The organism is Paenibacillus phytorum, from assembly GCF_013141715.1.
GTDB lineage: Bacteria > Bacillota > Bacilli > Paenibacillales > NBRC-103111 > Paenibacillus_E > Paenibacillus_E phytorum.
Map to the genome: position 1 here is coordinate 1 of NZ_WHOA01000235.1, position 53,372 is coordinate 53,372.

Genomic DNA, 53,372 nt, shown 5'->3' on the forward strand with positions numbered 1-53,372 from the left:
TGGACACGTGGATATGTCATTACAGTAGCCGTTGGGGTTGTTTCTGGAACGGCTCTTGGCCTACAAATTAACCTTTTGTGGCCTAATTTCATGAGGATAGCAGGACAAGCTATCGGTTTACCTATGTTCATGGAAATATTCGCCTTTTTCTTTGAGGCCATTTTTCTTGGTATTTATATGTATACATGGGATCGATTTAAACCCAAAATTCATTTTTTATTTATTATACCTGTAGTCATTGGTGCGTCATGTTCTGCACTTTTTATTACACTTGTTAATTCCTTTATGAATGCTCCGCAAGGATTTGAGATTGTTGATGGGATTATAGGTAACGTACAGCCTCTTAAGGCTATGTTTACTCCTGCAAGCCCTACAAAAGTCTCCCATGTATTAGTTTCGGCTTATCTTACGTCTGCTTTTATTATTGCAGGGAGCGCGGCATACGCCCTATTAAAGGGAAAACGTCATATTTACTATAAGAAAGTATTGAATATGACGCTTTTCGCAGCACTTGTTTTTGCAATATCCACCTTCTTGATTGGTGATTTGTCTGGGAAATATTTGGCGAAATATCAGCCTGAAAAGCTGGCAGCTGGGGAATGGCATTTTGAAACGATGTCACATGCACCTTTAATTGTAGGTGGTATTTTAACCGAAAAACACGATGTTAAATATGGATGGAAAATCCCTTTTGCATTAAGCGTGCTTGCTCATGGAAATCCTAATAGCGAAGTAAAGGGACTAAATGATTTTCCTGCGGATGAAATCCCTCCGCTTTGGATTCATTACACTTTTGATGCCATGGTTGGCATTGGTGGTTATCTAACTAGTATTCCTTTATTGTTTATTCTTGCTTTTTGGTTTCGAAAAGGGAATCCATACAACAAACTGCTCCTTGCCGCGATTGTCATTGGAGGTCCACTCGCTATGTTTGCCATTGAATATGGATGGATATATGCGGAAGTAGGCAGACAGCCCTGGATTTTGCGTGGGTATATGAAGACACAGCAGGGTGCTACGACTTCTGAACATGTTAGCTTACTTTTTGTCGTGTTTCTTGCCCTGTACGTGATTTTGGGGATTTCCTGCTTACGTGTTTTGGTGAAAATGTTTAAAAATAATACGCCGGAAGACGAGCTTAAGTTGAAAAATAAGGAGAGTGCTCTCAAGTGAATTTGGAAGTGGTGGGAATTACAGTCTTATGGACTTTTCTGTACGGGTATTTAATTGTAGCTTCCATTGATTTTGGGGCTGGGTTTTTTAGTTACTACAGTTACAGAACAAGAAAGGAACATGTGATTCAGAATATCATTAAACGATATTTATCTCCTGTGTGGGAGGTAACTAACGTCTTTCTCATTTTTTTTATTGTCGGGATCGTAGGCTTTTTCCCAGATACCGCATATTACTATGGAACAGCCTTATTAGTTCCTGGTAGCGTAGCCATCATACTTCTTGCTATACGTGGTTCCTACTATGCGTTTAATACATATGGCATAAAGAGTAGAGAAATTTATGCATTCTTATATGGTGCAACTGGACTTCTGATTCCTGCTTCATTATCAACAGTGCTTACAATTTCAGAAGGTGGTTTTATTGAAATTCAGAATGGTAAGATCTTATTTCAATACAACAAGCTGTTTTTCAGTCTTTACTCATGGTCCGTTGTTTTACTTGCGATTGTTAGTGTCCTTTATATTTCTGCCATGTTTTTAACATTTTACGCGGCCAAAGCAAATGACCTGCCAGCTCTGGAAATTGTACGTAGATGGGCACTAATTTGGAGCGCACCGACGATCATTTGCAGTTTAATCGTTTTTTACTCGATTAACTTGCATAACCCCGAACATTATCAGCATATCACGGAGTTATCCTGGATGTTTGCATGTTCGTTTCTCTTCTTTCTGGCAGCTGTTTATTTCGTTTGGAAGAAAAAGAATTATGGGTTGTCCTTTATTTTCGTGATGGTTCAATTTGCATTTGCTTTTTACGGTTATGGGGCATCTCACTTACCGAATCTACTTTACCCTTACTTATCTATGTATGAACATTTTACTAATCAGTCCATGGCAGTAGCCTTAATTATTGCATTTTTGACCGGACTATTGCTTCTAATTCCTTCACTCTTTCTTTTAATGAAACTGTTTTTATTTAATATCAGATATGTGCGGGGACAGATGCACCCGAAAGGAGAATAGATGTTGGAATTCCTATTAATTATGATTTTGCCGCCAATTATTGTTATAGCCTCTCTTACGGTCGTTTTTGGCTGGGGGTGGATGGCTAAAGAAAGAGTTAGAGGTGACGAAATTTCCACCTGTAAGATTGAAAGTAAACATTAACAATGTGGGACAGCAGATAAGAATTAATTAATTTATTAATGTAGTCCTCTCCAACTTTTGTAAATAGTACAAATATTAAAAGCCGGTTTTCTATAAAAATAACCGGCTTTTACCATTGATCTGATTATTCAAATACAATGTTTTCAAAATAAGCTAAAACCATCGAAAACCACATTTAGCGGCAAATCATTGTTTGGTCCAATTTCAATTTCTGGCATACCCGATTCGTTTGGTTTCACAAGGCTGTAAAGGCTTTTGATCTTTTTTAGAGATATTCTAAGAAGATCTTGATCTACCGTAGCTCTTGGCGTTTGGAAAAGAAAATTCTAATTATTTCAGCCATCCCGGTCCCCACCAGTTCCATTTGCCAAACATTCTCATTAAAGATGGAACCAAAACCATCCTTATTACAGTTGCATCAATAAAGATAGCTGCTGCAATGCCAATCCCCAGTTGTTTAACCCCGACAACTTCTCCGAATGCAAACGGCACAGTGACCGCAATCATGATGGCAGCTGCTGAGTTAATGATCCTGCTGATTGAGGCCAGTCCAACCAGAACCGCACGACCGTTATCATGTGTCTGCTGGTAAACCTCGAAAATTCGCGATACCAGGAACACCCCGTAATCCATACTGATACCAAAAGCCAGTCCAAAAATAAATACTGGGATCATTATCGCGATGCTGTTCGGTTCCATTCCAAAATGCCCCTCCTCAAAGATCCATACCAGGATACCGAACGACGCCCCAAGGCTTAGGAGATTCATAACAATCGTTTTTAACGGGATGAGAATGGATCTGAAAGCAATGAATAACACCACATAATTGGAAACTAAGATAAATAGAAGCACAAACTTGATGTTTTGAAATATGGCATCAAAGACTTCCTGTTGGTACTTCGCTTCACCTCCCAACAGGAAATGGAGATCTGAAGACTCCCCCTCTTGCTCCCAAAGTCTGAGCCAACTCATCACTTTTTTTGATGATGGTTCACCCTTTAATGTAACGTGTATGAGCATTCTATTTTCTTTAACAAATTGTTGAACTATCGGTTCGAATTTCGCTTTTGATATCGTTTTTTGAAGTAAGGAGTACACCTGTTCGGGCGGCAATCGCAAGCTCGAAAAAACAGAATTCACACTCTGTACGTATGGATCGATTTCTAATTTTTGTATAAGTTTATATGCGTTCAACCACTCTTCTTTTTTCAAGTCATGTGTTTTTCCTTGGACCACGATATATACCTCTGAGCTCGTCTGGGACACGAAATGGGCTTGATAGGTCTCGAAAGCCATGCGGGAATTATAGCCTTGCGGTAAGGAGGCTGCATCCGGAATGGCTAATTTAATCTTGTTTAAAGGCAGGAAACAAGTGATTAACAAGAACGAAGCCAACAGACTCATCCTGACAGGCCTTTTCATCACATAGTGTGACATAGAGTACAAAATATTTCTTTTCGTAAAAGTAGACAACGGCTTACTTTCTGCTCGAATGGCAGGCCACAAAACAGATAAAAGAACCGGAACTAATGTTAAAGTTAACAATACCGAAACCGTTAATACCGTCATAGCTCCTATAGCAATCGCAGAAAACATAGGAAGCGGAATAAACAATATCCCCATTAAGCCTAAAAAGACACTGGCCGCTGAAAATAAGACAGCTCTTCCTGCTGTCTTCATTGTTGTAATCAATGCTTGTACGGCTGACTCTCTCTGTAACTCTTCGCGAAACCGGCTGACTAGCATTAAGGCAAAATCAATACTAAGAGCAAATCCCACCATGGGAATGACATTCAACACAAAGTTAGACAACTCGACCTTTGTCCCCAGCCAATACATCATTCCCATCGTACCGGTAACCCCGATAATCCCAATTACAATGGGAATCATTGCAGAAATGATTCCTCCAAAAGCCAACCAAAGTATGATGAACGCAGCTGGAATTCCTATCCGTTCTGCTTTTCTCAAATCATTTTGGCTTGCTCGATTCACATCTGCTTGAACCACAGATTTCCCTGTCATTTTCACTGAGATATCTCTATTGTTCGGTAGGCGTCTATGAATTTCATCAAGCACCGGCTTCATTTCATAGGAGTTATGTTTAAAAGCAAGCAGCGCATAGGCGAAATTCCCTTTGAGCATCCCCTCCCTTTGGAGTGGTGATACCATTTCGCTTAGACCGTCGATTCCCTTCAGTGGAAACAACGTTTGCTGAATGAACTGCTGAAATTGCTCGGGGGATACAAACTCCTTTTTTTCAAACACAAGAATAACAGGGTCCTCGGGGACGTGGAAATCAGAAGACAAGGTATGCTCAACCTTGACATAAGCTCCGTTTGGTAATAAGCCATGATCTTTTAGAACTGTAGGTAACTTAGGAGCGTAAAACCCAAAAAAGATCAAGAACAAGGTCCAGACCAGGATGATTGCTTTAGGATATCGAAGGGAGATGATGGCAAGCTTTTGAAAATCCATGACCATGCTCCTTTATGTACCAATTTAATACTATGAATTGCTTTCTTTTAACCTAGTCGCTTGAACCAATCCATATGCCAATCTCGGTGTGAGATGTGCTGCGCTTAGTAGAAGTCGGGGCAGAACGGGTACGCCAAACAGCCATTGAATAAGACGCCCCCACTGTAAGGGACCCTTGAATTCCCGCTTAATGGATTGCGAGTATTCATGCTGCCACCTAGAGAGTGAAATCTCCCCGCATAAATAGCTGTCTGCAAGGGGGGCGCACAATAGGGCCGAACGCAGCGCCATCGACATCCCATCTCCACAGAGTGGAGGTATCATTGAAGTGGCGTCTCCTATATTGGGAATTAGATCCCAAGCCGTAGGTTTGCGGTTTAGATCTACTGGAGCAACGGCTGCCTGAGTGCCAGGGACAGGAACGGCATTAGCCAGCTTTTGATAAAGCTTCGTGTTCCTGCGGCAAGCGGCATCAATCAATCCTAAGATCGTTTTTTCAGTGTTCCGAAAAGCTTTCCGTTTAAGCAGTGCCGCAACGTTGACGAGTCCGCCTTCAATGGGGGAAATGCCTAAATATCCCCCATCAAAAAAATAGAGCTCTACAACGGGCTCCATTTCTATCCCCCTAAAATGGGATTTCACGCCTATATACGTATTCTTTACAGTAGCATTAGGACTATGACCTGGAAGTCCTGAACGACAATTTGCGCCCCACGCAGCAATAACAGCTCGAACTTGGTAGGTTATTCTTTCCTCCCCTTGTTTCGTCTCAATCTTGTATCCGCTGTCATTGGGATAGACGGACGTTACCGTTGTTGAGGTTTGCATGTGCACACCTGAGCTTAGCGCCGCTCTATGGAGAGTGGAATCTAGTGAATACCGGCTCACCCCTAAAGCAATACCGGGCAGAGGAATTTCTAAGGCATCACCATAACTGTAGATCAAGCGTGTCCGACTTATCAAGCTAGGCTGTAGCGATTCCACAAGTCCACGCAAGCCAAGAGTATTCAACATACTTTGGGATTCAGGGGAAAGAAATTCTCCGCAAACTTTATGTCGCGGGAATTTCTTACTGTCGATCAAAACGGTTTCCCAACCCCGATCCGCTAAAGACTTGGCCAAACTACTGCCAGCGATTCCTGCACCAATAACCGCTACATCCCGGATGTGATTCATCACATTCAACTCCGATGATTTGATTTAGACCTTGCATTTCCAGATGACGACTACATATCGAAATAACGGTCTCCATGCATAGAACATCTCAGATATGCCTAACGCTTTCCTGAGATTTCCCCAATCCTCCGAACGAAATCCTTTAGCCACGGACAGAGGACCGTCGTTTAATATATACCGGTTATTTGAGACAATTCGCGCCGTAAGCCACACCGCAGCCCAAGGAATCCAATGCCGATGGATGTCATTGATCACAACACCTAATCGGGACGCCTTAAGCATGCTTTCTACAACCTTGGGAAGCTCATTCGCAGCAAAATGATGAACAAACTGCGTCCCTGTAATCACATCCACGCAACCTTCCGGAAGCTCAAACAAATCACTTCGCATCACCTCTATCCGCGGTTCGTTACGATAAAGCAGCCTTGCCTCTTCACAAGCTTCTTCAGTAATGTCTACCAAAGTGATCCTTAGATCGATCTGGTTCTCATCCGCCCATCGCAGGATGTGTCGATTCACATCTCCGGAACCTGATCCAATATCTAAGATGGAGAAGCGCCTCGGCTTGTCCGCTTTCATCCATAATCGCTGTATTCCGTAGAGAGTAGGCGCAGCGGCACCGAAGATCCGGTTAAGCATACGAAGATGCTGCAATGCTTCCCGAAGCTCTGATCCCCCTGTCGAAAAGTCATCCATCAACTCGTGCTCTATAGCTCGCTGCTTGAACCCCCTAAACATGGACTTCATCTAAAAACTGATCTTGAAAAGTGACGGATGGGAGATAAGAAATCTGGATCATCTCGCAGGTAAGGCCCGGCCCGAATGCTAGTGATAAGCCGTTTGTCGGTCCGGAGCCGCTGCTTTCTAGCTCCTGCCTCATTTCATAAAGCACGAATAATATAGTGGCAGAGGACATGTTTCCATAATTGCGCAATACGTTGCGGCTGGGCCGGGTTTGTTCATCCGATAGCCCGTATATCTCTTCTAGTGTATCTATAATTCCCTTGCCTCCGGGATGGATTGCCCATAAATCAGGCTTTTGACCTCCATTTATCAGATGCTCTACTTGTTCTGGAATAAATCTGCCTATTAGTTTGGGAATGTTCGTCGAAAGATAAAGATCAAAGCCGTAATTACCTACCTCCCACACCATCTCCTCGGCAGATTCTGGAAGGAGAATGGAATGGTCGTTTCCTAATTGGAAAATTCCATTATGGTTAGGACCGGTAGAACCTACAATACACGCTGAAGATCCATCCCCGAAAAAAGAAGCACCAAATAAGGCCTCACGCTGGCTAGAGGGCTGAATGTGAAGCGTGCATAACTCAACACAAACAATTAATACTTTGGCTGAGGGATTACTTGAGACGATTTGTCGTGATAGGCAAACGGCCTTTAATCCAGCAGCGCATCCTAAAAAGTTAAGCGGAATTCGATTGACAGTGACAGCTAATCCCAACTGTTGGACCAATGTAGCATCTAAACCTGGAAGGAATTGCCCTGTACAACTAACCGTGATCAGATGAGTAATGTCAGACAATTCCACTTTTCCATCTAACAGCGCTTTTCTCGCAGCATTTAGCCCTAATGGAACGGATTCTCTCTTATAGGTTTCCATTCGCTCGGCGGTCGAGGGAACTGGTCGATTTGATATTTGTGAAAAATAGCGGCAATCTTCAGCAGATTCTAATAGGGCCGGTTCACAGGTATATCGGGCTTCCACACCGCATTGCTTGAATATTCTTTTTGCCCAGCGTGCAGAGTCGGGATTCTCACTTAATGCTTGAGCTAATCTTTGTGATGTATCAGCTTGATCGAGACGAAAATCCGGCACGGCTGTGCCTATTCCCAGGATCGCAATGACTGGATCTGTTTGATTCATTTCCTTCATTTCCTATATTCATCCTCTCGCGCAATTCATTTAATGATCGGACATGCACCTTACATTAAACATATGTATTCGTATTTTCTTATCATTATGATGGAAACCGTAAAGTCATAGAACAAAAAAAACAGCTCCTGTATTTAGAGCTGCTCTTTGGTAAAAGCAAAAAGCTTATCATTTAGATACTTCTACTATTTTTAAAGGTTTTTTAGCGGGACCTTCAAGCACTTCCCCTTTATATGAAAATCTTGAACCATGGCATGGGCAGTCCCACGTTCGTTCTCCATGGTTCCACTCGACTTCACATCCCATATGTGTGCATGTTGTATCTACAATATGTAATTGACCTTGTTGATCCCGATAGGCGCCGGCTCTTTTTCCATTGGCTCTTACAACTGCTCCTTCGTCGTTCTCCAGCTCCTCTGGTTTCTTGAGGATCATTTCCAGCTTTCCGGAAATAAAATGATCAACCACATCCGCATTTTGCACGATGAATGTTTTTAGGCTCGGATCCGCATGGAATCTTTCAGGTTTAAAAAGTTCTTGGTAAGGACTCTTTGTTCCTGTGACCAGCTTTTCGATTAATAATGCCGCTGCCGTTCCTGTTGTCATGCCCCATTTTTTATATCCGGTGGCTACAAGAATGTTGGGATTATCCGAATCTGTCTGTCCAATATACGGAAGTTTATCCAAAGTAACCAAGTCTTGAGCCGACCATCGATAATAGATTTCTTTTATTCCAAAATGTTCTTCTCCAAACATTTGCAAAGCTTCATAATGTTTGAGCGTACAGATTCCCTGTCCCGTCTTGTGGCTTTCGCCTGCGATTAAAACCATTTTTTCCCCATTAGCCGTCGTAGACCTAAGAGATCGTTTGGGCTCCTCGGCACATATGAACATTCCTCTTGGAAATTCTTTGGCGGTTTTCACAGCCAGAATATAAGCCCTATTTGCGTGCATTTTTGCAAAGTAAAAACCTCCTCCTTCATAAAAAGGAAAATGTGAGCACGATACGGCATAATTACAGGTGATTCGATGTCCCTCATTCGTAATCACAGTTGCAGGGTTTCCTTTGTCAATACTTACGGCCGTCGTATGCTCATAAATTTGGCATCCTTGTCTTTGTGTTGCATGATTGACTAAATACAATAAATATGGCATCGGGTTAAACTGGGCCTGATTTTTCATGACAACAGCGGCTTTTGTTTGAAAAGGCAATGGCGTTTGTTCTATGTAAACACCGGGTATTCCCAATTCCTCGTAAGCAGAGAATTCAGCGGCTATTTTTTCAACGAATTCGTCTGAATTCGTATAAACATAAGCATCTTCCTCTGTAAAATCGCACAATATTTGATGCTCATGTATGGTTTGTTTAATGAAATGTAATGCCTCTCGGTTGGCTTCGTAATATAGCCTTGTTTGTTCTTTACCAAAATGCGAAATGAATTCGTTATATATCAGATCATGCTGTGCAGTAATCTTTGCCGTTGTATGACCTGTGGTTCCGTTAAGCATTCTTCCGGCTTCAATTATTGCGACTTTGAGTCCTTGCTTTGAAAGCAGATAAGCGGTTGTTATGCCAGAGATTCCAGCTCCGACGATAGCTACATCTACTTTGATATCATGTGTCAGCTTAGGAAAACTCGGGATGCTCGAAGAAGCAATCCATAAAGATTCTGGATATTGTGGAAGGATTACTCGGGGTAATTGGTTCTTAATCATCGCGATGTCCCTTCTTCCATTTTTAACATAATATAACCTTTGGCGTTTTTTTTATACCATAGGTTCTTGAGTGAAATTATCACTGATTTTTTAATTAAGAGAGTGAACTCGCCCTTTTTAGCCTTATTATTTATACTCTTATTGGACTTTAAGCGAATAATGATTGTGTCGTTCGACACTTTATAACGATAATCACCCACCGTATCATCACTTTAGCTCATATTCACTTTACTTATTTGATAATACTTCTCAAATGCGGAAATCAATACATGTTCTTGTCCTTAATCGGGAAACGATATATGTTCTTGTCACCCGACAGTTGTATCGAGTGTCAAGAAAATGTTCCGATAAATGAACGTGACGCCGAAGCCCGTCTGCTCAGCAAACTGGGGTAAATAGTGTCCGCTCACGCATTACTTAATGATCAGTACCGGAATTTTAGCATGTTGTACGACATTATGGCTTACACTTCCGAGAACTTCCTCACGGATCGGACCCAAGCCACGACTGCTAAGGATGATTAAGTCGGCTTCATATTTCGTTGCTGGAGAGAAGCTGTATGCATCGGGCAAAGTGGTCAAAAAAGCCGGTTGGAAAGACGTCTACCGAGCCACTGATTTCACCGATCCAGATCGGGAAGAAACCGAGTCTGATGAAGACTCTGCTCAGTTGCTGCCCCAAGCTGCCGAAAAAGACGCCGTAACCGTCCGTAACGCCCGTCAATTAAGTCGCCAGACGAAACCGCCTGCTAGATACAACGAGGCCTCCTTGCTTTCTCAAATGGAAAAATGGGGCCTCGGCACGCCCGCTACACGCGCTGACATTATTGAGAAGCTTGTGTCTTCCGACACCATTGAACGTCAAGGCTCCTCACTCATTCCGACTGGCAAAGGGACTCAGCTCATAGAGCTCGCTTCGGAGGAACTGCGTTCTCCTGAGCTTACAGCACGCTGGGAGCTTGAGCTTGAACGCATTTCCAAAGGCAAAGGTAGCATGGAACAATTCCTAAGTGGTATCCGCAAAAAAGCAGCCGAGCTGGTCGATGAGGTCAAGAAAAGCTCTGCGGCCTATAAGCCGCATAATTTAACGGGCAGCAAATGCCCGGATTGCGGGGAGTTTCTTCAAGAAGTAAAGGGGAAACGAGGCCGATTCCTTGTTTGTTCCAGCCGTGAATGCTCCTATAAGCGCGAAGCTGACGGACAACTGACCAACCACCGCTGCCCGCAGTGTCACAAAAAAATGGAAATCCACACCGGCAAATCCGGCAAGTATTTCCAATGCCGTCCTTGCAACGTTGTCGAGAAAATAGACAACGAATCAACCGGCGGCGGCCGGCGCGCCTCTGCCAAAGCGAACCGTCAGTTGATCGAGAAGTTTTCCGATCAAACCCAGCTGGGCAACTCACTTGCTGACAAATTGATGGCTGCGCTGCAGAAGAAAGACGAGTAGCGTGCAACCTGTCCCAAAAGGGTTATAGACCTTGAGGGGTATCTACCTTGAAGACGGTTACACGTACCAATTAGGACTTCCGCCAATAAGGGGAGGTCCTTTTGGTGCAAAGTTGTTCTTACGGAACGACAAGCCGCTAAAATGGATGAAATGCGCTAAAAATTGAATTAACGGAACGAGAGGGAGTTATTCGATGAAATTTGTGCTATTCGAAGCTAAAAACAACGGAATAGTGTCTCTACGTTCCCTTTATCATTTGGGACAGCCCCATAAACCTCCAAATCTTCGAAAATGATGAGATTAGCTGTACTTTTTGCAGCATAGACTACCCAATGGTCTCTGATGCAGCTTGTCCCTCTCCAAACAAAAAAACCAAGCGAGACTGGCGTCATCGCTTGGTTTAACTTACTTAACTACTCACAGCTACTGTTCCTTTTACTGCTAGTTGAAGCTGCTCCAAACTCGTAATCCCCAAACTAATGAGCGCTTCTCCCGCTTCCATGTGGACATTCGCTAGCATATGCATACTTGTATTGGGTACAAGTGATTTTCGGAATTCATGAAACAAGACTGCATTATAGGTTTTAAGAACTGTCATGAATTCTACCGTTGGAGGGATAAATGAACGGATTTCAGAAGCTTTCCAGAAAAAATCCCTCACTAACATAATATCAGCACCCGTACGCGTCAACTTTCGAATCATTGTAAAAAATTCATCGATCAATATCTGTTTATCCGGCCTCATGTGACCATCCTCCAGTTCAGCGTCTTCTCGTTCAAAACCGTCTACTTGAAGGATATCATAAATAGTACTTTTGATCTACCTATATAGTTTAATATACCTACGTTTATTGAAATTTTTTCTCTTTTGGTAACAGCTTATGCCTGTAAGAGAGAAACATATCCAGTACAAAAAATACTACACCCAAATTAATAGCTAAGTCAGCCAAATTCATCACACCATTGCCAGATCGAAACACAATGAAGTCGGTCACTTTGCCAAATAATAATCGTTCGATTCCATTACCAATAGCCCCGCCTACGAATAGTGCGGCACCACACTCTTTGAAGAATCCTTGAATGCTTCCTTTTTTCCGGTAATACATAATAACAACGATAATCACAACAGCAAGAATTCCTAAATAACGCGCTGAGCCCTGCAGCGAACTGCCTGCTGCTCCACTATTTTGATAATGCGAAAACGAAATAATATCTTTATAAAACGGCATAGATTCGCCTACTTTTAGGATAGACCGAATCCACACCTTCGAAATTTGATCCACAGCTGTCACTACAAATATGATGAGATAAAATAACATTAGACGCCTCCTTCCGCAAATATCACCTCATAGATTCTATTTTACATGATGACACCACTCGACTGCGAATGTTGCCAATAGCTCTTATAAAAGCAAACTCAAATAACTACCTCAGACACTGTCTGTGATAGCTATTTGCTTCCTCTTTTACCATCCTATCAGGTTAAGGACAGAAGTGTTTTTAGCAGCTCTCCGGGAGAGTTTACTAAGTAATCGGGCTTTCCACTGAGCAGTAACTCCTGAGAATCATAGCCCCATGTAACGGCAACTATAGGAACACCTAGTTTCCTGCAAGCCTCAATATCCCTTAATTCATCTCCAACATAGATCATCCGCGAGGGAGCAGTCCCCCATTGTTTCATTACTTTGCGAATGGAATGATGCTTACCAAATATATGCTTAGCCGAAATGATTTCCTTGAACGCGCCATCCAGCTTATTATTTCTAAGAATCTGGCGAATATTTACCTCGGAATTGGAGGAGAGTATGGAGCTTTTCATCCCAAATGAGGAAATTCTGGCAATAACCTCTTTCATCCCAGGTACAATATGAATTGTCCGAATATTTTCTTGATAAAGCTGTCTTCCGGCCGATACTAGCTTTGGAATCTGGAGCACCGGAACACCTAAGCGATCCACCCGCTCAGGGATCGAAAGTGATCTTAGAAGCGTAAGGTCTTGATCTCGAATCCTGCGAAATTGATACTGCACGGCCATTTCATTATAAAGTTTAACAAGCAGTGCTCTAGAATCGACCAGTGTCCCATCAAAATCAAAGAGGATATGTTTTACCATTCTGTTGTATATAGATATAAGGCCGGACCCTCGGGCGGCACTTGGCGAATTTGATTATGAATAAACTCCTCCAGCGGATCCACTGCGATATGCGGATTACTAACGACGCGTACATCTTCCCATACACAGGCTACACCAATTCCATGTTCATCGGCATCACCGGCAAACATTTTACATCCTTTGCAAAATTGATCTTTCTGTTGGTCGTCAAGCTTCACAATTTTATTACGAAGACAGCAGTAAATTTCATTCTCTGTATTACATACATTAACATGGGTGATTAGAGCCATTGACTGTCAACTCCTTGCGGCGCTTTTTGTGTGTAATAGTAAGTTTATCGTCCTATCATTAAGTGTATGACAGTTTTTTGTAAATGAAATATTTTTTTCTCTGACAAACTGCCTAAATTTGTTACAATAAGGAAAAACTACGTTTCTCTGGAGGAAATCTCATGCAAAACTGGATGCATTATGCCATTCCTTTCCTACTCATTGGCTTTTTTATCTATCGCAGAACGAAGCGAACCATTGGTTTTCAAAAATTATCCAGAGGCAGACTTAAATTCCGACTCACTCTCTTTAGTATCCTCGGAGCCGTCATCTTCCTGCTAGGCTTTGTCCATCCCATCCATTTCATTGGTTATATAATCGGCCTAGCGGCAGGTGTCGCACTCGGGCTCACCGCGATTCGCCACACCCTTTTCGAACATCGTACAGACGGATGGTACTATCGCACCCACTTATGGATCGAAATTACGGTTCTGGTGCTATTTCTTAGCCGGATCGTCTATCGCTTGGCCTTTATCAGTCTTTCATCCAACTCAGCAAACATGAATCCGGTAGATCCAACTCAATTTACCAAAGACCCACTGACCGCAGGTGTCTTCTTCATCATCGTGTCTTATTACATCTTATTTTTCGGTTACCTGCTTCGCGAAGAAGCCAAATTGGATCCAGCTCCTTTAGTCTCTGATGATTCAAGTGATCTTTCGAATCCACAGGCAAACGTTAATGTGATTAAGTAATCCCTAATTTAAAAAGGAGGCCCGTTCTCTTATGAGAGCGGGCCTCCTTTAATGATAGCAGCACATACAAAATTTGTATGAACGATGGATTAATTGGAATAATAAGGACTTAACATAAACAAAGGAGTTCGAAATCCCTTGGTTGCGATTTTATACTCGGTTTTATGGTTGCTCATAGCTCTTCGGTTTGCGGACCGAAATTGGGAGAAGTACTATCCAACACTCCTCTTTGCTGCGTTATGTAATGGGCTCTATGAGTTGATCTGTTATCAATATCAACTTTGGCAAATGGAGCCGAATGGTCTTCCTGTTGCAACGATTCCAATCCTATTGCTTATTCTGATTGGCATGCCTGTATCGACTTGGGTATACCTATCGAACTACCCGCGAAATCCTAAACTTCTTTCCCAGGCTTATTACATCATCTTTTTCACGGGTCTTTTTGTTTTGCTTGAATATGTATCTGTGAAATGTGGATCAATCACGTATCATAACGGATGGAACCTACTTTGGTCATCATTGTTCGATATGATCATGTTTATCATGCTGCGTATTCATTATCGCAAACCATTATTCGGCCTGCTCATGTCAGTACCCTATACCGGATTATTGATGATTATTTTTAATGTAGGTTTTGATAAAATGAAATGAACGTGTTAAGTATTCAGTACAGCTTGCTTGGAAGAGCTGACACCTTTGAATTTAATAAAACTAGTGATCCGCCATGTCGCGATGTAGCCAAAGGTTATCAGGTTGCACATAAAGCTAAGTGTGCTTGGATCGATTGATTTTATAGTTGCAATCGCGAGGAAACGCAGTGCAAAGATCACGATCAGCAGCACAAAGACCGTTTTGTTACGCTTAATAAACGTGTTGCCATCGTCCCGAACTTCAAAGTTGGTCGTCACGATAAGCGGAATCGAAACAATCATACCGATCAACAAAGCAATGATTACTTGATCTTCGCGGATATGCAGCGTTGGATCGAGCAATTGCATAAGTGATGTAGAAATGTATAGGATAGGCAGCAGTAATGTTACTCCCGATTTTTTTAGTGGCTTACGCATGCCACTTAATTGTCCACGCAGGATGAAAAAGAAAATCAAAGCCGAAATCATCAACGATACAGTTGAATTCATAGTAATGAACACTCCCTAAAAGGATTTTATAGTCTTATTATCACCTTTAAGAGAGTGTTTCAAAAGTGAGTCAAGTCACCGGATCGAGGTGACAATTGTCATATTCGTGCAACTATGAACTTCCCTTCATTTCTTTACCATTTGCTCCCTTGCGGTGCCGGACAGTGGGCTGCAGCCAGCTTAGCTTTTACAGCCATCAGACAGCCGCAGTGGCGGCAAGTTGTACCGAATTGGTAGGCCTCGCAGCTTTGGCAGACCGACATACGCCGGTCATACTCCTCTTCAGTCGTGAGTTTGACATTGCGAATACGAAGCGTTTCCCCGAATAATTGTGCAATTTCTTCTGAAGAAACATGCACCGTTGCCGAGCAACCCTTGCAATCCGTCATACGTTGACACCAAGCATCACTACCGACTTAGCAGGCAGCTTGATGATAAGTTGATCATTTTCGATGCGGAAATTGTTAAATACGGACGTCTTCACATTTTCCGGTTCCCCAAAAGTATTATGCGATTGTATCGTATCGGAGGTTAGTACCTGCCCCGCAACATCGCCGACCTTCCCACCGCGGATTGTACATTGCACTTCCAAAGCTTCAGCGTGATGCAGATTGCATAAAGAAATATGCAGACGATTATTCGCATCCACGGATGCAGACACACTAAGCTGATCTATGCTCTGTCCATCCATTTCGTAAGACGGGCTTTCCACATCTGCGGCAACGAGGCTGGCACCCTGATGAACCTTATACATATCGAATACATGATAGGTTGGGGTCAGAATCATACTGGCGCCTTCCGTTAAAATGACCGATTGCAGTACATTAACAACCTGAGCGATATTTGCCATGCGTACACGATCGGAATGGTTGTGGAAAATGTTCAGATTAATTCCGGCAACAAGCGCATCGCGCATCGTATTTTGTTGATACAAGAAGCCGGGGTTGGTGCCGGGCTCGACGTTGTACCAGGTCCCCCATTCGTCCACGATGAGCGCAACTCTTTTGTCCGGATCGTAACGCGTCATAATCGTATCATGGCGCTCGATGAGCTCTTCCATGAAGAGTGTCTTCTTCAGTGTTTCAAACCACAATTTTTCGTCAAATTCGGTGGCCGAGCCTTTGTCACTCCAAGTACCGGTAGGGATCGTATAATAATGCAGACTCAAGCCATCCATAAAGCGAGTTGCCTCACGCATCAGCACCTCAGTCCAGTTATAATCGTCGACATTGGGTCCGCCAGCGATTTTGAAAATTCGGTTATCGCCGTAATTCCGGACATAACAGGCATATTGCCGATACAGATCCGCATAATACTCAGGGCGCATGTTGCCGCCGCAGCCCCAGTTCTCATTGCCCACCCCGAAATAGGTTATCTTCCACGGCTGCTCGCGTCCGTTTTCCTTCCGCCAGTTGGCCATAGGCGACTCTCCGTCGAACGTCATGTATTCAACCCATTCGGACATCTCAGCCACTGTCCCACTTCCGACATTACCGTTAATATAGGGCTCAGCACCGATGAGCTCGCATAAACGTAAAAATTCGTGAGTGCCGAAATGATTATTCTCAACGACACCGCCCCAATGCGTATTAATCATCCGTTTCCGTTTTTCTTTCGGACCAACGCCATCTTTCCAGTGATATTCATCGGCAAAGCATCCGCCCGGCCAACGGAGCACGGGGATTTCAAGTTGCTTCAACGCTTCTAGAACGTCATTTCGCATCCCCTCTGTGTTTGCAATCGGCGAATCCTTTCCTACATAGATGCCTTCATAAATACAGCGTCCCAAATGCTCGGAAAAGTGTCCGTAAATATTGCGGTCGATTGTACTTAAGCGTACGTCTGCATTAATAGTAAGTTTGGCCATGTATCTTGCTCCTTTGATTCACTATTTTCAGTATGCGGCAATCAACCCAAAGATCATATAAACATGCCTATTATGCTCTCTACTCTTCTCCACTTTGTCCATACTGTTTAATTAAATTGTACGTACTTGTTAATTCAGATACAATAAATTATAGTAGCCAAAAACTGACCTATCGTGCTTTTTAAGGAGATGCAGGATGATTCATTTAATTAGTTGCGGATATAATTTTATACATTGGGATGGGATCACTATTGACCGTCCGGTAGGAGCAGGGAATTATGCCTTTGTTTTTTTGAAAAGCAATTCAGAAGTTATTCTCGACGGCAAGCAATTCGTAGCCGAAAAAAATTCTTATATCTTGTTTCGCCCTACAACTCCCCAACTTTACAGGGAATTGGATAAACCATTTGTCAACGACTGGTTCCATTGTGACGGCAATGAAATTCAGGATTTCCTTATTCAGTTGGATTTCCCCCTTGACACGCCCGTCAAAGCAGCGGATCCGCTTTTAATTACAAGATGCATCATGGAATTGCATAGCATCAACCGCTTAGGCGGCCCGCTGCGCGATAAAATCATTGACTCGGATATAAGAACTCTTTTTATGAAACTTCGTAATCTGCTTGACAGACCCACTTTGCCCGATAAAACGAGCCGATATTTCAGCCAATTTACTGAGCTGCGCAACGAGCTCTACAGTTCACCTCAAACAAATAGGTCCGCAGAAAATCTTGCCTCATACATGAATTTAAGTAAATCTTATTTCCAGCATATCTATAAGGAGCTATTCGGGTGTTCTGTGGTTATAGACATCATCAACAGCAGGCTGGAATACGCCAAGTATCTTTTGGTTAACAGTTCGTTATCCATCGCCGCCATTTCCAAAATGTGCGGGTATGAAAATGATACCCACTTTATGCGCCAATTTAAAAAATTCGTGGGCCTTACTCCTAGTCATTTCAGGTCCAAAAACTGAATAACAAAAAACCGCTAAACCCAGCACGAAATCAATTTCATGTCGAGGTTGCGGTTAAAAAACCATGGATGTTGTTTCTTAATCAGTTCTGCCTATCATTGAGAGGGCTCTGTAACTAGGAGAGGAGAGCTCATTTTGTATTTTCTTAAAATGAATTTGTAAAGAGCCAAAAAATACTCTTCCCTGATTGTAGTGAAGCTCACATTTATACCCATACGATCGGGATGCGGTTTGCAGCGCTTTATAGCCTGGTAACGCTGTGACCAAAGTGGTAATCCGTTTAATAATATGGTTAGGCACTTTCGTAAACATCGTCGCGTGTATCCCATCGGCAACCGATACAAAGCTAGGAAATGTACGCTTGTCGAAATGCGAAAGTGTAACAAAATCGGCGACGATTGCCAGCATATCTTTGTTCAAACGGTTTAAATTTATGGTGATATCCTTGTAAAAGTAAATACCAAAACCGATTTTGTTCGTTACTGGGTTCAAACATTTTTTCAACTTCAACAACGTAGCTGCCGTATAAGTCTCAAGTTGCTCCATAAACGAATGCCAATGAATTAGCGATCTCAAACTTTTTTTCATCAAATTCTCCTTCATTTCTATATACATACGTATTTTAGGTGTTTATTTTATTTGACTCTAGAACAAGACGGATTGTTCACAAAAAACTTTGGTAAATGTAGGAAGTGACCTTTAGGGCAGTCTTTTTTCATAAAATGAGCAAACAAAAAGAAACCCATCGGAGGGTCTCTTTGTAAAATAAATATAATAATGCTTGCTAATAACTCATGCTGCTATTGGCCGTAAGTTGTCGGGTCAAGGGCGAATGCAAGACTTTTCCAGTCGAAATCGCCTCGCGTTCCTCTAATTTGGTTTTCATGAGCAATGTTCCGGTAAAGTTGAAGCGCCTCGCGGTCGTTTAATTGTAAGGTGTCTTGACCCAGGTGTTCGGAAAATAGTTGACGGCGCAGTGATTGCACCACTTTTGGGTCCCAAAACGCAGCGTTCATCTCCGTATGACCAAAGAGTGAATTCCAGTGAAGGTTGCAGGAACCAATTGTCGCCCACGCGTCGTCAATCAGCATTATTTTAGCATGTACATAAATATTGCTGCGCTCTCTCTGTCCATTCAGCCCAGCTATACCGACAAGTGCGAAATTCTCGTATCGGCCAAGTGCTTCTAAATGATCGAAGAAGCTTTTGCTATCCGGATGTTGACGGAATGCCCGTACGTATGACTCAGGCTCAGCTGGAACGAGGAGTACGACATCCACGCCACGCTTCAGAGCCTCCTCCAATCTGGCAGAGATCTCCGGAACCGGGAGAGCCTGATTTTCGATGTAGATTGTGCAACGAGCGGCATCTATTGCTCGTTTGTACTGCTCGAAAATGGATCGCTCGCCTGTACCAATATCGAAGGAAGAACCTCCGGGAGTTGGATAACTATTACTGTACCGGCTCTCATACACGTTCCTTTGAATCTGCACCTGGCTGTCTCCTCGAGGAACGGATACGCGTGTAGGGAAAGTCAACTCGTCATCGCCATTGTGGCCCCACACTCCATCTTCCTTCATTCTCTCGCTGGCCTCGTTCCATCTTTGTACGAAATTGTGGTGCACGTCGGTCGCCGACGGTCCGATCACTTCGACAAATATGTCGTGGCGTTGTCCCTCGCCCATGTGCCCTGGTTCAAAGGCCTTGAACGTCGGATTAATTCCACCGATAAATGTCGTCTCGGACGAATGTCCTGCATCTATCAGCCAACACTTTTGGTGTTGGCAAAAGTAACCATGTGCACGGTCCCAGCGGGTACGGAAAAGCGAACCACGTGCAGCGAGCATTTCACTGTCAGCGTAAGATCCTGGGAAGGCTTGGCCGTAACCACTACTCTCCGAATTTGGGCGCCAGAAAATGATGCGTACATCCAGTCCACGAGCAACCGCACGGTCCAGCACATCAAACAGGGTACCACGATCGTCCGGCATCTGGAAATACGGATCCACAAAAGTAAACGTGATCCAGACACTGATCTGTGCTGTTTCGATAGCCTCACAAATACGCCGAAAGGTGGGGGCACTATCCACAAGCGGACGAACAATATTTCCTTGCCGTACGGGATAAGAACAGGATTCGAGAAATGGTATATGTGACTCGGAACCGGAGACGGTTGAGACTTCGATTTTGGTCATAGTTGCCCCTTCTAATTACTTTACTAGCGTGCTGTATCCACTAATGCTCATGCAATTGGCGTACCGTTTTTAACAGGTTCATCTGGTTTTAAGAGAACCACATCACCTTCTGTTGGAACACCGCCGATTACCAACACCTCAGATTTAAAACCTGCGATGCGTCTAACAGGAAAATTCATTACGGCGATTACTTGACGTCCAATAAGTTGTTCGGATTCATATCTTTGTGTAATCTGAGCAGAGGAACGTTTAATACCAATCTCACCAAAATCGATTTCTAATTTTATTGCAGGTTTTCGTGCTTCGGGAAAAGGCTCTGCTTTAATTACAGTACCGACACGGATATCTAATTTCATAAAATCCTCAATTGTAACCACGATTGTTTCCTCCATTTATTACAGTTACGGTAATTTTACGATACTACTTTTAATAATTAAAGGTTATAAATTTATTAAACAATCCTCTCCGTTGCTTAAATTAAATCTTTATATATGTGTTCAGTAGAACCCGAAGTTGTTGCATAACAAACCCTACATGTTTACTGTCTCTGCTCAATCTGCTTGCCATCACACTGCCTTCGAGTGAAGAAACGATAAATGATGATAGTGAATCAACATCTACATCTGATCGGAATTCTTCAACTGCTATCCCATGTTTTAAAATACCTTGGACGAGGCTTAACATCTCCTCATACGCGGCTAATGCTCTATCACGCAGGATTGGAAAGGTATCATCGCTTTCAACTGCTGTATTAAGCAAAGGACACCCGCCTTTTATTGGGGGATTGTTCACTGGATCAATATGCACATTACATACAGCCATTATTTTGTCTATCGCTGTATCCGCATTATTAATAGCTGATGATAATTGTTCCATCAAAACCTGCCCTGCATATTCAAACGCTTCCACCGCGATTTCATCCTTGTTAGAGAATCTTCGATAAATCCCTCCTTTTGTTAATCCTGTAGCCTCTATAATGTCTTGTATCGATGACCCGGCATACCCCTTTTGATTAAATAATTCAGCGGATTTAATAATGATGTGTTGTCGTGTATTTTCATCTTTACGCATTTTCAGTCCCCCATACATCCCAAATACCATTTGAAATACATTGTAACATTTCTCTTGTATTGAACTAAACATTAGAGTATCATAAAACCGAACCGAACGGTTCGGTTCGGTTTTTTCATATAAGCCACCAGAGAGGACAATGAAACTATGAACACTGTAAAAATCGTCCGCATTCCAATCCTCCCCATGCACATGGTAAATTCCCACTTACTTGTAGGCCCTGACGGATGCATTCTTGTCGATGCGGGACTACCCGGGTCTGAGAATAAAATTAAAAAGGCCTTAGCTAAGGAAAGACTTACATTCAAAGACATCAAACTCATTGTGGTGACCCATGCGCATGTAGATCATGCCGGAAGTGCAGCAATAATTCGTGAACTATCAGGAGCACCGATATTGGCTCACGAGGGGGATGCTAAACATTTTAACAGGGAGACGCCAATGACTTTTTGCCCAACCGGTTGGTTTGGCCGTTTATTTATCAAGACACCACTTATGCTCGAGCCGTATATCGGTTTTGAACCGGATGTTTTACTTACAAAACATGATGTTATCAACTTGGAGCGATACGGAATTCCGGGGGTGGTTAAACACACGCCTGGGCACACTGCTGGCTCAGTCTCCATAGAACTTGCTTCTAATGAAGCTTTGGTCGGTGACCTTGTCGCCTCAGGAATTTTGTTAGGCGGTATCGTAAGAACCAGTCATGCCATACGTCCACCATTCGAAGATGACCCGCACAGAGTAGCCCGTGAATTGACCCGTCTGCTTGATTCGGGAGTCGAAAAATTCTACATGGGACATGGCGGTCCATTAAAGGCTTCCGAGATCCATCGTCACGCCCAGACTCTCATGATGCTGCCAAAAAAATAAAATGTCGACGTCACGCTATCTCTTTGGTGAGCAAAGGCTGCCATAGGATCATCCTTCGGCAGCCTCGTTATAAATATTCAACTCTTATTATCCTTCAAGCACCACACTACATATCATTTAAATTAAAATCCTTTCCTTTTGTTATTTTTAAATTGCCTTGATCATCCGTTCTTCTTGTAATGTATTCTCCGGTCAATAAGTTATAATCGTCCTCATCTGCATTCTCTTTACTTCCTCCATATTCACTAACGACGACTGATCCCCTATCTATGGTTAGGCTCTCAAAAGGATCTCCCCAAACTCCACCTTCATCAGCCTTCAAGACTACTTTATCAGTAATTATAGAGATGGGTATCATTTCAATATAAATGACAAAAATCATAAATTGATACTTGATTTTTGTTTTAACGGGAGTTATACTAAGTTCATAATCAAGAAAAAATAAATTATACATCAAAGGAGTTTTTAATATGAGAATCAATCCTAAATATCGTCAACTGACTTTTGTATCCATTATGTCAATGATTTTGACTTTTATCATGTCGGGAATTATGACATATGTACTTGCAGGTGGCTTTATTCCGCATTTTGTTAGTGCATGGATGAAAGATTGGGGTGTCGCTTTTGTGATCGCTTTCGGACTAAACCTTTTCTTACCTGCTAAAATCCGTAAATTTGCAAATAGATTTAAAAAAGCTCAAGTTGTCTATATTTTTGTAATATCGCTCATTATGACATTCATCCTCTCCTTTGCTTTAACTGCTTTTGCCATGAATGGTATTGTTCCACATTTTGTAAGTTATTGGACGGGCGCATGGCGCATAGCTTTCATCATTGTTTTCGTATTAAACTTCTTTTTACCACAGTTCGTTGGCAAACTTGTCAGTAAATTAGTGGTTCAACAACCAGCATTACATTAAAGAAGTGGAACAGCGCGAATCAAAAAAACACAATGGATCAGGAATTTTATTCTCCTGGTTCATTGTGCTTTTTTTGTATCGGGCTAAGACCGGAAAGCAATAGCTGAAACGCCCCAATAATTAGCCTTCCAGCACATCCGCCCCCAATTCGCTCGCAACCTCAATCATCTTGGGGATGACGGCTTCATTGGTGCCGGATACGTAAATATCTCCCTGATAATGCCGGAATGGGATCTTTATATCGCCATAGCTCCACATGAAAAAATCTCCCTCAATAGACATGCTAGTAGAGCCTGTTACCGTAAACACGGATGTATAGGAAAAATCAGGTTTGGACGTAAAATACAGTTTGCACTCTTCCAAAGATATTGTTTTCGCCGAATTGTTCTTTTCCTGAAATTCTCTTGTAATTCGATAGCGTTGACTCATTAAAATACCCCCATGATCATTTCAACTTTTCTTCAGTTTAACAGAAGCAGCCGGCTTGCTGCCCTATGAATATAAAAATAACCCACGTTTAAAAAACATGGGGGTTCTCAACAATCTGAGATTTTTACTTAAGCTAGCATGCACTTATTTTTCAAGAAATCCTGTTGAAGGGTTCGTTATGAAAAAACCATCTTCAGGTACATGAAAATATTGAATCCAAACCCCATCTAAAAGGTTTTCTCTTTTATCTAGTAAAATCTTAATGTCTTTGTCTGTTTCTACGATTTCATCATGTTCAGTAGGTGTATCAAGCTTCACATCATAATGCGCGTGCTCTCCATGATTCAGCGTAATAAATACACGAATCATCTTCCCTTCAGCTTCTTCACTACTCAACATATTTTTTAAGACTTTAGCTGCATTTCGATTAATTTTACATTTCATGTTTTACGTCCCCTATTCATTTTTATACTGTAATACTATTAGTTACAGAAGGGTTTGTCAAGATATTCGAACTATAGGTTCCTTTCTCCTGTTCATCAAATGAGACTCCTTTTACTTCGATAAGCAGTGACACCTTTGTTAATCTTATTCCCCTGACGTCGAGCCGTTATTCTTTGAGTTGTTTCTTCCCATGTAACAGAATATCAATAGGCACCCTTCAAGACTCTAAAATAATGCCAGAGGAACGACGATCCGCTAAATTGGATTTTGGAAAATGGATGCCTATCTATGAAGAAGAGGCTACCCCTCTAGAATATTTATCTATTCTTGGAACAGCCCCTTACCATGAATTTTCAAACCGTCGCGTACAGCTACTCGTCAGCAGCGTGAGCGAACTGCGTGCTGTACAGCCGCGCGTACAGCCCATCCAGTGCAAGAAGCTCGCTGTGCGTGCCCCGCTCCACGACGCTGCCCGCTTCGATCACCAGAATGTGATCGGCGGCCAGCACCGTGGAGAGCCGGTGCGCGATCACCAGCGTCGTGCGCCCTTGCATCAGCTCCTCGAGCGCCGCCTGCACATAGGACTCGGACTCCGAGTCCAAGTGCGACGTCGCCTCATCGAGGATGAGGATGCGCGGGCGCTTCAGGATCGCGCGGGCAATCGCGATCCGCTGGCGCTCGCCGCCGGAGAGCCGGTGGCCGCGCTCTCCCACCATCGTGTCGTACCCTTCGGGAAGCGACACGATAAAGTCGTGGATGTAGGCCTGCCGACACGCGGCCTCCATCTCCTCACGCGTAGCGTCCTCCCGCGCGAAGCGCAGGTTGTCGCCAATCGTCGCGTGGAACAGAAACGACTCCTGCGTCACGTACGCGATTTGCGCGCGCAGCGAAGCCAGCTGAACGTCGCGGACGTTCACGCCATCGACCTCGACGACACCCGACGTCGAGTCGTACAGCCGCGCGATCATGCCGATCAGCGTCGATTTCCCCGCGCCGCTCGGCCCGACAAGCGCAACCATCTCACCCGGCTGCGCCTCGAACGTGACGTCGCGCAGCGCGTACTGCCCTGGCTTATAAGCGAAGGAAACCTGCTTATAAGCCACACGCCCCGCGACCTGCGTAAGCGGCGCAGCCCCAACTGAGTCCATGACATCCGGCACCATGTCCTGGTATTCGAAGATGCGCTGGAACACGCCAAGCGCCGTCGCCACCTCGACATGTAGGTTCAGCAGCATACCTACAGGCATGTACAACCGGCCAAGATACGCCGCGAAGGCGACGATCGAGCCCAGCGTCATGCTGCCGGATATGACGGAGTAGCCGCCGTACATATAAATAATCGCTGTGCCTAACGGCCCCAGCGTGTTCGTCGCCATCCCGAACCAGCGGCCAATCAGATTCAGCCGCAGCTCCAAATCCATCACTTTCTGGTTCATAGCCGTAAACTCGATTTCCTGCTGCTTCTCCCTGCCGAAAATACGCGTCAACAAAGCACCGGAAATCCCGAAGTTTTCGCTAAGCTGAGAAGTAATATCCGAACGAACCTTTTGTGTTTCCGTACGCAGCTCCTTTCGAAGCTTCGATACTTTTTTCACAGGCAGCACAAACAACGGAAGAATAAGTACAGAGATAATAGCCAGCTTCCAATCAAGGGCAAACAAAATACCAATGGTCGAAACAACAATGACAATCTGGGTGATCGAGGACACAACCAGCGAGGTCACAACACTTTGCACAGCCTGAACGTCCCCCGTGATCCGCTGAACAATTTCTCCCGACCGAGCATCCGTAAAGAATGCCATCGATTGCCGCTGCAAATTATGAAACAAGGACTGTCCTAAATCTCGAATAACCCCCTGGGTTACTTTAGTATTGAGATGATTTTGCCATACCCCAAGTACACCGCTTAGAACTGGAAGTACAATCATGAGCAGCGCCATCCCTGCCAGAAGCTTCATATTGCCCTGCGGGATCGCTTTATCAATTATTTCTTTCATAACAAGAGGTGGGATTAAACCAATCAAGGCTGCAAACAGCGCCAATCCTATAATCGCCAGCAGTTGTCCCCAATACCCCTTGAACAACCGCAAAATCCTTTTTACCGAAACATCCTTTAACTTCGCTTTAGGCCGATTCCTATCGGAAAGCCCTCCCATACCACCTGGTCTCACTAATCATCTCTCCGTTCTACTCTAAGCTGCCTTCTAAATGGGAAAAGCATGCTCGATTGCCTTCGTCACTTCATCTGCCATCTTCAACACGCTGTACAGCGATGTCGTTTGTAGAACACTATACTGTCTAGGCCCGTCTGCATTGACGATAGCAGCGATCGTATAATCTCCAACTTGAGGCAGCACCTTCCCTACTGATTTCCCCGGAGCCAAAGGCTGATTAGACACCTGATACATGCCCACAGAAAGCTTTTGACCCAAACAAGCATCAATCGCTATCACAACACAGCCATGTGGAATTTCCTGCAAACGCGCTGCTAAGTTACTAGCATCACAAGGTGCTTCAAGTGTTCCTATCACATGCGGATAACCCAGTTCCACAAGTCTACTCCCTACAAGCGGGCCCAGTGAATCACCTGTAGATCGATCTGTTCCTATACATACAAAAGCCAACGAATCCGGCTTCATCACCGACTTTTCCCCAATCGCCTTGAGAAAGATGGCCAACTGTTCGCCATTCATCTTTTTCCAATACTGCTCCCGCGGTTTAGCCCCTTCTTCCCCCATCAGATCCTCCCTTAACACGCATTCAGCAAAATTTCCCCTCACTCCTGATGAATGATATAATGCGGTCAACTCTTATTCTTTCAAGATTATGCTTACGATGCAAGCTTTGCTAGCAAAACTTTAAGGAGGCACATCATGTCCACCCTAGGAATTATCGCGCTCCTGACCCTCCTCTACTGGCTTTATATCACATTCGATGTGCATAAAGGCATACATCTACTGCATACTCTGCCCAAATCAACGAAGCTCCCGGACAAGCCTCCACTCGTTTCGGTCATTATCGCCGCCAAAGAAGAGGAGAGTACCATCCTAGAAACCGTCCGACATCTTCTCTCGCAAAATTATCCACGTCTCGAAATCATTGCCGTCAATGACCGCTCTCAGGACGCTACCGGCGTCCGGCTTGAAGAGCTGCGAAAGTGGTCAAAGCACAAAACGGATATTCAAACACCGCTGCAAATCATTCACATCACCTCTCTGCCAGAAGGCTGGCTTGGCAAAAACCATGCCCTCTACCAAGGGTATCAGCAAGCGAGAGGCCAATATTTACTTTTTACAGATGCGGATATTATCTTTGCACCAGCAACGATTTCAGATGCGGTTACTTATATGAAGGAACATGACGTACAGCACCTCACGCTGACCCCTAACATGGTTGCGCGAAGCACACTGCTCAGAGGATTCGTTCATTTCTTCCTCTTCTCATTTTCCTTATTCGTTCGCCCGTGGCGTGCTAACCTTGACAGCGCCCGTGAACCGGGCATCGGAATCGGAGCCTTCAACATGGTCAGCCGCAGCGCATATGAAGCGATTGGCACGCACAAATCAATTGCCCTAAGACCTGATGATGACCTTCAATTAGGCATCTCCCTCAAACGAGCTGGATTTAGGCAGAAGGTTCTGTCCGGCAAACACATCCTTCAAGTTGAATGGTACCGCTCTCTCAAGGAAGCGATCATCGGCCTGGAGAAAAACCTTTTCTCCGGCTTTCGCTACAGCTACACCATTGCTTTACTTGCTTGTCTGGGTCAGCTTATCTTTTTTATATTCCCATGGCTCGGTCTTATCTTCCTTTGGGACTGGAGAGGAGCCGCCTATGCTGTCGCAGTCATTTTACAAATATGGCTATACCGCAAGCTAATGTTTCGCCTTATGAGCAAACGCGGGGATGAAGCTTTCCTGCTCCCTATCAGCGCTTCCCTGCTCCTCTATACGATCGTCCGCTCCGTTTGGCTAACTTGGAAACAAGGTGGCATCAATTGGAGAGGAACGTTCTACTCCCTGCGCGAATTAAAAAAGAAGTAAATTCAGAAAGGATGACAGCTGCCATGCCACTTGCGCGTTTCCGCACTCGTACTTACACCGCGATGCTCAGCTGTCTGCTCTCAGCAGCCGTTATCTTCCCAGCATCTACTTCAGCACAAGGTACCGTTCAAACGCAAAGCCGAACGATTGCTCATAATGGCAAGTCGTTTACTGTGCAATGGGTCACAGTGGATCTCACCGATCCCTACTTGCGCGTTAAGCCTGTAACGGCTGAGAACGGCATCGGTCATGATGAGTCCTTCTCCTCCATGTTAACGAGGAACCATGCAATTGCAGGGATCAATGGGACTTTTTTTGACGCCTATGAAAAGGATGATACCCAGCGCTATCCGAATGGTTTGCTCATCGGCTCCGGCGAAATCATGCACTCAGGCAATAATCCTGCCTTTCTCGTTCACGCTGACAAAACCGCTAGTTTACAACGGATCCAAACGGAACACCAAATAAGCGTTACTCATCAGAGCAAAGCCTACACATTCACTTCTTGGGGTGTGAACAAATATTACGGTGATTCCGCCAATGATCAAGTCGTCTGGTACACGCGCGCTTTTGGGCCGACGATCGACTTTCCTAACTCAACCAAAGTTGTTCTCCGCGAGGGCAAAGTTACAGCCGTTACGACGCAGAGTGTCGATATTCCCGAAGATGGGCAAGTGTTTCTACTCGGAGATAGTGCCAACAATAAGACCTACGTGCTGCCTAATATCCATATTGGCGATACGGTGAAGCTGATTTCATCTCTCCATAATCAAGATACCGGAGCAAGCACCATGCTTACAGCGGTTGATGCTGCTATTGGAGCAGGACCGCATCTGCTTACGAATGGCGCTGTTGATTTGGATGTCAATCGGGATGGCTTTACCGATCCCAAAATCACAACGAGTGCGAACGTACGCAGCTTCATTGGGTTAGACGCTTCCCATCAGTTCGTCATGGGGACAATCTCCGCAGCTACAATGGAGGATATGGCGCAAGTTCTTCTAAAGCTAGGTTTAACGGATGCGATGAATATGGACGGTGGTGCAAGTTCATCTCTGTATGCGAACGGCTCCATGCTGCGAAGTCCGGGTCGGGCGCTGAGCAATGCACTTGTCGTGGAACGTCTAGATCATCCACAAATCCAATTAGAGGTAAATGGACAATTCGTGCATGAGTTCCGAGGGTATTTATTGCAAGAAACAAGTATGGTACCCTTTCGGGGCATTCTAGAAAGAATCGGTGCCAAATTCGAATGGAACGGGACAACCCGTACATTAACTGTTCATCATGGTTCTACTAATCTTGCGCTTCGGCCGGATCATTCCGTGATGACTGTGAATGGGCAATCTGTCATACTCCCTGAAGCACCTACCATACTAGATGGTCATATTTATATGCCCTTAAGAGCCATTATTGAATCCTTAGGCGGACAGATCCAGTGGGATCCACAGCTTTACCGGGTTTCACTTCACTTTTAGTGCACGCGATTCATTCGTACGATTCGGTAATACAGTTGGCTGCTCACCTCTTGCTCCACTTCCAAATAACCTTCCACATGCACATAATCACCCAATATAAAGGTGGATGCATCGGCAGACCCGGAGTGTGTCAGAAAGAGGAGAGCGGCTTTTTCGTTTCCAACCACGAACCCTGTTTGCTCATTCACTTGAAACTTATCTAGAACTTTCCCATGGTGAGACCTTGCAATATGATGAAAGCGCCAAGACTGATCCTCTTTTTTTAGAAAATAAAGTACGCGATTTCTCTGATTATTACTGAATTCCCTTGTTACACCAATCATGCAAACCTTCTCGCCAATACTAAGATACTCATCAACAACAAAGGATTTCAATCGCAAGCGATGCACATTTTTCTGCTGAATATAGGCTTCCATCTCTTCAATTGTCCTTTGATCCTTCGGATCCTGTTTCGTTGCGTAAAAGACTTCTTTTATAAACGTATCCGTCTGTAGGCTTCTTGCCCCTTTGAAATGATTATACGTAAGAAAAAATCGATCAATGACTCCCCGAATCTCTTCTGGTATGGCAGGACCTTTTTCCACGATATACATGCTATTTGCTTTATTCGAATGTCTTTTTTTATAAAACCAACTTTTCCAGACACTTAATTGCATGCCGTTCGTGTCACCTGCTTTCTTCCAAACATTTCTTCATTATAGGCTAAAAACCATAAAATTTCGATAAAAATCGCAATATTTCGCGCAAAAAAAGAACATCTGCCTTCTATGCTTTCATTCGAAAGATTCATAGGAAACAAATGTTCGATAATTTAATCCTTTTTCATCACACGGCTTATTTACAGAACTCTTTTGGCTCCCACATATCTAGATCCCCAGTATGAACTGGCGAGACTATCTATCCTAACACCTCTAGACGTTGTCGCCGAAATGAATTGATCATTTCCCAGATAAATACCAACGTGATTTACACTGCCTGCTGCAAAAAACACAAGATCTCCAGCCTTCAAGTCCATAACCCTGGTTCCTGCTTCATCGTACATTTGGACCGAAGTTCTGGGTAGATCAATGCCTTTAGCTTCGTACAAATAGCGCACAAATCCGGAACAATCAAACCCTCCGGGTGTTGTGCCTCCCCAGACGTATGGCGTCCCCATGAATGTATTTGCTGTTTGTACGATTTGATCAGACACGGATGGTTTAGCTACCGCTGCTACTTTTGGAGCTGGTGCTGGTGGCGGTGCAATCCAAGCTGGCTTGTGCGACTTGCCATCGACATTCACAATCGCGATACGATTCGCTTCATTCCACTCAATCGGAGAACCGAATGTTTCAGTGATGAATCGCAAGGGTACATACGTATTACCTTGATAAAGCGTCGGACTGCTTTCCAGACTAATCTTCTTGCTGTTCACAACCGCTTGCTTCTCGTCGGTTGTCAGTTGAATCGTCTGCTGCTTGTTGATCAACGTGACCACGATGTCGCTTTCTTGCTTCGCCCAGCCTACTTGATAACCCAATTTCTCAGATAGTACTCGCAGTGGAACTTGCAGCGTTCCTGCGTTGTCAATAAATGGCTGTACTTCTGGGAACTGAATCAACTCATCGTTGACCTGGACTTTCACAGTGGATGTAGATGATGCGGCTTGAACCGAGGGAGCGGAAAACAGAGATACTGCTGCACAAACAAGTGCGCATGAACAAATAAAGCTTTTTGTAAAAAGTTTCAAAAATTGTTCCTCCTTGAAGCCTCCGAGGTTAGTTGACGGGTTCGGGAAGAGGTTTCCCTAGCGCGCTCAGTTTATTAAACAGCTGAGCATTCATTCACCCCAAATAAAGAAGTCCCCCGTACCAGAGCTTTTGCTGCTCCGAGATTCGGCATTTTTTGTCTATGTTAGACTAGCATAGTTGGTCTATTAGTTTCAACTTTTGTATAGTGGTAATAGTTTCCACTGGATAGCCTCTCGTATTAATTGCTTATCGTTTCAACTTCGGCTGCGAGCACATATTTGATCTTCTTGATTTTGCTGTAGACAGTTGTCGTACGATGTTTGTCTGCTGTGGAAATGACCAATTGAATTTGTTGGTTCTCGTTCAGGTCCTTAATTTTGATATGCTTCACCTTCATGTATTCTGCGCTGATTTGATCGATAAGTGTGGACATGTCCCCTTCAGGACTGAATATAATATTGATCGCCAAGTCCTTCTCCCTCAGCTTTTGTGGGCCAAGCAGCTTGATAAAAATCGGAAACAGATTGATAGCGAAAATAATAAGAATAACAGCCAAAGTCGCTTCTTGATAAAATCCTGCTCCCGTTGCGATGCCAAGAGCGGAAGCCGCCCATACCAATGCCGCGGTCGTAAGTCCAGAAATAATCTCATTACTTCGTCTTAAAATAACGCCAGCCCCGATAAAGCCTACTCCGCTAATAATTTGAGCCGCTAGCCTCATAGGATCCATATTCGTAAATCCAGGGATGGAGTACTTTTGAACGGCTCCTATCGATACAATAGTGATTAAGCAGCTAGCCACCGAAATCACCATACTCGTTTTCATACCCAATGGTTTATGCTTGAGTTGACGGTCAATCCCAATCAACAGACCTAATAACAGCGCCATCCCTAGTTTCTCCAAAACAAGAAGACTCATTTCATGTCCCCATTCCTAAAGATAAAATGAAAGGTAAAGCCCCGGAAACCGGGGCTTTTCGCATAGAAATTTTTCACTTGGAATCCTGCGTTTGCAACAAATCTTTTAATCTTTCAGGGAAGTCCGTAATGATACCCGAAACCCCAAGCCCAGTTAGATGCAGCAGATCATTTACTTCATTTGCCGTATAAGGGTAGACATAAAGCCCGCTCTTTGTCGCCTTCAGCACATCCTCGGCATCCAACATTTGAAAGTAAGGATGAAGCGAGTACACCTCCACATCAAAACTGCGCGCGTATGCGGTAGGATCAATCAATTTGGATTGATACAAAAGACCGATCTTGGCTTCCGATTCCATTTGCTTGATCCTTCTGACACACTTATGGTCGAAAGACGAAACGATGACATTATTCAAACGGTTACGTCTGCGCAGAAATTCAACTATCTTATGTTCCATTCTGCCATCATAGGAGTATTTGATTTCCACGTTAATCATGATGGAATCGGGTACTAGATCAAAGACTTCGTCCAAAGTTGGTACGGTCTCCCCTTTGAACTCATCGCCAAACCAAAGACCAGCATCATAGGTTTTGATTTCCGATATGCTTTTCTCCGCTATCAGGCCTTTTCCGTTTGTAGTCCGGTTTAACGTCATATCATGGCATACGACGATTTCCTCGTCAGCGGTCAAATGAACGTCAAGCTCAATCCCTTCACATCCCTGGCTTAACCCAAGCCGGAAGGCAGCAAGCGTATTTTCTGGTGCCATTCCTTTGGCCCCACGATGTGCAATAATCATTGGTTTATTACTAAGCATTCCTGTTTCCTTTCCGGCTAGTGAACTCAAGCCTTTTCATATCATTATTTGACTGTTTTATTGTAAGTTTGAATCTTCGAAGTGATCTCTTTTTCCGCTGCATCCAATGCTTCCTTCGGAGTCTTCTTGTTGTTGAGCACTTCTTCGATCGCCCCTTCAACAATTTGTCTTGCTTCAGGGAATACACCCATTACCGCGCCCTGCGTTGCTGTGTTCAACTTCGTTTGGTGCAGTTGATCAATCGCTGTCTGGAACTGAGGGAATTTTTTCAGGTTTTCCTTTACAATGTCTTCGTCATACGCTTTTTTGGTAATCGGGAAGTACCCCGTATTGACGTGCCAGTAAGCCTGCTCCTTAGGTGTTGTCAAAAATTTGATGAAATCCCAAGTGGATTTCTGCTCATCATCTGGGCGGTTATTCATGACCCATAAGCTGGCTCCGCCGACAATAACACCGCCTTCTTTCGCATCTGCCGGTTTCGGCAAGAAGCTGGTCCCCACTTCGAATTTGCCGCTGGCGCTATCAACAAGCCCCTTAAGTGCCGCTGTGGATTCCAGAATCATACCGACCTGACCTGCGGAAAATGCTTTTTTGGAATCGTCTGTTTTGCGTCCCAGATTGTTAGCCGCTTTGGTGTCGATAAGATCCTTCCACCAAGTCAGTACCTTCACACCTGGTTCCGTGTTCACCTGCGATTGGGTTGCATTAGAGGTGCGACCGTTTCCGTTGTTTACGTATTCAGCGCCTTGATTGGCAAAGAGCTGCTCCATGAACCAGCCATAAATCGCAAAGTTTGCCCCGGTAGCTTTACCTGATTTGGTAATGGCATCTGCAGCAACTTTCAATTCCTCAAATGTTTTTGGAGGTTTCGCAGGATCAAGACCGGCTGCTTTAAACAAATCTTTATTATAATAAAGGACCGGATTCGACGTGTTGAACGGCATCGAGTAAAGTTTGCCACCTAACGTATAGTAACCGGCGATGTTCGGCTCCAGCTGTGACAAATCCCACTTATCCGCATCAATGAAGTTTTGCATCGGTGTAATGGCTTTGGAATCAATCATGAAGCGGCTGCCGATCTCATACATCTGGACGACCGAAGGGCCTTCGCTTGTACCCATGGACGCCTTCAATTTGCTAAGCAGGTCGTCGTAATTTCCTTGATACACCGCTTCTACCTTGATTTTATTCTGAGAAGCGTTATAATCGGCGACCAATTGATCAACAACTTTCGTATTGGATCCACCCATCGCATGCCAGAAAACGACTTTCTTAGGTCCGCTTGCCTCAACTGCTCCAGATTTCGTTGCTTCTGGTTTCTTGCTTTCTGTACTTTCCCCCATATTTACGCTGCATGCCGATAGGAAGACCATCGTTGCCGTTAAAGCTAAAGCCGTTAACCTTTTTTTCCCCATTGTCTCTATCTCTCCTCGCTCAAAGTGGATACATATATATGATAAGCCTGCTAGGTAACAGACGGATCATCGCTTGCTTAACCTTTTACAGCACCTGCGGTAATGCCTCGCACTAATTGTTTCACACCTAAAGCCAATAAAAGGAACGAAGGAAGCAGAACGATCGTAACTCCCGCCAAAATCAAATTCCACGACATGACTTCCGCATGCTGCAGCATAGAAACCCCAATTTGCACCGTTCTCATGGACGCCCTATTTGTAATTAGCAGAGGCCATAAATAGTGGTTCCAGTGCGTAAGGAAGACATAAACCCCCAAAGTAGAAAGCGCAGGACGGGATAGCGGAAGCACGATCGAGAAAAAATTCCGGAGATGCCCGCATCCGTCAATTTTCGCTGCATCAAACAGTTCATTAGGCAGCTGGAGGAAAAACTGGCGAAGTAGGAAAACCCCGAAGGCTCCAGCCATAAAGGGAACGATCAGCCCCTGGTAGCTGTCCATCCATCCCCAATTTTTGATGGTCAAATAATTTGGAATAATGGTAACTTCCCATGGAATCATCATGGTAGAAAGAAAGACGGCGAACAATATTTTCTTTCCTTTGAAATTCAAGAACGAAAAAGCGTACGCGGCCAAACTTGACGTAATAACCTGACTAACCGTAATCCCCGAAGATACAATAAAGCTGTTCAGGATAAAGCGCACGATTGGAAAGCCAGAGATAGCGTTCTTGAAATTCTCAAGATACAACTGAGAAGGAAATAATGGCGGTGGGAAGTTAGAAACTTCCTTCTCTGTCATAAACGATGAGGATACTGTAAATAACAGCGGATACAAAACGACAAGGGCCAGCACAACTAGCAACAAGTAATTCAGGGTGGGTGCGATCCTTTTCGCAATCATTGATAATGCACCTTCTTTTCTAAAACTTTAAACTGCACGACAGTCAAAATCATGATAATAACGAAGAGTACCAAAGCCTGTGCGCTGCCGATTCCGAAACGGAAATTAACAAAAGCGTCCTGGTAGATGGAATACACGATCACATTGGTCGAATTCATCGGACCACCCTTTGTCAAAATATGAATTTGTCCAAAGGCTTGGAAAGCGCCGATCACGGACACGATAAGGGCAAAAAATATCGTGGGTGACAGAAGCGGCAGAACGATTTGGATAAACGTCCGCATCGGGCTTGAACCGTCAATTTTAGCGCTTTCATAAATTTCTTCCGGAACCCCTTGAAGACCACTGGACAGCACAATGAACAGAAACCCCATATTCATCCATACCGTCAACAGAGAGATCGAAACCAGTGCCCACGAAGGACTCGTTAACCAAGGGATCGGATCGATGTGGGCAATGCTTAGAAAGTAATTCAGCATGCCTGCTGTCGGATGGAATAACAAGAACCAGATAATCGACCCCGTACCTACCGATATAACGATAGGCAGAGAAAATATGAACTGGAATATTTTCATGCCCCGCAGTTTGTTATGGGTGATCGCTGCCAAAAATAGGGACCATACGATTGAGGTAGGTACCGTAAACAAGATAAACAGCAACGTCACTTTTAAATTCGAATAAAACTGTCCCGAAGCAAGTAAATCAATGAAATTATCAAACCCGACAAATTCAACGACCCTACCGCGAGGGTCTGTGAGCGTCATACTCAGGTAAACGGATTTGACCATCGGATAAAAAAGGAACGCAGCAAACAAGACTAAGGAAGGTGCTAGAAATAAATAAGCTAATATGTTCTCCTCCCACTTCTTTTTCCTTGCTGAGACACTTGCAATTGCTTCTCTCTTTAAAGCGCTTTCATTTACTGCCAAATTGCATACCCCTCTCTTTCAAAAAGTTACATTTTCACGCTAAGGGCAATCGGTTTCCCTGTATCGCTTTTGGTAACTCGTTATTTTCCGTCTCGCTCATTTCGGAGGAAACGGGTGAAAAGAGCGAAAAAAAAACACATAAATTGCCATGCCCGTTGGCATGCAATCTACGTGAATCTCCTTGTCTCCGTCACAATTATTAACTTGTTCACATCATACACGCTAGTAACGGTTACTGTCAACCAAGATTTTCCACGGTTAATAATTCATATGATTAGAGCAATCTTCGTAGCTTTTAAAAGTGACACTACCTATTCCGTTCGCAATTCGGGACGTATAGATCGTAAATACTTCAGGCTTCTGCCTATTCCTTCTTCGACGTCATTCACTTGTTCATATTCAATCAGATAAACACCTTGAAACGGCACTTCCTTCAGCAGCTCATCATAATTCAGGTCGTCGTCGCCTGGCGCACATGCCACCCAATAATCTTCGATCCGTTTCCAATCTTTGAGGTGACAATAGTTAATTCTGTTTCCCAACAATCTAGCATAATCTGTCAACGGTCTTGATGAATCAACTGCCTTCAGATTGCCGGGATCGAAGTTAAATCCAACTGCAGACGGCAATTCGCTAAGCAATCGTTGCAACGATTTCCACTCCGTAGATGTCGTATGCTCATGTATGAATCCATTGTTTACTTGTGTATTTCGCCCGTGTGTCTCTATGGAGATCACCATGCCTAATTGTGAGCAAAGGTCCTCCATCAGGACAAATGCCTCCAGCATACTTGTCCAACGCTCCTCCGTCATCTCAGAAGCAAGCGCGAATCCTGTGAATAATCGAACATGTGAAGCACCAAGACGGGAAGCAAGATGTATGTCATGAGCTACACGGTCTTTCATCTTTCTTAATTGTTCAGAATCCGCCAAAGTAAAATCGTTCTCCAAAACCACGAATGGGGCTTTGATACCGTAGTCATTAATACAGGTTTGGAGATTGTTTATCTCTTGTTGACTGATATCCCTTTGAATTCGACCAGGAAAGTCCCCACCAATTCCAAGCTCCAAATATCGAAGATCGAATTTTCTTGCAATCCTACAATGATCTTCTATTGTGCGGTAATGCAAACCCCATTCCCCTAAACCTACAATCATTAGAAATCCCCTCCTTATCTACTTAAAATATCGTTAGCTTTTTTTACCTTTGGTCAATTTGTGAAAATGTCCGTCAGCAAAGGTTGCAGTCTGCCTTGCTTTGCTTCAAATGAGTTAAGCAAGATTGGTCGCTATTACCTCTCTGTCAGAACATATTTGAAAAAATTGCCAACAACCAGTGTTGTAATGTTACTACAGTTTGGTAACGTTTTCAATAAACCGATCAAAAAAAAAAGATCACCCTAAGGTGATCTTTTTCTGTGAAGCGGGCGGCGGGAATACTCCAAATACTTATTTAAAATGCTTCCTACGGAAGCGGCTAGTGGTATATTTGGACGCGCGTCCTACTTGGGTATATTCTATGATGTCTTCACGGACGGTCGAACCCATACGGCTTCTCTTCCTTTCCCGTTCAAACGAAAAAGATCACCCTGAGGTGATCTTTTTCTGTGAAGCGGGCGGCGGGAATCGAACCCGCGCGATCAGCTTGGAAGGCTGAAGTTCTACCATTAAACTACGCCCGCGTATTATAAAGGGATTGATGATCGGGACGACACGATTTGAACATGCGACCCCCTGCTCCCAAAGCAGGTGCTCTACCAAGCTGAGCTACGTCCCGATGCGTTTTATGAAAATGGCGCGCCCTGAGAGATTCGAACTCCCGACCTTTTGATTCGTAGTCAAATACTCTATCCAGCTGAGCTAAGGGCGCAAATTAGTTGGAGCGGAAGACGGGGATCGAACCCGCGACCCTCGCCTTGGCAAGGCGATGCTCTACCGCTGAGCCACTTCCGCATCGTATAATTGCCTGTCATTCTCGCTAACGTTTCTCCGAGGCGACAAGGAATAATATATCAGGAATCAAAGACAAATGCAAATGTTTTTTCTTTCCTTTTTTTATTTGATGAAAATACCGCCAAACGGCAGTACTTCTTTGGCAATACGACGCAATAGACTGTCATTTTTCATATGCTCATCTAATTTGCGATCTGGCTTACAAGGCTGCATGAGAACATGGCCTTGCCCCGTCATTTCCCAATGATAATTCATATGCTGACTAGCCAGTGTATTGCCGTACACACACAGACGCAGCTGAGCATTCCGCGGATAGGCAACAAGACAGCTTGTATCGACATACAAGGGCTGCTTAGCATCCAATGCCATTTGGTAAATTGGTCCTGCAGTCAGAAGTCCTAGTTTGCCTGGACCTTTAAACTGCATTTTCACAAGATCCTGCGTAATCAATGTATTCTTAACATTTTGCAGATGAGAAGTGTAGCTCACTCCCTCTGTGTAAAACAAAACATGTCGGAATTCATACAGAAGATCATCGTCCGCTCCTATAGGTATAACAGCCATGCTGTATCCTTCAGGCAGCCCTAGCATGACATTGGCGGGACCATGCAGCCGTGACTGGACAAAACGCTTCTTCCTAAACATACTCGGCAGCTTCATTAAAGAATCTTCTCTCTGCTCAGACTTTCCTTGGAAAGCGACAATTTGGTTCGGATGCAGCACATGAACAGACTCACCCTGTTCGATGCACAATGTAGCTATCTTTGCATGTGAGCTTACTTCCTCGAAAGATACCTTCATACACACCGACCTCCTCGTAAGACTACATCTATCTCATTCCGCGCTTCTGCCTCCGCCAGACAATGAATCGAAACACGCGACCCAGCACAAAATAAAAAACAACCAGCGAAACAGCCGTCACAGCCAAATAGGTTAATTTCCGATTTCGCTTTTCTTTATCTAGGGCTACTTGTTCCATGGCCTTCAAGCGTTCTTGCAATTGTTCATTTTCCTTTTTAAGCGTTTCGTTTTGCCCAAGAAGCCGTTCCTCCGTTTCTTGCGAATGCCGTATGGCTTCGGAAAGCTTGTCCTTCTGATCCTCTAATTGCTGCTTTGTTGCCTCATAGTCCTTCTGAATTTGTTCCACATTCTCTGGCAATTGATAGATGTCTTTCACCCGATCCAACCATGAGGCTTGGACAGCAGAAGCTGGATATATAAACCCGAACAAGATGACAAGTATGCCAAAGACTTTTACAGCCCCCGCCAAATAACGAGTCTGCATCTGCCGTCCCTCCCCATGTGAATATCGACATTTTCTTTTATTTTACCGCAAAAATCACCCCGTCACCACTTCTGCCGATTGAACAGGATATCGTAAAATCGTCTTCATTTTCGAAGGCTCTACCTTCCTCGGGTCTGATAAATAAATCTCATGATGGAGGCCGCGTATCTTCTGTCTATGTTCAGCTAAGAAATGCTCGATTTTCTTCAAAGAGTCCGGTTCTGCTGCATAGGGCCCCACATGAAGCATTTGTACACAAGCTCCCTCATGCAGGGTTTCATACTTGATATCCGAGATAACGGTTAGCTCCTTTTTCTTCGTCATTGCAATAGAACGGGCCTCTTCGACACTCTCTGCCCTCACATAATTTGGCCGGATCAACAGCTTCCAGTGCCATTCTTCCCTTGGTACATCCAGGGCTTTTCTATCCCCATCCACCCACCATAAACCTTCCAGCTTTGCCACAGTAAAGTCTTTCTCCTCTTTCTTATAAATCCCCTTGATGCTGTAGGAAAGCGTGTAAAGTGCTTCAGTGGCATTTGAGAAGGCTATGCCGTCCGGATCCCCTTGCCCTTGAATCATGACATACCAGATAGGCTCAAATTCGATCAATTGCGGTTTCGTGGGTGCTGTGTAATAGCTTTTATACGTTTTAGCTAAATCTAACTTTTCCATATTGCACATCCTTTACATTTTCTCCTAGTATATAAAAGGATTCCTGACAGCAGCATGTCAGTAGATATAAAAAAACTTACCCTTCGCCAAATTTCGCGAAACAGGTAAGTCTCATCCTCATAAAAGTCGTATGTAATTATACCGCTGCTGGTGGCGTGAACGAACGCTGAGCAAATTCAGCATCCAACATGTAGAAGGCGTTACTGTCTTTATCAATGCGTTTCAATTTATTAATAATGCTGTCGAACATGGCTTCTTCCTCTACCTGCTCATCAATGAACCATTTCAAGAACTGCATAGTCGCATGCTCTCTATCATTCAATGCCAAATCTGATAGATGATAAATACGTCTTGTTACTTCCTGCTCATGTTGATAAGCATGTTCAAAAGCATCTAGGATCGATTTGTACTCATTCACAGGCGTATCCATACCAGCAAAGCTAACCTTTTTTCCACGATCATTTATGAATTTGAAAATTTTCATCGCATGGAATTTTTCTTCTTCAGCTTGTACAATAAAAAAGTTTGAAAAGCCATCTAAGCTTTCCGCAGCACAATAACCAGCAATAGCCAAGTAGACGTGCGCGGAGTAAAATTCATAGTTCATCTGCTCATTGAGCGCTTCTGTAAGTGTATCGTTTAACATAGATGCACACACCCTTTCTGTATGGTTATCTCTTGCGTAATCCCCATACATACAAGATTACCAGAACTCCGCATAGAAATACAAACGGAAGAAGCAATTTAAGAAGGGTTAAGTTCAAACCATCACGCTTTCTGCCCTAGATTCAGCAATAATTTGTTTGATCTGAGCATAAAGTAAGTCTGGCGAAGCTGCACACAACAGTTCCTTTTTACCGATCATGGCGATACATTCTTTCTTACAATGCTTGCAATTACCTAAGCAGTCTTTCTTCTTCTGCTTCAGGTCCGGATATTCGTTTTTCAAGGACTTATATATTTGTTTGGATCCGAATTTTTCATTTCTACAGCAGTATTTAATCGTTTTCATGTTCGATCTCTCCCCGCCATCGCATTTATCACTACAATTGATATTAGTGATAATAATAATCAATGTCAACTGAAATTACGGTGAGCTTGTTCAAAACCTTCGCATGAACCTCATTTCAAGCCTACTATATAGATTTCGGAAGCTGAACAGAACCTCAAGCATGCAGAATTAAAACATGAAAAAAGTATCGGTCAAAACGAGCGCCACCATTATTCATAGAAAATGAACAGAGGTGGCGCATTGTTTCATTTCTCAGACTATCACTTGCTTACTTGAACAATAATCTTATCGCTGGATATTGTTCCTGCATAATTAACAAGCTCGCATCGATACTCGTACGTGCCAATCGGTTTATTATGGATCATCGTAGCTGCAGATTGCGCTTGTGGCGTATGATCGGTGAATGTTTGCGTATTGATAAGAACGCCGTTCTCATACAGACGATATGTGGTGCCGTTCGTACCCCACCACATGTTCATGTTGATGTTGAAATTTCCATCCCCATCCCAGTTATCATGGGATAGGACCGTTTTGGCCGGCGCTGCTTGCGTGACGTTCACTGTTAACACATCACTTCTCGTTGTACCGAATGCATTGACGAGTTCCGCATAATAACGGTAGGTGCCGTTCTTTTTGTAGGTAACGGACGTTACAGTCTTTTGGGCACTCGGCGAGTTGTCCGTGAGGATTTGTGTCTCGATTAATAAGTTATCCTCATAGAGCTTATAGATTTTACCGTTATTGCCCCACCACATATTCATTGTAACCTTATAATTTCCATCAAGAATTCCTGTATCGTACCCATTGTCCTCCGAGAGCACTGGCTTTCCAGGTATCCCTGTACTTCTGTATACGATATTCGTTACGGTAGCCGTCGCAGTGCCATGATGGCCCGCGGCATCGATAAATTCGATTGTGAAGCTGCCGTTAAAGTTGAACGTATAGCTGCTCGAACCCCCGTTGTTCGTGATCGTTACAGGTTCGCTCGGCGTAATGATCGCGACCACACTGTCCGAGGTAGGTGCTGCGCTGCTGTAAGCTACCGCAGCGGTCGGCACTGTCCTGTCAACATGGAAAGTAGCTGTCTGCTGAGCTTCCACATTACCCGAAAGATCTGTAGAACGGTAGCTCATGTTATATTGCCCGTCTTGATCGAAGGTTAACGGGGTTGTATACTGCTGCCATGTGCTCCCGCCATCCAGGCTGTATTCGGTTGATGCCACTCCCGATAAGTTATCTGTGGCCGACAAACTGACCGTTACAGGCAGTACATACCAGCCATTTTGTCCATCCGGTTGTGCAGGCGACACCGTAGCTGTAGAGATGGGGGCAATCGTTTCAAAGACCGTCAATGTGAGGGACGCCGTCTTGATCGTGGATCCAATGCTCGCGGTCACCGTGATATTCGCGCTGCCCGGCTTGATCGCCGTCACTTGTCCGAGCGCGTCCACGGTCATTACGGACGTGTTATCGCTGCTATAAGCCACTGTAGCTACGCTCATATCCGCAGAGGAGCCGTCTTCCATCTTCCCGCTAAGCTGCAATTGCGCAGTCTTGCCCGCTTCCACATATGGCACAACATGGGATAAGCTTATAGACTGAACGCCTGACTGCCAAGTCGTGATGCTAACGATGTTGCTCAGCCCCGAGAGATTACCGCGTGCATCAAACGCCCTGAGCGAATAGGCATACGTCATAGACGGAGTAAGAAGCTGATCGGTATACGTATATACATCAGCGGCTACTGTCGTCAACGGCAGCTCATTCCGGTAAATCCAATAGCCCTTGACTGCTGTATTGTCGATGTACGGCTCCCAATGAATCTTGATCGCTTGAGCCGACAGGGCTGCTCCATCGAGCGGCTGGCCCACGGTCGCCAAAGGAGGCTCCGTATCGGGCTCAGGCTGCTTGGTTATGATCAGCAGATAAGGCTCATTCGCCTTTCCCTTGCTCTCGATGACGGCATTGATGCTCGCTACAGGCAGCGTCAGGCCTAGGCTGAGCTGTCCATTGGAGCCATCGGCTTTTACCAGACGTATGGCCTCTGTCAGATCGGTCTCACTCCATCCCCAATCAGCGGCGAGTCCAAGTCCGGCCAACCGGTCCAGCCGGGCGGGCTTCGTATTCCACGTCACCGTCCCTTCCGACCAAGCCGCATTAGTCCGGTACACGTCCGCTGTGACCGCAGAAGGGCTTCCAATGCCGTACATCATCAGCCTAGCATTCGTAATTTCGCCATCCAGACCACTCACGTCAAACTTGATGAAGCTTTCACGGGTAAAGCTCTCGCTGCCGTCCTTCTTAATCTCGAGATTACTCGTCCGGTAATTCGAGTTAGCATAGCTGCCTCCACGCACATAAGCATCATCGGTTGGCAGCAGCTTCGTCACGTTGCCGTCGATCACCTGGATAAAACTTTCTGCGCTACGCGACACGCCGTTCAGCGTTACCGTAACGCGAATGACTGCTGTGCCTTCACCCAGCGCCGTGACCTGTCCAATGGTATTGACCTCCGCCAAGCCGGGCGTAAGGCTCTCATACCGGATCATCGCACTCCCAAGCTGTGCTGCGAAACCCGAGTTCATCACTCCAGCCGTTTGCAGCTGTGCCTGCTGGCCTATGCCTAGAAGCTGCTTGTCGGACGTAAGTGTGACGCTCTCCAGCTCACGCGTTGCGGACGTCTCGATCCGTAAGTATGGCTGATGGTCGCTCGTCTCCCGGCTGTTGAACAGTGTGTACACGCCCAGAGAAGTATCCTGCACAACTGCGAGCGACACGATCCCCGCGGCCGCTTCGTGACCGCCACCGGCGTTCAGCTGCGCCCTCACATAATCCGTAGCATCGAAAACCCGCCACGCATAATCATCCTTGGTGAAGGGCGCCGTCGACAGCTTACCGCCCAACGCAGGCTTATTCGCCCAGACCATGCCGGAGCTGCCGGACTCGATCCAGTCGTCGCTGTCCACACCATACAGGCTGTTCACCGTATCGCTGCCCGAGGCCGAGGCCCTGCCGTATACCAGTAGCTTGGCCGAGCTGACAGATCCTTTGAGGGCGCCCAGATCAAACTTCAAAAACGACTGGCGCGTGGAGAGGTTATTGCCTCCCTGGACGATCAACGATCTATCCGTCCCCGTATTGGTCGATGTCCCTTGTCGGACCGACACATCGGCCACTGGCAGATAATCGCGCACTGTCACCGTCCGGTTGTCATAGTCGATGCCCGTATTGCCCGACAATTCATTGCCGGACAGCACAATCCCCGTGCCCGCCTCGATGAAAATTCCGTTCGTATTGCTCACGATCCGATTGCCTTCAATCCTGATGTCGCGGGGCTCACCTGCGCCGTTGCCCCCGTCGCTCGGATTCCCAATATCGTACAACGTATGAATGGCCCAGAAGCCCGGCCCCGTATTGTTCTCAACCACATTATCCCGAACCTGGGTGCCCGGAGCATTTTTCAATCGGATTCCCGTGGTACCGGACTTCATGAAGTTGGTGATGACATTATGGGCAATCACCGTATCTGGTGACCCCAGATAAACCTGAATCCCATACAGGGCCGAATTTTCGATACGGTTGTGATGGATGTAGTTGCCCGGTCCGGCTGCGTCATGCGTAGCCCCCGGATTGCCGACGCCGAAGCCTGCTTCGCCGCTGCCGATCACAGTGTTACCAACGAATTCATTCATATATTCATCCTCGCCGTGCATGTCGATCGAGTCCAGTTTCGTCTGGTACAGCTCATTGTCCGCAATCAGATTATTATGCGTCCAATTGCTCAGCAGGATGCCATGGCGAAGGGACGGCCCATAGAAGCGACTGTTGCGAACCACGTTGAATAGCGAATCGTTGGCCCGGCCCAATCGGCTTTCCTTTGACAACCCCTCCAACGCCACCCCGTAGCCTGCTCCGCCCTCGGCGGTATCAGTCGCATTGCGTAGCGTGGCATACTGGATAACGACATCGCGGCTGCTGCGGACGAGCACGCCAACGCGCTGGAACTTCTCGATCGTCACATGGTCGAGAATGATGTCGCTCGACGGATTCCCGTTGGCCGCCGTAATCATGACAGCGACCTTCGGACCGCCCCGCTCGGGATTAGCTACCGTCGTGCTCGTCGGATACGTCCCCTGCCAGCTTGCCGTCAGCGTCATGCTCCGAATGGCAATGCCCTGCTGACCCGCGATACGCAAGATGATGCCTTCATTCGTCGCATAGTCACCGATGTTCTTGGCATGGTCGGAGACGAGCAGCACTCCGTCCTCGCTTTCCCCGCGAAGCTGAATGCCTGAGTGCAGCAGCAGGTGCGAAGCGCTGTCGCTCGCCGTGCTGGTTAACTGGTAATGCCCATTGGGAAAGTACACCTCGTCCCCGGGCTGCGCCGCTGCGATCGCAGCCCGGATCGCAACGGCGTCGTCCGTCCCGGTAGCCGACGTAGTCGCGCCGTAATCCACGACATTAAGCGTCCGCCCCGTCACCACAGGAAGCTCGGGCACCGAATGGGACGTCTCGTCCGGCTCATACAGCCCCGGCTTTGTATGCGGCAGCGCTGCAGGATCGGGACCTGTCGGGGGAAGCTCAAGCGGACTCAGCACAAAGCCGTCCGGATGCGGCTTATATACCTGGACCTCGGTAATACTGTTCCAGTCCGTCGATCCGGTGCCGAGCCCCACGATCCGCACATATCGGCCCGTCGTCGGGGTGAAACCGAACGCCTCCAGTTGTAACGAGTTGCCGCTACCGCTGCCCGAGAACACGGTCGTCCAGGTGTCGGCATCGGCGGACACCTGAATATCGAACTTCAGACTACGCTGATCACCACGATAAAAGGCCATGCCGATATAGCCAATCGTCTGTATGGCCCCTAGGTCAAGCTGCAGCCATTGGCCGACGCCACTTGCCGACCAACGGGTCGTCAGATCTTGATCGATCGCGTTGTCAGGGATATTCTCATCACTCATACTGGCGATGGCAGCCACAACCGTAAGCGCTTTCACAATTTCGGTTGCAGAAGCAACCTGAACCTCTCGCGCAGCAGAAGAAATCTCGCCTGCCCTAAGCTCTTGTCCGCTTACTCCCTGCGTCGGTGCCCATGCCAGCGAAGAAAACAGAAGCAGCCCCGCTACTCCCGCGCTCCAAATCCGTTTTATCCTCTTCATCCCATGCCCCTCTTTCTCCTTTTGATAAGCCGATCCGTCCGCCCGGTCATCCGGGCGAACCATCAACTGTTTTCCGTATCGGAAAGCCTATTTCATATACCGGTCATAAGCAGCCTGCTGAATACTGATCACTTCATCCAGTCCCATCGCCTTGAGCTGCTGACGGAACTTCTCGAAGTTGCCAGCTACCGGCTCCGAACCCAGCACCCACTTCTGGAACTTCTCGTCGGTGAACGTCTGGATGCTCTTCATGATCGAATCAAGCTTTTTCTTCTCCCCATCCGTAAACGTCAGCACCGGAAACTGCTCGATTGGGTATTTCTTCTCGTTGTATTCCTTCACTCCGGCCAACGCCGTCTTGTTCGTCCATTGCTCCTCATAGGCAAAATCCTGATGGAAGCCAACTTCCATCTGCGCCCCATCAGCCTGCAGTGCTTCATTCACCGGCTTACTACCTGTCAGCAGACTGTCCTTGAATTTCGGCTTGCCGTCTACGAGATCGTAGTGCACGCCTTCGATCCCAAAATTCATTAGTCTCCGTCCTTCAGGAGTAAACCAGAAGTCGAAATATTTGATCGTTTCGACCTGATGCTTGTTGGAGGCGGAAATAGCCCATCCGCTCTCGCTCACCGTAGCCCGCTTCGTTTCTTCGCGGACGACCCCGTCGCTGCTGGCCGGAGGGGTCATCGGTGCGAACAGGATGCCGGGTACTTTATCCTTGAGAGTATCATTATAGCCCGCCGTACTGGAGAACCAGTCATGTGAAACGCCACCGACGTTATCGCCGAGCAGCACCTCGCGCGCCTTCGCCCCGCGGGTGAAAATTTCTGGATCAATCAGACCTTCCTTATACCACTTAGCAATATTCGCGACCGCTGTCTCGTAGTTTGCCTCATAAGGGCCATACTTCACTTTGCCCTGGTCCGCATATATGCCACGGTATGAATTCCAGAACAGCAGCAGATCTTGTGCTCCTCCTTTGTTCACACGGTTGAAGTACGGAATTTCATCAGCTTTACCATTTTTATTGGGGTCCTTCTCCTTGAACGCCTTCAGTACCTGGTACAGCTCGTCAACCGTTTTCGGCTGCTGCATATTAAGCGCTTTCAACCAATCCTGACGGATAAACCAGCCCTTGGCGACCAGTCCATCCGGGACGAACGAAAGGAAATACATCTTGCCGTCAGGTGCCGTAGCGAATTTCTTCACATCCGGCCGCTGCTCCAGGAACGCCTTAATATTGGGCGCATGCTTGTCGATCAGCTCATTTAGTGGAGCGAACGCGCCCTCGGAGCCGTATTTGTTGAAATCCCCCTTCACGTTGTAATGCACAATGTCGGGAATGTCGCCGGATACCATCATCAGATTGAACATTTCTTTGCTGTTGGTCGCCGTCTGCGAAGCGGTTCCCTTCAACGTCACATTCGTACGCTTAGCCGCTTCCTTGAATACCGGGAAATTATTGTCGTAAATATACCGATCGCCGTAATGCATATGCATCGTCAGCTCCACCGGCTTGCCCTTCTCCGTGCCTTGGTTCGGTGCAGACGAAGGCACCGCTTCCTTGGCATCCTGACCGCATCCTGCCGCCGATAAAGCCACAACCAACGTCAGCGCAGCCCCTACTCCTTTTTTCCATACCTGTTGCTTCATATTTGTACGTCCCCTTTTTGTGTATTGGAGCCAACTTACCCTTTCACGGAACCAACCAAGGCCCCTTTGGCAAAATATTTCTGAATCAGTGGATAGACGATCATCATCGGGATGATGGAAACAATAATAGTGGCGTAAATGACCGTTTCCTGGGAAACGAGTGTCGCGGAGCCGAAATCGACCAACTGCTCGCTCAGGTTGTTTTCCACGATCAGCTTCTTCAGCAGCACCTGCAGCGGAATTTTATCTTTGTCCTTCAGGACGATCATCGCCCAGAAGTACCCATTCCAGCGCGTAACGGCATAGAACAACCCGACGGTCATCAGCGAAGCCCGGGACAACGGCAAGTACACCGTCCATAAAATCCGGTAATCACCTGCGCCGTCAATCTTCGCCGCCTCCTCCAATTCCACGGGCACGCTTTGGAAAAACGTACGCAGCAGAAACACGTAGAAGGTCGTCACCGCGAACGCGATAATGATGGTAAACCGCTCATTCAGCATACCCATATCCCGCAAATTCAGATAGAAAGGAATCATCCCGGCGTGAAACCACATCGTCAGCGCGATCAGAAAATTGATGACGCCCTTCCCCTTCAACCTTTTTTTGGATAGTGGGTAAGCCCCACAAATCGTCAGAAGCAAGCTTACCAACGTGCCCACGACCGTATAATAGAGCGTGTTGGCGTAGGCCACCCAGATGCTTTTCTGCATCAGGACCTTGACATAAGCCTCCAAGTTGATGTTCACCGGCAGCAGCAGCACCTTGCCGGATACGACTGCATCGCCAGAACTCAGCGAGGCCGACAGCACATACACGAACGGATACAGCGCGGCAAGCCCAATCACCGATAACAAGAGAGTATTGATCACATTGAAGCATTTGTCACCTAACGAGGTTCTCATTCCATTCACCTACCAAAGTCCAGTATCGGTCAGCTTCTTGCTGAGCCGGTTAGCCATAATAACGAGCAGCAGACTGACGCTGGCGTTGAACAACCCGGCGGCTGTCGCCAGATCGTACTGCCCTTCCTGCAGGCCGGACCTGTACACATAGGTGCTGATCACGTCCGCCGTCTCATATGTTGCGGGCTGATAGAGCAGTATAATCGCTTCGTAGCCAACTTCCATCAGCTGTCCGATCTTGAGGATCAGCATGATCGCAATCGTCGGAATGATCGAAGGCAGCGTGACGTTCCATATTATCTGGAATCGGCCAGCCCCGTCGATCTTAGCCGCCTCGTACAGCGCTGGGTTCACCCCGGCTAATGCCGCAATGTACACGATGGCGCCGAAGCCCATCTCCTTCCATATATCCATGGAAATAATATATATGGTCCGGAAGTACTCCGGCTTCGTCAGGAAATACAGCTTCTCCCCGCCCAGCAGCTGGAGAATGGAATTGACGATACCGGTGGAAGGGGCGAGAAAGTTCGTGACGATACCTGCCACCACCACGATGGAAATAAAATGTGGCAAATACGTAAATGTCTGGACGAATTTCTGGAACAGCCGGTTTCTCACTTCGTTCAGCAGCAGCGCCAGCACGATCGGCGCTGGGAAGGCGAAGATCAGCTGGTATACGCTGAGAAGCAGCGTGTTTTTCAGCGTTCTCCCGAAATACGGGCCATTAAAAAATTGTTTGAAATGCTCCAATCCAACCCAGGCGCTACCCTCGATGCCTTTGAACAGGCTGAAATCCTTGAAGGCGATCTGCAGTCCATACATCGGTTTGTACATAAATAACACATACCAAGCCAGGAATGGTATCAGCAGTAAATACAGCCGCCATTCCTGTACAACATGCTTTCTGATCGTTACTACCAAAAGCGCTTTCAACTCCCCCACTTCTAGGATCATTTGTCGTATCCCGGATACAGTCCTCACTATAATGAAATGGGTTAGGGGCGTCTATCACCATGATTTTGGTATCACCATCATTTCACGAAGGGGAGAAAAATCGACGTGTTTTAACTATTTAGCTTCGTTCAGACCCACTATTACTCGCATATTGACCGGGTGAGATGCCCTCATATTTGCGGAACATGCGAATGAAGGTGTTAACGTTATTGCAGCCCACCCGCAAAGCCAGCTCGGCAATTTTCACCTTCTCCGTGTCCATAATTTCTTTGGCCTTCTTCACCCGGTATAGGTTTAGGTAATCCTTGAAGTTCTCACCCGTGTGTTTCTTGAAGGCTCCGCTAATATAGCCAAGTGAGAATCGGTGCATCTCCGCAATCTCCGACAAAGACAGGTCGCGAGTGTAATGCTCATGCACGTAGTCGACGATGCCCTGCATCTGTGTCTGATCCAGCATCTTCTGCTCCGAATGAATGAGTCCGATCAACCGCTCGAACAGCTCGAACAAGGCAGACCTTGCCTCGGCATCCTCAGCCGCATGATGAAGCTTCCGGAGTGCCTCCGCCACTTCGCCCTCATCCGTATCCAGTACTTTGTTCAACTGCTGGAGAATCCGGTTTACCGTATTTTGTAGAGCGTATACGAAATGCGTCCAGCCGGTTCCGCCGATCGCCTCCCTGCTTCGATTCTCATCCAACAAACGCTGCAGCAGGAGGAAAACGTTCTCCCGTTGTCCGCGAATGACACTCCCGATCAGCTCGCGCTCCCCATCTAGCGGATAATAAAACCGGTCATTCATCTGGCCGTCCAAATCACTTCGGACGATGACGAGACGGGACGTTCGCAGTACCCCATAATCCAGCCACTGCACCGCCTGCCGGTACGCCCGTTCCCACTCGCCGCCCGCCAGAACCGGGTCGCCCAGCGCAGCGACCAGACGCAAGCCGACGCTTGCCTCGATCTCCATCAGCACCGAGCTGACGATCCGCTTCGCCCGTTCGCTATCGTCCCCCTGCAGCATGATGCCCATGCGGCGGTAGTCGAAATCGAATACTTCGCACAAGCCTTCCTCACTCAGCCGCTCCGAGAGCAGCAATTGAAGCTGCGACTTAAACGTGACGAGAGCTTCCTTCGTGTAGTGACTCGCCACCTCCGAGTAGCTGGCGAATTCAACCACGCCTACCATGCTTGGCAAGGCTAGCCAGACGAGGCCATGCTTTTCCAGCTCAGCGGCCGCCTGTTCCTGAGGCAGCAAGCCATGGAGCAAGTCCCGCAGCAGCTTGTCCTTGAGTGAAACCTTGCTTTGCATCATCGCTTCCCGCATCTGTTCGTTAGCTCTCTTCATCCGGGCTGTCGTATCGCGTATAAACGTAAATTCATCCCTTTCCTCCGACTCCTTCTCCTCTAAGTCTTCATCCGAGCGCAGCAAGCTGACTACATGCCCGATCGGCAGGTACATCCGGCGGGAAATCCAGTAGGCTAGGCCCCCGCCGAGCAGCAGCAGCAGTACATAGACAAAGCCCGTTACCGTCAACTGCTCCTTCATCGCCGACCAGGGGGCGAACCGTTCCGCCACGTAGACAAAAGTCCAAGTCGGCAACACCTGAGAGCGCAGCGTATGCACGGACAGACCGTCTCGGAACGAAAGGCCGTCTTTTCCTGACTGAACCGTCGGCAGCACGTTGTCGCGAACCTCATCTTTCCGCTCCGGCTGGAAAGCGGACTTGTAGGCGAGAAGCCGCTCCCCATCCAGAATGGCGATGGCACTTTCGCCGTCGAGCCCGAGTACCGGAAGTAGATAACGTTCATGGAAGGATAAATAGAAGTACAAAGCGCTGCCCGAGAGCGCTTCCACTTTTTTCGTAAGTGTAATCAGGGTATCGGCTTCGTATGGCTTCGGCGTCCGGCGCACCCCCATGTCTTCTGCCTCGTCCGAATCAGGCGTCAAGCCCATTTCACTCCAGTACCGGTCCTTTGTAATCGTGTAGCTGGGCGTGATAACCAGATCGTCATTGTCCTTGGTAATGTCGATCCGGTAACCGAAGTCACGGAACGCATTGCTACTCTTCTGAAGCTCATTGTAGATGCTCGTAATGTTCGCATAGTCCCGCTGCGGATTGCGCGCATACGCGACAATCGATTCCTGTTCCTTCATCTGGTCCGACAGCGTAAGTGCGAAGCGCAGTTTCATATCCGCCTGATCACGCATCTGTTCCAGATAGACCGCCTGCTTGCGGTACAGTTCCCGGTTGACGTGCTCGTTGCTCTGGTAAATGAACAAGCCTGCCGCGATCAGCGTGTAGAGAATCACCAGCACCAGATAGGCGGACAGCAGCTTGAGAAAAAATCTTTTTTTGATCATGGGAACCCTCCTCTATCTACGAAAGAGATTCAGATACTATAACCGGAAGGAGCCGGTCTGTCTATCGTCAATATTTTGCTATCTCGATTTCTTCACGAATCCGCTCTCAGAGCTGTCGTACTGCCGCAGATGCATTATCTCGAAGAAGACGCCTCAATTGATCAGCCTCAGATGACAGCATGTCATTCTCCAAGCGTAACTGACGGTCCTCGGCCTGCAAGCGTTATTCTCAGCATGTACATACGCGATAACAATATCATGTAAAAGAAAAAAAACCCTTCCTAAGAAGGGTTTCGTTCGTAGAGTATGATGCGGTCAAGAGGACTCGAACCTCCACGGGGGGTTAGCCCACACGGACCTGAACCGTGCGCGTCTGCCAATTCCGCCATGACCGCAAAATCAGAGAAACTTTAGACATAGTCTAAAGTTCCCTATACTACTGAGTCATGTAGGATTCGAACCTACGACACCCTGATTAAAAGTCAGGTGCTCTACCAACTGAGCTAATGACTCATGTCCAGAAATAAAAAAATGGCGGAGCTGACGGGATTCGAACCCGCGGTCTCCTGCGTGACAGGCAGGCATGTTGGGCCACTACACCACAGCTCCACACTATGTAAAACAACTCTCGGAAAGAGTTTGGTTGCGGGGGCAGGATTTGAACCTGCGGCCTTCGGGTTATGAGCCCGACGAGCTACCGGGCTGCTCCACCCCGCGACATTACTAGCATGATATTTAATTAGAGATAAAATATGGTGGAGGCTGACGGGATCGAACCGCCGACCCTCTGCTTGTAAGGCAGATGCTCTCCCAGCTGAGCTAAGCCTCCATGGGATGGAACTAGAAAATTGATGGTGACCCGTAGGGGACTCGAACCCCTGTTACCTCCGTGAAAGGGAGGTGTCTTAACCACTTGACCAACGGGCCTCGTAAACAGGCTTTTCTTATGTAAAAGTTTATTGGTGGCGGAGAGAGAGGGATTCGAACCCTCGAGACGCTTGTGACGCCTACACGATTTCCAATCGTGCTCCTTCGGCCAGCTCGGACACCTCTCCATGAAAAGCCTGGTATGTTATAAA

At 46.0% G+C, this 53,372-nt stretch carries 50 protein-coding genes, 11 tRNA genes, 3 pseudogenes and 1 riboswitch; of the genes and pseudogenes, 12 read left to right on the forward strand and 52 right to left on the reverse strand.

Annotated features, from left to right (window positions below; all coding sequences use genetic code 11):
* The 3 genes and pseudogenes from GC098_RS32165 to cydS form a co-directional block, all read left to right on the forward strand.
* Positions 1 to 1,173 (forward strand): cytochrome ubiquinol oxidase subunit I (locus GC098_RS32165; RefSeq protein ID WP_171647898.1); only part of this gene is annotated, 1,173 nt, incomplete at its 5' end.
* Entirely contained in the window at positions 1,170 to 2,198 is a 1,029-nt protein-coding gene (locus tag GC098_RS32170) for a cytochrome d ubiquinol oxidase subunit II (RefSeq protein WP_171647900.1), read from the forward strand. The genes GC098_RS32165 and GC098_RS32170, both read left to right, overlap by 4 nt.
* A gap of 3 nt (positions 2,199 to 2,201) precedes the next feature.
* Positions 2,202 to 2,309: pseudogene (gene cydS / locus GC098_RS41870) on the forward strand (cytochrome bd oxidase small subunit CydS family protein); the annotation flags it as partial.
* A 363-nt stretch (positions 2,310 to 2,672) separates the two neighbouring features.
* Here cydS and GC098_RS32175 read toward each other — a convergent pair.
* From GC098_RS32175 to GC098_RS32200, 6 genes and pseudogenes are all read right to left on the reverse strand, one after another.
* Positions 2,673 to 4,817, reverse strand: coding sequence for an MMPL family transporter (locus GC098_RS32175; protein WP_171647902.1), 2,145 nt, complete (start codon positions 4,815 to 4,817; stop codon positions 2,673 to 2,675).
* A gap of 30 nt (positions 4,818 to 4,847) precedes the next feature.
* Complete coding sequence (locus GC098_RS32180) at positions 4,848 to 5,993, reverse strand: NAD(P)/FAD-dependent oxidoreductase (RefSeq protein ID WP_171647904.1); 1,146 nt, start codon at positions 5,991 to 5,993, stop codon at positions 4,848 to 4,850.
* Between the two features lie 24 nt (positions 5,994 to 6,017).
* On the reverse strand, positions 6,018 to 6,731 hold the full coding sequence (locus GC098_RS32185) for a methyltransferase domain-containing protein (protein WP_171647906.1): 714 nt from the start codon (positions 6,729 to 6,731) through the stop codon (positions 6,018 to 6,020).
* A complete protein-coding gene (locus tag GC098_RS32190; protein ID WP_171647982.1) occupies positions 6,724 to 7,875 on the reverse strand; it encodes a type III polyketide synthase in 1,152 nt (383 codons plus the stop codon). The genes GC098_RS32185 and GC098_RS32190 overlap by 8 nt, the downstream gene beginning before the upstream one ends.
* A gap of 177 nt (positions 7,876 to 8,052) precedes the next feature.
* Positions 8,053 to 9,600, reverse strand: a complete 1,548-nt coding sequence (locus GC098_RS32195; RefSeq protein ID WP_171647908.1) for an FAD-dependent oxidoreductase — start codon at positions 9,598 to 9,600, stop codon at positions 8,053 to 8,055.
* Positions 9,601 to 10,013: 413 nt separating this feature from the next.
* A pseudogene (locus GC098_RS32200) lies at positions 10,014 to 10,127 on the reverse strand (universal stress protein); the annotation flags it as partial.
* On the opposite strand from GC098_RS32200, the gene GC098_RS32205 reads away from it, so the two are divergent.
* Complete coding sequence (locus GC098_RS32205; protein ID WP_171647896.1) at positions 10,117 to 11,049, forward strand: DNA topoisomerase; 933 nt, start codon at positions 10,117 to 10,119, stop codon at positions 11,047 to 11,049. The pseudogene GC098_RS32200 and the gene GC098_RS32205 sit on opposite strands and share 11 nt — an antisense overlap.
* Positions 11,050 to 11,458: 409 nt before the next feature.
* Here GC098_RS32205 and GC098_RS32210 read toward each other — a convergent pair whose 3' ends face one another.
* The 4 genes from GC098_RS32210 to GC098_RS32225 form a co-directional block, all read right to left on the reverse strand.
* Positions 11,459 to 11,794: a hypothetical protein gene (locus GC098_RS32210; RefSeq protein WP_171647910.1), complete on the reverse strand. Its 336-nt coding sequence runs from the start codon at positions 11,792 to 11,794 to the stop codon at positions 11,459 to 11,461.
* Between the two features lie 103 nt (positions 11,795 to 11,897).
* Positions 11,898 to 12,368, reverse strand: a complete 471-nt coding sequence (gene lspA, locus GC098_RS32215; protein ID WP_171647912.1) for a signal peptidase II — start codon at positions 12,366 to 12,368, stop codon at positions 11,898 to 11,900.
* A 158-nt stretch (positions 12,369 to 12,526) separates the two neighbouring features.
* A complete protein-coding gene (locus tag GC098_RS32220) occupies positions 12,527 to 13,162 on the reverse strand; it encodes an HAD hydrolase-like protein (RefSeq protein ID WP_171647914.1) in 636 nt (211 codons plus the stop codon).
* Entirely contained in the window at positions 13,156 to 13,452 is a 297-nt protein-coding gene (locus GC098_RS32225) for a hypothetical protein (protein ID WP_171647916.1), read from the reverse strand. Before GC098_RS32225 ends, GC098_RS32220 begins: the two co-directional genes overlap by 7 nt.
* A 161-nt stretch (positions 13,453 to 13,613) precedes the next feature.
* Between GC098_RS32225 and GC098_RS32230 the strand changes: the two genes are divergently transcribed.
* Positions 13,614 to 14,186, forward strand: coding sequence for a CcdC protein domain-containing protein (locus GC098_RS32230; RefSeq protein ID WP_171647918.1), 573 nt, complete (start codon positions 13,614 to 13,616; stop codon positions 14,184 to 14,186).
* A 138-nt stretch (positions 14,187 to 14,324) separates the two neighbouring features.
* Complete coding sequence (locus GC098_RS32235) at positions 14,325 to 14,837, forward strand: CBO0543 family protein (protein WP_171647920.1); 513 nt, start codon at positions 14,325 to 14,327, stop codon at positions 14,835 to 14,837.
* 5 nt (positions 14,838 to 14,842) lie between these two features.
* Here GC098_RS32235 and GC098_RS32240 read toward each other — a convergent pair whose 3' ends face one another.
* The 3 genes from GC098_RS32240 to GC098_RS32250 all read right to left on the reverse strand — a co-directional run bounded on the left by GC098_RS32240 (position 14,843) and on the right by GC098_RS32250 (position 17,192).
* A complete protein-coding gene (locus GC098_RS32240) occupies positions 14,843 to 15,325 on the reverse strand; it encodes a CcdC protein domain-containing protein (RefSeq protein ID WP_171647922.1) in 483 nt (160 codons plus the stop codon).
* Positions 15,326 to 15,459: 134 nt separating this feature from the next.
* The gene (locus GC098_RS32245) at positions 15,460 to 15,714 is read right to left on the reverse strand and encodes a DUF6171 family protein (RefSeq protein WP_171647924.1); all 255 of its coding nucleotides are present in this window, start codon (positions 15,712 to 15,714) and stop codon (positions 15,460 to 15,462) included.
* Positions 15,711 to 17,192 carry an alpha-N-arabinofuranosidase gene (locus GC098_RS32250; RefSeq protein WP_171647926.1) on the reverse strand — a complete coding sequence of 494 codons (1,482 nt, stop codon included), beginning with the start codon at positions 17,190 to 17,192 and terminating at the stop codon, positions 15,711 to 15,713. The genes GC098_RS32245 and GC098_RS32250 overlap by 4 nt, the downstream gene beginning before the upstream one ends.
* A gap of 196 nt (positions 17,193 to 17,388) precedes the next feature.
* On the opposite strand from GC098_RS32250, the gene GC098_RS32255 reads away from it, so the two are divergent.
* Entirely contained in the window at positions 17,389 to 18,168 is a 780-nt protein-coding gene (locus GC098_RS32255; RefSeq protein WP_171647928.1) for a helix-turn-helix domain-containing protein, read from the forward strand.
* A 78-nt stretch (positions 18,169 to 18,246) separates the two neighbouring features.
* Here the strand turns inward: GC098_RS32255 and GC098_RS32260 are convergent, their stop codons facing one another.
* The 5 genes and pseudogenes from GC098_RS32260 to GC098_RS32275 form a co-directional block, all read right to left on the reverse strand.
* Positions 18,247 to 18,756 (reverse strand): hypothetical protein, encoded by a 510-nt coding sequence (locus GC098_RS32260; protein ID WP_171647930.1) that lies wholly within the window; start codon positions 18,754 to 18,756, stop codon positions 18,247 to 18,249.
* Between the two features lie 212 nt (positions 18,757 to 18,968).
* Complete coding sequence (locus tag GC098_RS41875; RefSeq protein WP_376774039.1) at positions 18,969 to 19,853, reverse strand: phospholipase D-like domain-containing protein; 885 nt, start codon at positions 19,851 to 19,853, stop codon at positions 18,969 to 18,971.
* Positions 19,854 to 19,901: 48 nt separating this feature from the next.
* Positions 19,902 to 20,363 (reverse strand): annotated as a pseudogene (locus GC098_RS42040) (phospholipase D-like domain-containing protein); the annotation flags it as partial.
* 47 nt (positions 20,364 to 20,410) lie between these two features.
* Positions 20,411 to 20,740 carry a chaperone CsaA gene (gene csaA / locus GC098_RS32270; RefSeq protein WP_171647934.1) on the reverse strand — a complete coding sequence of 110 codons (330 nt, stop codon included), beginning with the start codon at positions 20,738 to 20,740 and terminating at the stop codon, positions 20,411 to 20,413.
* Positions 20,741 to 20,840: 100 nt separating this feature from the next.
* On the reverse strand, positions 20,841 to 21,434 hold the full coding sequence (locus GC098_RS32275) for a TetR/AcrR family transcriptional regulator (protein ID WP_171647936.1): 594 nt from the start codon (positions 21,432 to 21,434) through the stop codon (positions 20,841 to 20,843).
* A 147-nt stretch (positions 21,435 to 21,581) separates the two neighbouring features.
* Between GC098_RS32275 and GC098_RS32280 the strand changes: the two genes are divergently transcribed.
* The gene (locus tag GC098_RS32280) at positions 21,582 to 22,307 is read left to right on the forward strand and encodes an MBL fold metallo-hydrolase (RefSeq protein WP_171647938.1); all 726 of its coding nucleotides are present in this window, start codon (positions 21,582 to 21,584) and stop codon (positions 22,305 to 22,307) included.
* 106 nt (positions 22,308 to 22,413) lie between these two features.
* Here the strand turns inward: GC098_RS32280 and GC098_RS32285 are convergent, their stop codons facing one another.
* Positions 22,414 to 22,761: a hypothetical protein gene (locus GC098_RS32285; protein ID WP_171647940.1), complete on the reverse strand. Its 348-nt coding sequence runs from the start codon at positions 22,759 to 22,761 to the stop codon at positions 22,414 to 22,416.
* Positions 22,762 to 22,777: 16 nt separating this feature from the next.
* On the opposite strand from GC098_RS32285, the gene GC098_RS32290 reads away from it, so the two are divergent.
* Complete coding sequence (locus GC098_RS32290; RefSeq protein WP_171647942.1) at positions 22,778 to 23,227, forward strand: DUF2798 domain-containing protein; 450 nt, start codon at positions 22,778 to 22,780, stop codon at positions 23,225 to 23,227.
* Between the two features lie 120 nt (positions 23,228 to 23,347).
* On the opposite strand, the gene GC098_RS32295 is transcribed toward GC098_RS32290, so the two are convergent.
* The 4 genes from GC098_RS32295 to yyaC form a co-directional block, all read right to left on the reverse strand.
* Positions 23,348 to 23,656: a hypothetical protein gene (locus tag GC098_RS32295; RefSeq protein ID WP_171647944.1), complete on the reverse strand. Its 309-nt coding sequence runs from the start codon at positions 23,654 to 23,656 to the stop codon at positions 23,348 to 23,350.
* A gap of 144 nt (positions 23,657 to 23,800) precedes the next feature.
* Complete coding sequence (locus GC098_RS32300) at positions 23,801 to 24,100, reverse strand: iron-sulfur cluster assembly accessory protein (protein ID WP_171647946.1); 300 nt, start codon at positions 24,098 to 24,100, stop codon at positions 23,801 to 23,803.
* A 371-nt stretch (positions 24,101 to 24,471) separates the two neighbouring features.
* The gene (locus GC098_RS32305) at positions 24,472 to 26,256 is read right to left on the reverse strand and encodes an ABC transporter ATP-binding protein (protein WP_171647948.1); all 1,785 of its coding nucleotides are present in this window, start codon (positions 26,254 to 26,256) and stop codon (positions 24,472 to 24,474) included.
* A 48-nt stretch (positions 26,257 to 26,304) separates the two neighbouring features.
* Positions 26,305 to 26,838, reverse strand: coding sequence for a spore protease YyaC (gene yyaC / locus GC098_RS32310; protein ID WP_171647949.1), 534 nt, complete (start codon positions 26,836 to 26,838; stop codon positions 26,305 to 26,307).
* Positions 26,839 to 26,973: 135 nt separating this feature from the next.
* On the opposite strand from yyaC, the gene GC098_RS32315 reads away from it, so the two are divergent.
* Together GC098_RS32315 and GC098_RS32320 are read left to right on the forward strand one after the other, a co-directional pair.
* Positions 26,974 to 28,143 (forward strand): glycosyltransferase family 2 protein, encoded by a 1,170-nt coding sequence (locus tag GC098_RS32315; protein WP_171647950.1) that lies wholly within the window; start codon positions 26,974 to 26,976, stop codon positions 28,141 to 28,143.
* A 23-nt stretch (positions 28,144 to 28,166) separates the two neighbouring features.
* The gene (locus tag GC098_RS32320; RefSeq protein WP_216625501.1) at positions 28,167 to 29,621 is read left to right on the forward strand and encodes a phosphodiester glycosidase family protein; all 1,455 of its coding nucleotides are present in this window, start codon (positions 28,167 to 28,169) and stop codon (positions 29,619 to 29,621) included.
* Here the strand turns inward: GC098_RS32320 and GC098_RS32325 are convergent.
* The 22 genes from GC098_RS32325 to GC098_RS32430 all read right to left on the reverse strand — a co-directional run bounded on the left by GC098_RS32325 (position 29,618) and on the right by GC098_RS32430 (position 52,293).
* Positions 29,618 to 30,277, reverse strand: a complete 660-nt coding sequence (locus GC098_RS32325) for a hypothetical protein (RefSeq protein WP_171647954.1) — start codon at positions 30,275 to 30,277, stop codon at positions 29,618 to 29,620. The two genes, GC098_RS32320 and GC098_RS32325, sit on opposite strands and share 4 nt — an antisense overlap.
* 182 nt (positions 30,278 to 30,459) lie before the next feature.
* Entirely contained in the window at positions 30,460 to 31,350 is an 891-nt protein-coding gene (locus GC098_RS32330) for a C40 family peptidase (RefSeq protein ID WP_246359100.1), read from the reverse strand.
* Positions 31,351 to 31,352: 2 nt separating this feature from the next.
* Positions 31,353 to 31,511: riboswitch (cyclic di-AMP (ydaO/yuaA leader) on the reverse strand.
* A gap of 78 nt (positions 31,512 to 31,589) precedes the next feature.
* A complete protein-coding gene (locus GC098_RS32335; protein WP_171647956.1) occupies positions 31,590 to 32,270 on the reverse strand; it encodes an MgtC/SapB family protein in 681 nt (226 codons plus the stop codon).
* Positions 32,271 to 32,343: 73 nt separating this feature from the next.
* Positions 32,344 to 33,087 (reverse strand): glycerophosphodiester phosphodiesterase, encoded by a 744-nt coding sequence (locus tag GC098_RS32340; protein WP_171647958.1) that lies wholly within the window; start codon positions 33,085 to 33,087, stop codon positions 32,344 to 32,346.
* Between the two features lie 44 nt (positions 33,088 to 33,131).
* Positions 33,132 to 34,502: an ABC transporter substrate-binding protein gene (locus GC098_RS32345; protein ID WP_171647960.1), complete on the reverse strand. Its 1,371-nt coding sequence runs from the start codon at positions 34,500 to 34,502 to the stop codon at positions 33,132 to 33,134.
* 77 nt (positions 34,503 to 34,579) lie between these two features.
* A complete protein-coding gene (locus GC098_RS32350; protein WP_029197894.1) occupies positions 34,580 to 35,404 on the reverse strand; it encodes a carbohydrate ABC transporter permease in 825 nt (274 codons plus the stop codon).
* Positions 35,401 to 36,297, reverse strand: a complete 897-nt coding sequence (locus tag GC098_RS32355; RefSeq protein ID WP_376774044.1) for a carbohydrate ABC transporter permease — start codon at positions 36,295 to 36,297, stop codon at positions 35,401 to 35,403. The genes GC098_RS32350 and GC098_RS32355 overlap by 4 nt, the downstream gene beginning before the upstream one ends.
* 347 nt (positions 36,298 to 36,644) lie before the next feature.
* Positions 36,645 to 37,490 (reverse strand): sugar phosphate isomerase/epimerase family protein, encoded by an 846-nt coding sequence (locus GC098_RS32360; RefSeq protein ID WP_171647964.1) that lies wholly within the window; start codon positions 37,488 to 37,490, stop codon positions 36,645 to 36,647.
* 453 nt (positions 37,491 to 37,943) lie between these two features.
* Positions 37,944 to 38,014: transfer RNA gene (locus GC098_RS32365), tRNA-Gly, on the reverse strand.
* A 21-nt stretch (positions 38,015 to 38,035) separates the two neighbouring features.
* Positions 38,036 to 38,109 (reverse strand) — tRNA-Pro (locus GC098_RS32370).
* A 16-nt stretch (positions 38,110 to 38,125) separates the two neighbouring features.
* Positions 38,126 to 38,202, reverse strand: a tRNA-Arg gene (locus tag GC098_RS32375).
* 8 nt (positions 38,203 to 38,210) lie between these two features.
* Positions 38,211 to 38,285: transfer RNA gene (locus GC098_RS32380), tRNA-Gly, on the reverse strand.
* A 102-nt stretch (positions 38,286 to 38,387) separates the two neighbouring features.
* Positions 38,388 to 39,086 carry an AIM24 family protein gene (locus GC098_RS32385; protein ID WP_171647966.1) on the reverse strand — a complete coding sequence of 233 codons (699 nt, stop codon included), beginning with the start codon at positions 39,084 to 39,086 and terminating at the stop codon, positions 38,388 to 38,390.
* Between the two features lie 28 nt (positions 39,087 to 39,114).
* The gene (locus GC098_RS32390; protein WP_171647968.1) at positions 39,115 to 39,570 is read right to left on the reverse strand and encodes a hypothetical protein; all 456 of its coding nucleotides are present in this window, start codon (positions 39,568 to 39,570) and stop codon (positions 39,115 to 39,117) included.
* 54 nt (positions 39,571 to 39,624) lie between these two features.
* The gene (locus GC098_RS32395) at positions 39,625 to 40,245 is read right to left on the reverse strand and encodes a GyrI-like domain-containing protein (protein ID WP_171647970.1); all 621 of its coding nucleotides are present in this window, start codon (positions 40,243 to 40,245) and stop codon (positions 39,625 to 39,627) included.
* A gap of 136 nt (positions 40,246 to 40,381) precedes the next feature.
* Positions 40,382 to 40,891 (reverse strand): ferritin, encoded by a 510-nt coding sequence (locus GC098_RS32400; RefSeq protein WP_057307929.1) that lies wholly within the window; start codon positions 40,889 to 40,891, stop codon positions 40,382 to 40,384.
* A gap of 114 nt (positions 40,892 to 41,005) precedes the next feature.
* Positions 41,006 to 41,257 carry a DUF1450 domain-containing protein gene (locus GC098_RS32405; protein WP_057307931.1) on the reverse strand — a complete coding sequence of 84 codons (252 nt, stop codon included), beginning with the start codon at positions 41,255 to 41,257 and terminating at the stop codon, positions 41,006 to 41,008.
* A gap of 260 nt (positions 41,258 to 41,517) precedes the next feature.
* Positions 41,518 to 46,419: a CBM96 family carbohydrate-binding protein gene (locus GC098_RS32410; protein ID WP_171647972.1), complete on the reverse strand. Its 4,902-nt coding sequence runs from the start codon at positions 46,417 to 46,419 to the stop codon at positions 41,518 to 41,520.
* Between the two features lie 87 nt (positions 46,420 to 46,506).
* A complete protein-coding gene (locus GC098_RS32415) occupies positions 46,507 to 47,976 on the reverse strand; it encodes an extracellular solute-binding protein (RefSeq protein ID WP_171647974.1) in 1,470 nt (489 codons plus the stop codon).
* 131 nt (positions 47,977 to 48,107) lie between these two features.
* The gene (locus GC098_RS32420; protein WP_171647976.1) at positions 48,108 to 48,977 is read right to left on the reverse strand and encodes a carbohydrate ABC transporter permease; all 870 of its coding nucleotides are present in this window, start codon (positions 48,975 to 48,977) and stop codon (positions 48,108 to 48,110) included.
* Between the two features lie 9 nt (positions 48,978 to 48,986).
* Positions 48,987 to 49,958 carry an ABC transporter permease gene (locus GC098_RS32425; RefSeq protein ID WP_312880478.1) on the reverse strand — a complete coding sequence of 324 codons (972 nt, stop codon included), beginning with the start codon at positions 49,956 to 49,958 and terminating at the stop codon, positions 48,987 to 48,989.
* A gap of 91 nt (positions 49,959 to 50,049) precedes the next feature.
* On the reverse strand, positions 50,050 to 52,293 hold the full coding sequence (locus tag GC098_RS32430) for a helix-turn-helix domain-containing protein (RefSeq protein WP_171647978.1): 2,244 nt from the start codon (positions 52,291 to 52,293) through the stop codon (positions 50,050 to 50,052).
* Positions 52,294 to 52,368: 75 nt separating this feature from the next.
* On the opposite strand from GC098_RS32430, the gene GC098_RS32435 reads away from it, so the two are divergent.
* Positions 52,369 to 52,557: a hypothetical protein gene (locus GC098_RS32435; protein WP_171647980.1), complete on the forward strand. Its 189-nt coding sequence runs from the start codon at positions 52,369 to 52,371 to the stop codon at positions 52,555 to 52,557.
* A 46-nt stretch (positions 52,558 to 52,603) separates the two neighbouring features.
* On the opposite strand, the gene GC098_RS32440 is transcribed toward GC098_RS32435, so the two are convergent.
* From GC098_RS32440 to GC098_RS32470, 7 genes are all read right to left on the reverse strand, one after another.
* A tRNA-Leu gene (locus GC098_RS32440) sits at positions 52,604 to 52,688 on the reverse strand.
* Positions 52,689 to 52,733: 45 nt separating this feature from the next.
* Positions 52,734 to 52,806: transfer RNA gene (locus GC098_RS32445), tRNA-Lys, on the reverse strand.
* Between the two features lie 19 nt (positions 52,807 to 52,825).
* A tRNA-Asp gene (locus GC098_RS32450) sits at positions 52,826 to 52,902 on the reverse strand.
* A gap of 31 nt (positions 52,903 to 52,933) precedes the next feature.
* Positions 52,934 to 53,010 (reverse strand) — tRNA-Met (locus tag GC098_RS32455).
* 36 nt (positions 53,011 to 53,046) lie between these two features.
* A tRNA-Val gene (locus tag GC098_RS32460) sits at positions 53,047 to 53,122 on the reverse strand.
* A gap of 23 nt (positions 53,123 to 53,145) precedes the next feature.
* A tRNA-Glu gene (locus tag GC098_RS32465) sits at positions 53,146 to 53,220 on the reverse strand.
* A gap of 36 nt (positions 53,221 to 53,256) precedes the next feature.
* Positions 53,257 to 53,348, reverse strand: a tRNA-Ser gene (locus GC098_RS32470).
* Positions 53,349 to 53,372: the final 24 nt, after the last annotated feature.

Excerpts from the sequence above, each read along its gene's own strand:
- GC098_RS32210 (WP_171647910.1), bottom strand. The coding sequence starts at position 11,794 with ATGAGGCCGGATAAACAGATATTGATCGATGAATTTTTTACAATGATT.
- GC098_RS32410 (WP_171647972.1), bottom strand. The coding sequence starts at position 46,419 with ATGAAGAGGATAAAACGGATTTGGAGCGCGGGAGTAGCGGGGCTGCTT.
- GC098_RS32220 (WP_171647914.1), bottom strand. The coding sequence starts at position 13,162 with ATGGTAAAACATATCCTCTTTGATTTTGATGGGACACTGGTCGATTCT.
- GC098_RS32430 (WP_171647978.1), bottom strand. The coding sequence starts at position 52,293 with ATGATCAAAAAAAGATTTTTTCTCAAGCTGCTGTCCGCCTATCTGGTG.
- GC098_RS32255 (WP_171647928.1), top strand. The coding sequence starts at position 17,389 with ATGATTCATTTAATTAGTTGCGGATATAATTTTATACATTGGGATGGG.
- lspA (WP_171647912.1), bottom strand. The coding sequence starts at position 12,368 with ATGTTATTTTATCTCATCATATTTGTAGTGACAGCTGTGGATCAAATT.
- GC098_RS32325 (WP_171647954.1), bottom strand. The coding sequence starts at position 30,277 with ATGCAATTAAGTGTCTGGAAAAGTTGGTTTTATAAAAAAAGACATTCG.
- GC098_RS32395 (WP_171647970.1), bottom strand. The coding sequence starts at position 40,245 with ATGGAAAAGTTAGATTTAGCTAAAACGTATAAAAGCTATTACACAGCA.
- GC098_RS41875 (WP_376774039.1), bottom strand. The coding sequence starts at position 19,853 with ATGGGCGAGGGACAACGCCACGACATATTTGTCGAAGTGATCGGACCG.
- GC098_RS32230 (WP_171647918.1), top strand. The coding sequence starts at position 13,614 with ATGCAAAACTGGATGCATTATGCCATTCCTTTCCTACTCATTGGCTTT.
- GC098_RS32205 (WP_171647896.1), top strand. The coding sequence starts at position 10,117 with ATGATTAAGTCGGCTTCATATTTCGTTGCTGGAGAGAAGCTGTATGCA.
- GC098_RS32385 (WP_171647966.1), bottom strand. The coding sequence starts at position 39,086 with ATGAAGGTATCTTTCGAGGAAGTAAGCTCACATGCAAAGATAGCTACA.
- GC098_RS32320 (WP_216625501.1), top strand. The coding sequence starts at position 28,167 with ATGCCACTTGCGCGTTTCCGCACTCGTACTTACACCGCGATGCTCAGC.
- GC098_RS32390 (WP_171647968.1), bottom strand. The coding sequence starts at position 39,570 with ATGCAGACTCGTTATTTGGCGGGGGCTGTAAAAGTCTTTGGCATACTT.
- GC098_RS32195 (WP_171647908.1), bottom strand. The coding sequence starts at position 9,600 with ATGATTAAGAACCAATTACCCCGAGTAATCCTTCCACAATATCCAGAA.
- GC098_RS32245 (WP_171647924.1), bottom strand. The coding sequence starts at position 15,714 with ATGACGGATTGCAAGGGTTGCTCGGCAACGGTGCATGTTTCTTCAGAA.
- GC098_RS32420 (WP_171647976.1), bottom strand. The coding sequence starts at position 48,977 with ATGAGAACCTCGTTAGGTGACAAATGCTTCAATGTGATCAATACTCTC.
- GC098_RS32350 (WP_029197894.1), bottom strand. The coding sequence starts at position 35,404 with ATGATTGCGAAAAGGATCGCACCCACCCTGAATTACTTGTTGCTAGTT.
- GC098_RS32400 (WP_057307929.1), bottom strand. The coding sequence starts at position 40,891 with ATGTTAAACGATACACTTACAGAAGCGCTCAATGAGCAGATGAACTAT.
- GC098_RS32225 (WP_171647916.1), bottom strand. The coding sequence starts at position 13,452 with ATGGCTCTAATCACCCATGTTAATGTATGTAATACAGAGAATGAAATT.
- GC098_RS32280 (WP_171647938.1), top strand. The coding sequence starts at position 21,582 with ATGAACACTGTAAAAATCGTCCGCATTCCAATCCTCCCCATGCACATG.
- GC098_RS32285 (WP_171647940.1), bottom strand. The coding sequence starts at position 22,761 with ATGTATAATTTATTTTTTCTTGATTATGAACTTAGTATAACTCCCGTT.
- GC098_RS32175 (WP_171647902.1), bottom strand. The coding sequence starts at position 4,817 with ATGGATTTTCAAAAGCTTGCCATCATCTCCCTTCGATATCCTAAAGCA.
- GC098_RS32305 (WP_171647948.1), bottom strand. The coding sequence starts at position 26,256 with ATGGGAGGGCTTTCCGATAGGAATCGGCCTAAAGCGAAGTTAAAGGAT.
- yyaC (WP_171647949.1), bottom strand. The coding sequence starts at position 26,838 with ATGGGGGAAGAAGGGGCTAAACCGCGGGAGCAGTATTGGAAAAAGATG.
- GC098_RS32295 (WP_171647944.1), bottom strand. The coding sequence starts at position 23,656 with ATGAGTCAACGCTATCGAATTACAAGAGAATTTCAGGAAAAGAACAAT.
- GC098_RS32335 (WP_171647956.1), bottom strand. The coding sequence starts at position 32,270 with ATGAGTCTTCTTGTTTTGGAGAAACTAGGGATGGCGCTGTTATTAGGT.
- GC098_RS32190 (WP_171647982.1), bottom strand. The coding sequence starts at position 7,875 with ATGAATCAAACAGATCCAGTCATTGCGATCCTGGGAATAGGCACAGCC.
- GC098_RS32340 (WP_171647958.1), bottom strand. The coding sequence starts at position 33,087 with ATGCTTAGTAATAAACCAATGATTATTGCACATCGTGGGGCCAAAGGA.
- GC098_RS32345 (WP_171647960.1), bottom strand. The coding sequence starts at position 34,502 with ATGGGGAAAAAAAGGTTAACGGCTTTAGCTTTAACGGCAACGATGGTC.
- GC098_RS32290 (WP_171647942.1), top strand. The coding sequence starts at position 22,778 with ATGAGAATCAATCCTAAATATCGTCAACTGACTTTTGTATCCATTATG.
- GC098_RS32405 (WP_057307931.1), bottom strand. The coding sequence starts at position 41,257 with ATGAAAACGATTAAATACTGCTGTAGAAATGAAAAATTCGGATCCAAA.
- GC098_RS32250 (WP_171647926.1), bottom strand. The coding sequence starts at position 17,192 with ATGGCCAAACTTACTATTAATGCAGACGTACGCTTAAGTACAATCGAC.
- GC098_RS32315 (WP_171647950.1), top strand. The coding sequence starts at position 26,974 with ATGTCCACCCTAGGAATTATCGCGCTCCTGACCCTCCTCTACTGGCTT.
- GC098_RS32180 (WP_171647904.1), bottom strand. The coding sequence starts at position 5,993 with ATGAATCACATCCGGGATGTAGCGGTTATTGGTGCAGGAATCGCTGGC.
- GC098_RS32360 (WP_171647964.1), bottom strand. The coding sequence starts at position 37,490 with ATGATTGTAGGTTTAGGGGAATGGGGTTTGCATTACCGCACAATAGAA.
- GC098_RS32275 (WP_171647936.1), bottom strand. The coding sequence starts at position 21,434 with ATGCGTAAAGATGAAAATACACGACAACACATCATTATTAAATCCGCT.
- GC098_RS32300 (WP_171647946.1), bottom strand. The coding sequence starts at position 24,100 with ATGAAATGTAAAATTAATCGAAATGCAGCTAAAGTCTTAAAAAATATG.
- GC098_RS32185 (WP_171647906.1), bottom strand. The coding sequence starts at position 6,731 with ATGTTTAGGGGGTTCAAGCAGCGAGCTATAGAGCACGAGTTGATGGAT.
- GC098_RS32240 (WP_171647922.1), bottom strand. The coding sequence starts at position 15,325 with ATGAATTCAACTGTATCGTTGATGATTTCGGCTTTGATTTTCTTTTTC.
- GC098_RS32260 (WP_171647930.1), bottom strand. The coding sequence starts at position 18,756 with ATGAAAAAAAGTTTGAGATCGCTAATTCATTGGCATTCGTTTATGGAG.